The sequence below is a fragment of the Streptomyces colonosanans genome, from assembly GCF_001866645.1.
Taxonomy (GTDB): Bacteria; Actinomycetota; Actinomycetes; order Streptomycetales; family Streptomycetaceae; genus Streptomyces; species Streptomyces colonosanans.
This window is the reverse complement of the sequence record NZ_MLYP01000017.1, coordinates 57,672-114,923: the sequence shown is the minus strand read 5'-3', so window position 1 is coordinate 114,923 and position 57,252 is coordinate 57,672. Positions and strand designations below refer to the sequence as shown.

The 57,252-nt window shown below is 71.0% G+C and carries 53 protein-coding genes, 2 pseudogenes and 1 riboswitch (2 of these 56 running past the window's edge); of the genes and pseudogenes, 22 read left to right on the top strand and 33 right to left on the bottom strand.

All coding sequences use genetic code 11. The features are described from left to right. Both BIV24_RS35075 and ileS read left to right on the top strand, forming a co-directional pair. A protein-coding gene (locus BIV24_RS35075) for a hypothetical protein (RefSeq protein WP_342745242.1) crosses the window boundary here: on the top strand, positions 1-26 show its 3' portion. It extends 919 nt beyond the left edge of the window; the window shows 26 of its 945 coding nt (coding positions 920-945); its start codon lies off the left edge, out of view; the stop codon is at positions 24-26. A gap of 539 nt (positions 27-565) precedes the next feature. Then, positions 566-3,697, top strand: coding sequence for an isoleucine--tRNA ligase (gene ileS / locus BIV24_RS07545; protein WP_177198637.1), 3,132 nt, complete (start codon positions 566-568; stop codon positions 3,695-3,697). 180 nt (positions 3,698-3,877) lie between these two features. Here the strand turns inward: ileS and BIV24_RS07540 are convergent, their stop codons facing one another. The 16 genes from BIV24_RS07540 to rsmH form a co-directional block, all read right to left on the bottom strand. Further along, positions 3,878-5,137, bottom strand: coding sequence for a DivIVA domain-containing protein (locus BIV24_RS07540; protein WP_071365388.1), 1,260 nt, complete (start codon positions 5,135-5,137; stop codon positions 3,878-3,880). Between the two features lie 52 nt (positions 5,138-5,189). Beyond that, positions 5,190-5,480, bottom strand: a complete 291-nt coding sequence (locus tag BIV24_RS07535) for a YggT family protein (RefSeq protein WP_071365387.1) — start codon at positions 5,478-5,480, stop codon at positions 5,190-5,192. Between the two features lie 51 nt (positions 5,481-5,531). Beyond that, complete coding sequence (locus BIV24_RS07530) at positions 5,532-6,164, bottom strand: cell division protein SepF (protein WP_071365386.1); 633 nt, start codon at positions 6,162-6,164, stop codon at positions 5,532-5,534. 129 nt (positions 6,165-6,293) lie between these two features. Beyond that, a complete protein-coding gene (locus tag BIV24_RS07525) occupies positions 6,294-7,013 on the bottom strand; it encodes a YggS family pyridoxal phosphate-dependent enzyme (RefSeq protein WP_071365385.1) in 720 nt (239 codons plus the stop codon). A 6-nt stretch (positions 7,014-7,019) separates the two neighbouring features. Further along, positions 7,020-7,748, bottom strand: coding sequence for a peptidoglycan editing factor PgeF (pgeF, locus tag BIV24_RS07520; protein WP_071365384.1), 729 nt, complete (start codon positions 7,746-7,748; stop codon positions 7,020-7,022). Continuing rightward, positions 7,745-8,932 (bottom strand): cell division protein FtsZ, encoded by a 1,188-nt coding sequence (ftsZ, locus tag BIV24_RS07515; protein WP_071365383.1) that lies wholly within the window; start codon positions 8,930-8,932, stop codon positions 7,745-7,747. The genes pgeF and ftsZ overlap by 4 nt, the downstream gene beginning before the upstream one ends. Positions 8,933-9,211: 279 nt before the next feature. Further along, positions 9,212-9,997, bottom strand: coding sequence for a cell division protein FtsQ/DivIB (locus BIV24_RS07510; protein ID WP_071365382.1), 786 nt, complete (start codon positions 9,995-9,997; stop codon positions 9,212-9,214). Positions 9,998-10,022: 25 nt separating this feature from the next. Further along, positions 10,023-11,114, bottom strand: coding sequence for an undecaprenyldiphospho-muramoylpentapeptide beta-N-acetylglucosaminyltransferase (gene murG / locus BIV24_RS07505; protein WP_071365381.1), 1,092 nt, complete (start codon positions 11,112-11,114; stop codon positions 10,023-10,025). A gap of 6 nt (positions 11,115-11,120) precedes the next feature. Beyond that, a complete protein-coding gene (gene ftsW / locus BIV24_RS07500) occupies positions 11,121-12,464 on the bottom strand; it encodes a putative lipid II flippase FtsW (protein WP_071365380.1) in 1,344 nt (447 codons plus the stop codon). A gap of 163 nt (positions 12,465-12,627) precedes the next feature. Next, positions 12,628-14,055, bottom strand: coding sequence for a UDP-N-acetylmuramoyl-L-alanine--D-glutamate ligase (murD, locus tag BIV24_RS07495; protein WP_071365379.1), 1,428 nt, complete (start codon positions 14,053-14,055; stop codon positions 12,628-12,630). Next, the gene (gene mraY, locus BIV24_RS07490; protein ID WP_071365378.1) at positions 14,037-15,110 is read right to left on the bottom strand and encodes a phospho-N-acetylmuramoyl-pentapeptide-transferase; all 1,074 of its coding nucleotides are present in this window, start codon (positions 15,108-15,110) and stop codon (positions 14,037-14,039) included. Before mraY ends, murD begins: the two co-directional genes overlap by 19 nt. After that, entirely contained in the window at positions 15,107-16,537 is a 1,431-nt protein-coding gene (locus BIV24_RS07485) for a UDP-N-acetylmuramoyl-tripeptide--D-alanyl-D-alanine ligase (protein WP_071365377.1), read from the bottom strand. The genes mraY and BIV24_RS07485 overlap by 4 nt, the downstream gene beginning before the upstream one ends. Positions 16,538-16,541: 4 nt before the next feature. Next, positions 16,542-18,242, bottom strand: a complete 1,701-nt coding sequence (locus BIV24_RS07480) for a UDP-N-acetylmuramoyl-L-alanyl-D-glutamate--2,6-diaminopimelate ligase (protein ID WP_079168066.1) — start codon at positions 18,240-18,242, stop codon at positions 16,542-16,544. Between the two features lie 36 nt (positions 18,243-18,278). Continuing rightward, positions 18,279-20,225: a peptidoglycan D,D-transpeptidase FtsI family protein gene (locus BIV24_RS07475; RefSeq protein WP_281247710.1), complete on the bottom strand. Its 1,947-nt coding sequence runs from the start codon at positions 20,223-20,225 to the stop codon at positions 18,279-18,281. A 5-nt stretch (positions 20,226-20,230) separates the two neighbouring features. Further along, complete coding sequence (gene ftsL / locus BIV24_RS07470; RefSeq protein ID WP_071365375.1) at positions 20,231-20,764, bottom strand: cell division protein FtsL; 534 nt, start codon at positions 20,762-20,764, stop codon at positions 20,231-20,233. A 183-nt stretch (positions 20,765-20,947) separates the two neighbouring features. Then, positions 20,948-21,904 (bottom strand): 16S rRNA (cytosine(1402)-N(4))-methyltransferase RsmH, encoded by a 957-nt coding sequence (rsmH, locus tag BIV24_RS07465; protein ID WP_071365374.1) that lies wholly within the window; start codon positions 21,902-21,904, stop codon positions 20,948-20,950. 419 nt (positions 21,905-22,323) lie between these two features. Here rsmH and BIV24_RS07460 point away from each other — a divergent pair, with 419 nt between their 5' ends. The 4 genes from BIV24_RS07460 (at position 22,324) to BIV24_RS07445 (ending at position 27,997) form a co-directional block, all read left to right on the top strand. Continuing rightward, positions 22,324-22,866, top strand: coding sequence for a beta-class carbonic anhydrase (locus BIV24_RS07460; protein ID WP_071365373.1), 543 nt, complete (start codon positions 22,324-22,326; stop codon positions 22,864-22,866). Between the two features lie 273 nt (positions 22,867-23,139). Continuing rightward, complete coding sequence (locus BIV24_RS07455; RefSeq protein ID WP_071365372.1) at positions 23,140-24,159, top strand: AAA family ATPase; 1,020 nt, start codon at positions 23,140-23,142, stop codon at positions 24,157-24,159. Further along, entirely contained in the window at positions 24,159-25,517 is a 1,359-nt protein-coding gene (locus BIV24_RS07450) for a DUF58 domain-containing protein (protein WP_107459260.1), read from the top strand. Before BIV24_RS07455 ends, BIV24_RS07450 begins: the two co-directional genes overlap by 1 nt. Further along, positions 25,514-27,997, top strand: coding sequence for a transglutaminase TgpA family protein (locus BIV24_RS07445; protein WP_071365370.1), 2,484 nt, complete (start codon positions 25,514-25,516; stop codon positions 27,995-27,997). Before BIV24_RS07450 ends, BIV24_RS07445 begins: the two co-directional genes overlap by 4 nt. Positions 27,998-28,203: 206 nt before the next feature. Here BIV24_RS07445 and BIV24_RS07440 read toward each other — a convergent pair whose 3' ends face one another. From BIV24_RS07440 to BIV24_RS07430, 3 genes are all read right to left on the bottom strand, one after another. Continuing rightward, a complete protein-coding gene (locus BIV24_RS07440; protein WP_071365369.1) occupies positions 28,204-28,587 on the bottom strand; it encodes a DUF3040 domain-containing protein in 384 nt (127 codons plus the stop codon). 277 nt (positions 28,588-28,864) lie between these two features. Continuing rightward, positions 28,865-29,635 (bottom strand): methyltransferase, encoded by a 771-nt coding sequence (locus tag BIV24_RS07435; protein WP_071365368.1) that lies wholly within the window; start codon positions 29,633-29,635, stop codon positions 28,865-28,867. A 195-nt stretch (positions 29,636-29,830) separates the two neighbouring features. Beyond that, positions 29,831-30,370 carry an SAV_6107 family HEPN domain-containing protein gene (locus BIV24_RS07430; protein WP_071365367.1) on the bottom strand — a complete coding sequence of 180 codons (540 nt, stop codon included), beginning with the start codon at positions 30,368-30,370 and terminating at the stop codon, positions 29,831-29,833. A 102-nt stretch (positions 30,371-30,472) separates the two neighbouring features. On the opposite strand from BIV24_RS07430, the pseudogene BIV24_RS33035 reads away from it, so the two are divergent. From BIV24_RS33035 to BIV24_RS07405, 5 genes and pseudogenes are all read left to right on the top strand, one after another. After that, positions 30,473-30,970 (top strand): annotated as a pseudogene (locus tag BIV24_RS33035) (P-loop NTPase family protein); the annotation flags it as partial. Next, positions 30,942-31,262 (top strand): YhgE/Pip family protein, encoded by a 321-nt coding sequence (locus BIV24_RS07420; RefSeq protein ID WP_071365366.1) that lies wholly within the window; start codon positions 30,942-30,944, stop codon positions 31,260-31,262. The pseudogene BIV24_RS33035 and the gene BIV24_RS07420, both read left to right, overlap by 29 nt. Beyond that, positions 31,250-31,606 (top strand): annotated as a pseudogene (locus BIV24_RS07415) (YhgE/Pip family protein); the annotation flags it as partial. The gene BIV24_RS07420 and the pseudogene BIV24_RS07415, both read left to right, overlap by 13 nt. A gap of 106 nt (positions 31,607-31,712) precedes the next feature. Beyond that, complete coding sequence (locus BIV24_RS07410) at positions 31,713-32,348, top strand: TetR/AcrR family transcriptional regulator (protein ID WP_071365364.1); 636 nt, start codon at positions 31,713-31,715, stop codon at positions 32,346-32,348. Between the two features lie 456 nt (positions 32,349-32,804). Further along, a complete protein-coding gene (locus tag BIV24_RS07405) occupies positions 32,805-34,343 on the top strand; it encodes a phytoene desaturase family protein (protein ID WP_177198636.1) in 1,539 nt (512 codons plus the stop codon). 13 nt (positions 34,344-34,356) lie between these two features. Here BIV24_RS07405 and BIV24_RS07400 read toward each other — a convergent pair whose 3' ends face one another. From BIV24_RS07400 to BIV24_RS07380, 5 genes are all read right to left on the bottom strand, one after another. Then, complete coding sequence (locus BIV24_RS07400; RefSeq protein ID WP_071365362.1) at positions 34,357-35,247, bottom strand: SCO2102 family sporulation regulator; 891 nt, start codon at positions 35,245-35,247, stop codon at positions 34,357-34,359. Between the two features lie 54 nt (positions 35,248-35,301). After that, complete coding sequence (metF, locus tag BIV24_RS07395) at positions 35,302-36,225, bottom strand: methylenetetrahydrofolate reductase [NAD(P)H] (RefSeq protein WP_071365361.1); 924 nt, start codon at positions 36,223-36,225, stop codon at positions 35,302-35,304. Positions 36,226-36,386: 161 nt separating this feature from the next. Next, positions 36,387-37,028: a thiamine phosphate synthase gene (thiE, locus tag BIV24_RS07390; RefSeq protein WP_071365360.1), complete on the bottom strand. Its 642-nt coding sequence runs from the start codon at positions 37,026-37,028 to the stop codon at positions 36,387-36,389. Positions 37,029-37,135: 107 nt separating this feature from the next. Continuing rightward, positions 37,136-37,501, bottom strand: a complete 366-nt coding sequence (locus BIV24_RS07385) for an Rv2175c family DNA-binding protein (RefSeq protein WP_071365359.1) — start codon at positions 37,499-37,501, stop codon at positions 37,136-37,138. Between the two features lie 133 nt (positions 37,502-37,634). Beyond that, entirely contained in the window at positions 37,635-38,861 is a 1,227-nt protein-coding gene (locus tag BIV24_RS07380) for an NAD(P)/FAD-dependent oxidoreductase (protein ID WP_071365358.1), read from the bottom strand. 154 nt (positions 38,862-39,015) lie between these two features. Next, positions 39,016-39,129, top strand: a riboswitch (TPP riboswitch). Between BIV24_RS07380 and thiO the strand changes: the two genes are divergently transcribed. From thiO to BIV24_RS07350, 6 genes are all read left to right on the top strand, one after another. Then, positions 39,127-40,293 carry a glycine oxidase ThiO gene (thiO, locus tag BIV24_RS07375; protein ID WP_071365357.1) on the top strand — a complete coding sequence of 389 codons (1,167 nt, stop codon included), beginning with the start codon at positions 39,127-39,129 and terminating at the stop codon, positions 40,291-40,293. (Overlaps the previous riboswitch by 3 nt.) Continuing rightward, positions 40,290-40,490: a sulfur carrier protein ThiS gene (thiS, locus tag BIV24_RS07370; protein WP_071365356.1), complete on the top strand. Its 201-nt coding sequence runs from the start codon at positions 40,290-40,292 to the stop codon at positions 40,488-40,490. The genes thiO and thiS overlap by 4 nt, the downstream gene beginning before the upstream one ends. A 3-nt stretch (positions 40,491-40,493) precedes the next feature. After that, positions 40,494-41,288: a thiazole synthase gene (locus BIV24_RS07365; RefSeq protein ID WP_071365355.1), complete on the top strand. Its 795-nt coding sequence runs from the start codon at positions 40,494-40,496 to the stop codon at positions 41,286-41,288. Positions 41,289-41,402: 114 nt separating this feature from the next. Then, complete coding sequence (gene pknB, locus BIV24_RS07360; protein WP_071365354.1) at positions 41,403-43,331, top strand: Stk1 family PASTA domain-containing Ser/Thr kinase; 1,929 nt, start codon at positions 41,403-41,405, stop codon at positions 43,329-43,331. Positions 43,332-43,396: 65 nt separating this feature from the next. Next, complete coding sequence (locus BIV24_RS07355; protein ID WP_071365353.1) at positions 43,397-44,296, top strand: deoxyribonuclease IV; 900 nt, start codon at positions 43,397-43,399, stop codon at positions 44,294-44,296. 67 nt (positions 44,297-44,363) lie between these two features. Continuing rightward, complete coding sequence (locus tag BIV24_RS07350) at positions 44,364-44,909, top strand: DUF4396 domain-containing protein (protein ID WP_071365352.1); 546 nt, start codon at positions 44,364-44,366, stop codon at positions 44,907-44,909. A 19-nt stretch (positions 44,910-44,928) separates the two neighbouring features. Here the strand turns inward: BIV24_RS07350 and BIV24_RS07345 are convergent, their stop codons facing one another. Beyond that, positions 44,929-45,561 (bottom strand): sulfite oxidase-like oxidoreductase, encoded by a 633-nt coding sequence (locus BIV24_RS07345; protein ID WP_071365351.1) that lies wholly within the window; start codon positions 45,559-45,561, stop codon positions 44,929-44,931. Between the two features lie 154 nt (positions 45,562-45,715). Here BIV24_RS07345 and bfr point away from each other — a divergent pair, with 154 nt between their 5' ends. Next, positions 45,716-46,195, top strand: a complete 480-nt coding sequence (gene bfr, locus BIV24_RS07340) for a bacterioferritin (RefSeq protein WP_071365350.1) — start codon at positions 45,716-45,718, stop codon at positions 46,193-46,195. Here the strand turns inward: bfr and BIV24_RS07335 are convergent. After that, positions 46,192-46,440, bottom strand: coding sequence for a (2Fe-2S)-binding protein (locus tag BIV24_RS07335; RefSeq protein ID WP_071365349.1), 249 nt, complete (start codon positions 46,438-46,440; stop codon positions 46,192-46,194). The two genes, bfr and BIV24_RS07335, sit on opposite strands and share 4 nt — an antisense overlap. 157 nt (positions 46,441-46,597) lie before the next feature. Continuing rightward, the gene (locus BIV24_RS07330) at positions 46,598-47,950 is read right to left on the bottom strand and encodes a class II 3-deoxy-7-phosphoheptulonate synthase (RefSeq protein WP_071365348.1); all 1,353 of its coding nucleotides are present in this window, start codon (positions 47,948-47,950) and stop codon (positions 46,598-46,600) included. Between the two features lie 182 nt (positions 47,951-48,132). Between BIV24_RS07330 and BIV24_RS36350 the strand changes: the two genes are divergently transcribed. Together BIV24_RS36350 and BIV24_RS07325 are read left to right on the top strand one after the other, a co-directional pair. After that, positions 48,133-48,195, top strand: a complete 63-nt coding sequence (locus BIV24_RS36350) for a trp operon leader peptide (protein WP_425442540.1) — start codon at positions 48,133-48,135, stop codon at positions 48,193-48,195. Between the two features lie 120 nt (positions 48,196-48,315). Next, positions 48,316-50,202, top strand: a complete 1,887-nt coding sequence (locus tag BIV24_RS07325) for an anthranilate synthase family protein (RefSeq protein WP_071365347.1) — start codon at positions 48,316-48,318, stop codon at positions 50,200-50,202. A gap of 80 nt (positions 50,203-50,282) precedes the next feature. On the opposite strand, the gene BIV24_RS07320 is transcribed toward BIV24_RS07325, so the two are convergent. From BIV24_RS07320 to BIV24_RS07305, 4 genes are all read right to left on the bottom strand, one after another. Beyond that, the gene (locus tag BIV24_RS07320) at positions 50,283-51,311 is read right to left on the bottom strand and encodes a 6-phosphofructokinase (RefSeq protein WP_071365346.1); all 1,029 of its coding nucleotides are present in this window, start codon (positions 51,309-51,311) and stop codon (positions 50,283-50,285) included. 220 nt (positions 51,312-51,531) lie between these two features. Next, complete coding sequence (locus tag BIV24_RS07315; RefSeq protein WP_071365409.1) at positions 51,532-52,179, bottom strand: response regulator; 648 nt, start codon at positions 52,177-52,179, stop codon at positions 51,532-51,534. 101 nt (positions 52,180-52,280) lie between these two features. After that, positions 52,281-53,516, bottom strand: a complete 1,236-nt coding sequence (gene macS / locus BIV24_RS07310; protein WP_071365345.1) for a MacS family sensor histidine kinase — start codon at positions 53,514-53,516, stop codon at positions 52,281-52,283. Between the two features lie 33 nt (positions 53,517-53,549). Continuing rightward, on the bottom strand, positions 53,550-54,332 hold the full coding sequence (locus BIV24_RS07305; RefSeq protein ID WP_079168069.1) for a lysophospholipid acyltransferase family protein: 783 nt from the start codon (positions 54,330-54,332) through the stop codon (positions 53,550-53,552). Between the two features lie 151 nt (positions 54,333-54,483). Between BIV24_RS07305 and BIV24_RS07300 the strand changes: the two genes are divergently transcribed. After that, on the top strand, positions 54,484-55,263 hold the full coding sequence (locus BIV24_RS07300) for an alpha/beta hydrolase (protein WP_071365343.1): 780 nt from the start codon (positions 54,484-54,486) through the stop codon (positions 55,261-55,263). Next, on the top strand, positions 55,256-55,816 hold the full coding sequence (locus BIV24_RS07295; RefSeq protein ID WP_071365342.1) for a hypothetical protein: 561 nt from the start codon (positions 55,256-55,258) through the stop codon (positions 55,814-55,816). The genes BIV24_RS07300 and BIV24_RS07295 overlap by 8 nt, the downstream gene beginning before the upstream one ends. Before the next feature lie 44 nt (positions 55,817-55,860). Here BIV24_RS07295 and BIV24_RS07290 read toward each other — a convergent pair whose 3' ends face one another. Both BIV24_RS07290 and BIV24_RS07285 read right to left on the bottom strand, forming a co-directional pair. Continuing rightward, positions 55,861-56,616 carry an endonuclease/exonuclease/phosphatase family protein gene (locus tag BIV24_RS07290; protein WP_071365408.1) on the bottom strand — a complete coding sequence of 252 codons (756 nt, stop codon included), beginning with the start codon at positions 56,614-56,616 and terminating at the stop codon, positions 55,861-55,863. 86 nt (positions 56,617-56,702) lie between these two features. Then, positions 56,703-57,252, bottom strand: the 3' portion of a protein-coding gene (locus BIV24_RS07285) for an ROK family glucokinase (protein WP_071365341.1). 404 nt of this gene lie beyond the right edge of the window; 550 of the gene's 954 nt are visible here — the last part of the coding sequence; its start codon lies off the right edge, out of view; the stop codon is at positions 56,703-56,705.

Below are 57,252 nucleotides of genomic sequence, written 5' to 3'. Positions count from 1 at the left end.
CCCGCGGCAACGGGGCACGCTCATGATGCGCCCGCCGCACGCAGGCCGCGCGGCGAGCCTGCATCCGTTGTGCCCAGCTCTCCGGCCGGTAATCCGCCGGGGTCGGCGTCCCGGGGGTCCGGACAGCGGCGCCTCGCCATTCGGGTCACTGCGCGCCGGCGCCCCGCGGCGCCCCCGGCGTCGGGACGGGGAAATCCGGTCGGCCGCTGTCCGTGCGGCGCCGTACACTGGGCGGAGCGAAAAGCGTGGATGGGGACGAGTAGCGGCGTACGCAGCCATGAGCGATCCGGGGACGGTGGAAGCCCGGAGGCTAGCGCGACGTGAAGATCACCCCGGAGCCGCCGGAAGAAAGCCTTGGACAGTGGGCTCCACCCAGGGGCCGCCCAGGGCCGGTAGAACCGGCATCGCGACCCCAATGAGGGGGCTCACCGGTGCATACGGCGCACCGGAGGGCCAAGGAGGGTGGTACCGCGGGAGCGCGCCGCACACGGCGTACGGAGGATTCACGGAATTCCCGGCTCTCGTCCCTCCGACGGAAGGCAGCACGTCCGCCGGAGGAAGATCCATGACGCAGTACCGCCAGGTGCCCGCCCAGGTCGACCTGCCCGCGCTCGAGCACGCCGTGCTCGACTTCTGGCGCGAGCAGAAGATCTTTGCCAAGAGCCTGGAGCAGTCCGAGGGCCGCCCCGAATGGGTGTTCTACGAGGGCCCGCCCACCGCCAACGGCATGCCGGGCGCCCACCACATCGAAGCCCGTGTCTTCAAGGACGTCTTCCCGCGCTTCCGCACCATGCGCGGCTACCACGTGGCCCGCAAGGCCGGCTGGGACTGCCACGGACTCCCGGTGGAGCTGGCGGTCGAGAAGGAGCTGGGCTTCAGCGGCAAGAAGGACATCGAGGCGTACGGCATCGCCGAGTTCAACGCCAAGTGCCGCGAGTCCGTGACCCGCCACACCGACGCCTTCTCCGACCTGACGACCCGCATGGGCTACTGGGTCGACCTGGACGACGCGTACTGGACCATGGACCCCGCGTACGTCGAGTCGGTCTGGTGGTCACTCAAGGAGATCTTCTCCAAGGGTCTGCTGGTCCAGGACCACCGCGTCGCCCCCTGGTGCCCCCGCTGCGGGACGGGCCTGTCGGACCACGAGCTGGCGCAGGGCTACGAGACGGTCGTCGACCCGTCGGTCTACGTCCGTTTCCCGCTCACCTCCGGTCCGCTCGCCGGCGAGGCGGCGCTCCTGGTGTGGACCACGACCCCGTGGACCCTGGTCTCCAACACCGCGGTCGCCGCGCACCCCGACGTCACCTATGCCGTCGCGACGAACCGCGAGGAGAAGCTCGTCGTCGCCGAGCCGCTGCTCGCCAAGGCGCTCGGCGAGGGCTGGGAGCCCACCGGGCAGACGTTCACCGGCGCCGAGATGGAGCGCTGGACGTATCAACGCCCGTTCGAGCTGGTGGAGTTCTCGGAGCCGGCCCACTACGTGGTGAACGCCGAGTACGTGACCACCGAGGACGGTACGGGTCTGGTCCACCAGTCCCCCGCCTTCGGTGAGGACGACCTCAAGGTCTGCCGCTCCTACGGCCTGCCCGTGGTCAACCCCGTGCGCCCCGACGGCACCTTCGAGGAAGACCTCCCGCTGGTCGGCGGCGTCTTCTTCAAGAAGGCGGACGAACAGCTCACCGAGGATCTGCAGCAGCGCGGTCTGCTCTTCAAGCACCTCCCGTACGAGCACAGCTACCCGCACTGCTGGCGCTGCCACACCGCGCTCCTCTACTACGCGCAGCCGTCCTGGTACATCCGCACCACGGCCGTCAAGGACCGCCTCCTCGAGGAGAACGAGAAGACCAACTGGTACCCGGACACGGTCAAGCACGGCCGGTTCGGCGACTGGCTGACCAACAACATCGACTGGGCCCTGTCCCGCAACCGCTACTGGGGCACCCCGCTGCCGATCTGGCACTGCGAGGACGGCCACCTCACCTGCATCGGCTCCCGCGCCGAACTCACCGAGCTGACCGGCAGCGACCAGTCGGCCCTCGACCCGCACCGCCCGTTCATCGACGAGGTCACCTTCGCCTGCCCCCAGTGCGGCAAGACGGCCACGCGCGTGCCGGAAGTCATCGACGCCTGGTACGACTCCGGCTCGATGCCCTTCGCACAGTGGGGCTACCCGTACAAGAACAAGGAACTGTTCGAATCCCGCTACCCGGCGCAGTTCATCAGCGAGGCCATCGACCAGACCCGCGGCTGGTTCTACACGCTGATGGCGGTCGGCACCCTGGTCTTCGACAAGTCGTCGTACGAAAACGTGGTGTGCCTGGGCCACATCCTCGCCGAGGACGGCCGCAAGATGTCCAAGCACCTGGGCAACACCCTGCAGCCGATCCCGCTGATGGACCAGCACGGCGCGGACGCGGTCCGCTGGTTCATGGCCGCGGGCGGCTCCCCGTGGGCGGCCCGCCGCGTGGGCCACGGCGCCATCCAGGAGGTCGTCCGCAAGACGCTCCTCACGTTCTGGAACACGGTCGCCTTCCAGGCGCTGTACGCCCGCACGTCGAACTGGGCACCGAGCGAGGCCGACCCGGCCCCGGCCGACCGCCCGGTCCTCGACCGCTGGCTGCTGTCGGAGCTCCACGCGCTCACCGACCAGGTGACCCAGGCCCTGGAGGGGTACGACACCCAGCGCGCCGGCAAGCTCCTGTCGGCATTCGTCGACGACCTGTCGAACTGGTATGTCCGCCGCTCTCGGCGCCGCTTCTGGCAGGGTGACAAGGCCGCGCTGCGCACGCTCCACGAGGTCCTGGAAACGGTCACGAAGCTGATGGCGCCGATCGCCCCGTTCATGACCGAGCGGGTGTGGCAGGACCTGGTCGTGCCGGTGACCCCGGGCGCCCCGGAGTCGGTGCACCTGGCGTCCTGGCCCGAGGCGGACCTGTCCGCGATCGACCCGGAGCTGTCGAAGCAGATGGTGCTGGTGCGCCGTCTCGTCGAACTGGGCCGCGCCACCCGCGCGGAGTCCGGTGTCAAGACGCGGCAGCCGCTGTCTCGGGCGCTGGTCGCAGCGGCCGGCTTCGAGACACTGGACGCGGAGCTGCACACGCAGATCACGGAGGAGCTGAACGTCGAAGCACTCGCGTCGCTGAGCGAGGTCGGCGGCTCGCTGGTCGACACGACCGCGAAGGCGAACTTCCGTGCGCTCGGCAAGCGCTTCGGCAAGCGCGTCCAGGACGTCGCCAAGGCCATCGCGAACACGGACGCGGCCGCCCTGTCCCTGGCCCTGCGCGAGGGCACGGCGTCGGTGGAGGTCGAGGGCGAGCAGGTCGCACTCGCCCCCGACGAGGTGATCATCACGGAGACCCCGCGCGAGGGTTGGTCGGTGGCGTCCGACTCCGGCGCGACGGTCGCCCTCGACCTGGAGATCACCGAGGAGCTGCGGCAGGCCGGCCTCGCCCGCGACGCGATCCGGCTGATCCAGGAGGCGCGCAAGAACAGCGGCCTGGACGTCGCCGACCGCATCGCGCTCCGCTGGACCGCGACGGACCCGGCGGTCATCGCGGCCCTGACCGAGCACTCCGACCTGATCGCCGACGAGGTCCTGGCCACGGACTTCACCCAGGGCGAGGCGGACGGGACGTACGGTGACCCGTTCACCGACGAATTCCTGACGCTGACGTTCCGCCTGCGCAAGGCGTAACGGCACAATCGAAGGCCCGGGCCCGCCACATCTTCCGTGGCGGGCCCGGGCCTTCGGCGTTGCGTACGCCGCACATCCGCTCCCCCGCCCGGACGCGTGTAGCACAAGGGCGGGGCCCCGGATCGAGAATCCGGGGCCCCGCCCTGAACGCTGCCGACGACTACGGCGTATGTACGACCGTCAGTTGTCATCCTCGTCGATGAGGAACCCACGCATCGGCGACGGGGCCTGGCCCATCGGCGACGGACCCTGCGGGCGCACCGGCGCCATCGGCTGGGTCATCGCCGGGGACATCTGCTGCTGACCGCCGAAGGACGGGGCAGAGGGAGCCGGAGAACCGCCCATCGTCTGGTTGCCTCCGTACGACGGGCCACTCGCGCCCGCCGGGGCCATCGACGGCGCCGACGGCGACGGCAGGGAGGCCGCGGCCGGGGTGCGCGGCGGGGCCAGCGAGTCGTCGGCCTGGGTCTCCAGCTGGCGCAGCTGCGACTCCAGGTACGACTTCAGGCGCGTGCGGTACTCGCGCTCGAAGCCACGCAGGTCCTCGACCTTGCGCTCCAGCGTGGCGCGGGCGGACTCCAGGGAACCCATCGCGACACGGTGCTTCTCCTGCGCGTCCCGCTCCAGGGCGTCCGCCTTGGCCCGGGCGTCGCGCTCCAGACCCTCGGCGCGGCTGCGGGCCTCGCCGACGATCTTGTTGGCCTCGGAACGGGCCTCGGCGATCGCCTGGTCGGCAGTCTGCTGGGCCAGCGAGAGGACACGCGCGGCGCTGTCGCCACCGGGACCCTGGCCGGGCATCCCCGGACCGCCCGGACCGCCCATGGGGCCGCCGCCCATCGGACCGCCCATGGGGCCGCCCATCGGCTGCTGCATCGGGGACTGACCACCCATCGGAGGCTGACCACCCATCGGGGGCTGACCACCCATCGGGGGCTGACCACCCATCGGGGGCTGACCACCCATCGGGGGCTGACCGCCCATCGGGGGCTGACCGCCCATCGGGGGCTGACCGCCCATCGGCCCCTGGCCCATCGGACCTTGGCCCATCGGACCGGGTCCCTGGGGACCACCCTGACCGCCTCCGGGGCCGGCAGGCAGCTGCGGGGCACCGCTCGGCAGCTGGGGCGGACCACCCATGGGGCCACCCATCTGCTGCTGCGGCGGGCCCGATATCCCGGCGGGCACCGGAGCCCCCGGACCTCGCATGCCCTGCGGCTGGTCCTGGCCCTCCGGAGGCTTGCGCATGTTCTGCTGGTTCTGAGCGGCGGCACGCGTGGCGGCGGCCAGCTTGGCGCGCAGATCCTCGTTCTCCCGGAGCAGACGGGTCAGTTCGGCTTCGACCTCGTCGAGGAAGGCATCGACCTCGTCCTCGTCATAGCCTTCTCGGAGGCGGACGGTCGTGAACTGCTTGTTCCGCACGTCCTCGGGGGTCAACGGCATCTCTTCACCTCAACGTAGTCATCGGCAGTCGGCAAGACCGTATCGTCCACAGTCACCTCGCGAGATTGCCCACGATGGAGATCAGGATGTAGACGATGATCATCAGTACGAAGAAGGACAGGTCTAGCGCCACGCCTCCGAGACGCAGCGGCGGGATGAACCGCCGCAGAAGCTTCAGCGGTGGATCCGTGACAGTGTAGGTGGCCTCCAGAATGACCACCATCGCCTTGCCGGGTTGCCATGAGCGGGCGAACTGGAAGACGTAGTCCATGACCAACCGGAAAATCAGCACGACGAGGAAGCACATCAGCGCGATGTAGACGACCTCCAGGAACACGCCCATGATCCGTGCTTCCCTCTCCCCTGTTCCCGTACGGCTTTCCGATTGTCCGTCTCAGCTCTGGTTGAAGAACCCGCCCTCTGCGATGCGGGCCTTGTCCTCCGCCGTGACATCGACGTTAGCAGGCGACAAGAGGAACACCTTCTGTGTCACCCGCTCGATACTTCCATGGAGACCGAAGACCAAACCTGCCGCAAAGTCGACAAGTCGCTTCGCGTCCGTGTCGTCCATCTCCGTCAGATTCATGATCACCGGAGTGCCCTCACGGAAGTGTTCCCCGATGGTACGGGCCTCGTTGTAGGTCCTGGGGTGGAGCGTGGTGATCCGGTAGGGCTCTCGCTCGGACACGACCTTGGGCATGATCACCGGGGCGCTCTTCTCCAGACTCTGGCGTTCTTGTGTGATGGATGCCACGGGGGCGATGCGGGCCGGACGCCCGGATTCCGCGGACAGCGAAGCGGAATGAGGCACCGCCTCGCGCTGCGCGGGAGGCTGAACCACTCGTACAGGTTCGTCCCGTTGGGGCTGAAGTGCCTGATGCGACGGCTCATGTCGCCTGCGGTCCCGCTCCGGCTCCGGGTCGAGTTCGGGCTCGAAGTCGTCGTCGGGGTCGAATCCCCTGCCGTCGTACCCATCGTCCTCCACGAGGCCGAGGTAGACCGCCATCTTGCGCATCGCGCCGGCCATTCTCTGAGTCCTCCGCTCTGTGGTGGATCGGCTGACGACTGCCAAGTGCCCGCGATCCACGTGGTCGTTACGCCCGCCGATCGGCGGTAATGACCATATTTTCTGCTGTGGTCCGACTTCGTGGCGACGTTACCCGAGCCTGGGGCGGACTCCGAGTACCGCGCTACCGACGCGCACATGTGTCGCCCCGGCAGCCACGGCCTGCTCGAGGTCCGCACTCATCCCTGCCGAGACCATGGTTGCAGCCGGATGGGCTCGGCGCAGGTCAGTCGACAAAACCATCAACCGCTCGAATGCCGCGTGTTGACGCCCCGCATACTCTCCTATGAGCGGCGCGACGGTCATCAGACCGTCCAGTCTCAACCCCGGAGCGTTCGCGATGAGGTCGCCCAACTCTTCGATTCCCGCGGGTGCCACGCCTCCGCGCTCTCCTCGTCCGCCGGCTTCGGCGTCGAGTGCCACCTGGACGAGGCAGCCCACCTCGCGCCCGGCTTGCACGGCCCCCTTCGAGAGCGCCGTGACGAGTCGGGAACGATCGACGGACTGCACGAGATCGGCATAACCCACCACGGATCGCACCTTGTTGGTCTGTAGTTGACCGACAAAATGCCATGTGAGCGGCAGATCCGAGCACGCGGCCGCCTTGGGCGCCGCGTCCTGGTCGCGGTTCTCGGCGACGTGCCGCACACCGAGTTCCGCGAGAAGTCGTACATCACTGGCGGGATAGGTCTTGGTGACGACGATCAGCGTCACCTCTTCCCGCTTCCGCCCGGCGGCCAGGCAGGCGGCCGCGATGCGGTTCTCCACCTGCGCCAGATTCGCGGCGAGTTGAGTCTTACGGTCCGTCATGCCCCATCAGTCCAGCCAAACATAGCCAGCGAGCCGCCCCGTGGTCCGGTCGCGGCGGTACGAGAAGTGGTCGCCCGACTCGAGCGTGCACACCGGTGACTGCGCCCGGTCGCGCACCCCGAGTCTTTCGAGCTGGGCGTGCACACCGGCGGTCACATCGACCGCGGGAGTGCCCCAGCTCGTCTCGGCGTGCGCCGCCGGTTCGAGGGCGGACACCTCGGCGCGCATCGCCTCCGGCACCTCGTAGCACCGGCCGCAGACGGCGGGTCCTGTGCGGACGACGATCCGGGACGGATCGGCACCCAGTTCCATCATCGCGCGCACGGCGGCGGGGACCACTCCGGCGACCATTCCGGGCCGGCCCGCGTGGGCGGCGGCCACGACTCCGGCGACGGGGTCCGCGAGCAGGACGGGCGTGCAGTCGGCGGTGAGTACGGCGAGCGCGAGTCCGCGCCGTACGGTGACGATCGCGTCCACCTCGGGCACCGGCTTTTCACCCCAGGGGGCGTCCACCACCGCCGCATCCGGCCCGTGTACCTGGTTCATCCAGACCACCAGGGCCGGGTCGAGTCCCAACGACTTGGCGGCCAGCTCGCGGTTGGTGCGTACGGCCTCGGGGTCGTCGCCCACCGCTCCGCCGAGGTTGAGCTCCTCATACGGAGCGGCGCTCACCCCGCTCCACCGGTCGGTGAAGGCGAAGTGCGCGCCGCTCACGGTGTCGCGCTGTCCTATCACTTGAGGAAGTCCGGGACGTCCAGTTCCTCGGCCGCGCTGTCCGAGTAGGTCCGCGACGGCGGGATCGGCGGCGGGGTGACCGGGATCTCGCTCACCGGCTCCGGGGCGGGCTCCGGCGCCTCCTTCGGCGTGACGCTGCCGAGTGAGCCGAAGGTCGGACGGCTCTCCGTGGGACGGACCGACTCCTCGCGCTTGACCGAGGACGACCCGAGGATGTTGTCCCGCTTGGCCGGGGGCTGGCCGCCGTCGAAGCCCGCGGCGATCACGGTGACCCGCACCTCGTCGCCGAGGGCGTCGTCGATGACCGCGCCGAAGATGATGTTGGCCTCGGGGTGCGCGGCCTCGCTGACCAGCTGGGCGGCCTCGTTGATCTCGAACAGGCCGAGGTCGGAGCCGCCGGAGATGGACAGGAGCACGCCACGGGCGCCGTCGATGGACGCCTCCAGCAGCGGCGAGGAGATCGCCATCTCGGCGGCGGCCACCGCGCGATCGTCGCCACGGGCCGAGCCGATGCCCATGAGGGCCGAACCGGCCTCCGACATCACGGACTTCACATCGGCGAAGTCGAGGTTGATCAGACCGGGGGTGGTGATGAGGTCGGTGATGCCCTGAACACCGGAGAGCAGCACCTGGTCCGCCGACTTGAAGGCGTCCAGGACGGAGACCTGACGGTCCGAGATCGACAGCAGCCGGTCGTTCGGGATGACGATGAGGGTGTCGACCTCTTCCCGGAGTTCGGCGATGCCGTCCTCCGCCTGGTTCGCGCGACGCCGTCCCTCGAACGTGAACGGGCGGGTGACCACACCGATCGTGAGGGCACCCAGCGAGCGGGCGATGTTGGCCACGACGGGCGCTCCGCCGGTGCCGGTGCCGCCGCCTTCACCGGCCGTGACGAAGACCATGTCGGCCCCCTTGAGGACCTCCTCGATCTCCTCGCGGTGGTCCTCGGCAGCCTTGCGGCCGACGGCCGGGTTGGCGCCGGCGCCGAGACCACGGGTGAGTTCGCGACCGACGTCGAGCTTGACGTCGGCGTCGCTCATCAACAGAGCTTGCGCGTCGGTGTTGATGGCAATGAACTCGACGCCCTTGAGACCGACCTCGATCATCCGGTTGATGGCATTGACACCACCGCCGCCGACACCGATGACCTTGATGACTGCGAGGTAGTTCTGCGGTGCTGCCACGTCGAAGGCCTCTCGCCTCGAATTACGTTGCCGTCGTCCCCCGGGTGCCCCGTGGTCCGACGGCGGATGCCGAATGGGACGGTCCGAACGCCGACCCGAACCCTAACGCTGAAGTTTAGGGTTACCAGTGTGCCTGTTCCCTTGACTCTTCCGGACAGGACACTAAGTCGACAAGCGGCGCACGTTCAACGAACACGCCGAACCTCCCGTTTTTCTTTTCACCCTATGTGATCAGCCGTAGCAGTGCCCAACCAGGGTGCTGGCCTGCATGTATGCGCGTCAACTCCCTGATGACGCAGGGGATGTGGGGACACTGACGTCGAAGTGCCGGGCGTCGGGGGCCGCTTTCATCAGTGCTGTCAGCGTGACCGCCTTCGCCCCGTTCTTCTCACCACTTCCCCACATCACGGTCCGACCTCCACTCAACTCCAGCGAGATGGAGTCGTAGGAACGGACCTTGACGGTCCGGGTGTCCCGCGCCACCGCGGCCGGAACGGCCTCGGCCACGAGCACCGCCTCCCGGACCAGCCGGTCGGTGCCGAAGCGATGCAGGCCGCCCGAGCGGGGAAGCTCCAGCTCCAGTGCGGGAACACCCTTCGGAGGGTGCGACACCGTGGCGAACCGCACGCCCTCGCGGTCCACTTCGATGAACTTGCCGCCGCTTGCGACCGTCAGGACCGGGGTGCGCTCGGTGACTTTCAGCCTGACGCCATGAGGCCAGGAACGAACCACGTCGACCGAGTCGATCCGGGGCAACTTCCGGCGCACACGCGCCTCGATCGCATCGGTGTCGAGGGACATCAGCGGCGATCCGATCGACACACCGGCCGCCTCACGGACCTGCGCGGTGGTCAGAACACGCGCCCCCGAGACGGACACGCGCTCCACGCGCAGCCACGCGGAGCCGTACAGCAGCCAGATGGAGCCGCCGCCCGCCAACACCGCCGCCAGCAAAAGGATGATGAGCATACGACGACGGCGCCATCGCCCGGGGCGGGGTGGCCGGGACGGGCCGGACTTCTGCTTCTGCCGTTCGCCGCGCTCGGCGGTCGTCGGTCCGGCCACGCTCCCTGCCTTCCCTCATACGTCCCTAGCGGTGGCGCGAGGCGATCGCCTCGTACACCATGCCGACGAGCAGATCATCGGCGTCCCGGCGGCCGAACTCGCTGGCGGCGCGGGACATCTGGTACAGCCGGTGCGGGTCGGCGAGCACGGGCAGGACGTTCTGCTGAACCCACTCGGGCGTCAGTTCCGCGTCGTCGACCAGCAGTCCGCCGCCGGCCTTCACGACCGGCTGGGCGTTCAGCCGCTGTTCGCCGTTGCCGATGGGCAGCGGGACGTAGGCGGCCGGGAGTCCGACGGCGGAGAGTTCGGCGACGGTCATCGCGCCCGCACGGCAGAGCATCATGTCGGCCGCCGCGTACGCGAGATCCATCCGGTCCACGTACGGTACCGGGATGTAGGGCGGCATCCCCGGCATCTGGTGCACCTGCGGCAGTTCGTTCTTCGGGCCGACCGCGTGCAGGATCTGGATCCCGGACTGCTGGAGGTACGGGGCGACCTGCTGGACCACCTCGTTGAGCCGCCGGGCGCCCTGCGAACCACCGGAGACGAGCAGCGTCGGCAGGTTGGGGTCGAGCCCGAACGCCGCGCGCGCCTCCGGGCGTACGGCGGCGCGGTCCAGGGTGGCGATGGCGCGGCGCAGCGGGATGCCGATGTAGCGGGCGCCGCGCAGCTTGCTGTCCGGGGTGGAGACGGCGACCTGGGCCGCATAACGCGAGCCGATCTTGTTGGCCAGGCCGGGGCGGGCGTTGGCCTCGTGGATGACGATCGGCACGCCGAGGCGCTTGGCCGCGAGGTAGCCGGGCAGGGCGACATAGCCGCCGAAGCCGACGACGACGTCCGCCTTGGTGCGCTCCAGGATCTGCTCGGCCGCCTTGATCGTGCCGCGCAGTCGCCCGGGGACCGTGATCAGTTCGGGGGTCGGCTTGCGCGGCAGGGGCACGGCCGGAATCAGCCCGAGTTCATAGCCCCGCTCGGGCACGAGCCGGGTCTCCAGGCCACGCTCCGTGCCCAGGGCCGTGATCCCCACGGTCGGATCCTGCCTGCGCAGGGCGTCCGCGAGGGCGAGCGCGGGCTCGATGTGGCCGGCGGTCCCCCCACCAGCGAGTACGACATGCACCGAAATTCACCGCTCTCCGGACGAGCGCGCCGAGGCACGCCGTCGCATCGTGTTCCATCTACGAGGCCCCCGATTGCGCACAGGGCCTCCCGCGCGCTTTCTACCAAAGCGGGATTGCCGCCTCGCAAGCGCCGCCCGCGCACCGGGCTCGTCGCGTGCGAAGGCGATCAGCAGCCCGATGGCGAACATGGTCGGCAGCAGGGCGGATCCCCCGTAGGAGAACAGCGGGAGGGGAACGCCGGCGATCGGCAGCAGGCCGAGCACCGCACCGATGTTGATCACCATCTGAATGGTGATCCAGGTCGTCACGCCTCCCGCGGCATACCTCACGAAGGGGTCCTTCGTGCGTCCGGCCACGCGGATACCCGCATAGCCTAGAGCCGCGAAGAGGGCGAGTACGGACAGCGTCCCCACGAGGCCCAGCTCCTCACCGGTGACGGCGAAGATGAAGTCGGTGTGGGCCTCGGGGAGTTGGCCCCATTTTTCCATACTGGCACCCAGTCCGGAACCGAAGATTCCGCCGGACGCCAGGGCGTAGATTCCGTGCACGGCCTGCCAGCAGTTCCCGTCGGGCCCGAGATCCGTGGCACCGATACAGGCGAGCCGGCCCATCCGGTTCGGACTGGTCTTGATGAGGATCGCGCCGATCGTGGCGGCGACCACCAGCACACCCACGAAGAGCCGCGTGGGCGCACCTGCCAGCCACAGCAGCCCGAACAGGATCGCGGTCAGGATGATCGCGGTGCCCATGTCGCCGCCCAGCATGATCAGCCCGAGCAGCAGGCACGTCACGGGTACGAGCGGCACCAGCATGTGCTTCCACTGCGTGAGCAGCCGTTTCTCCTGCTTGCGGGCGATCAGGTCGGCGCCCCACAGCACGAGCGCGAGCTTGCCGAACTCACTGGGCTGGATCTGGAACGAGCCACCGAGGGATATCCAGTTCTGGTTGCCGTTGACCGCCATGCCGATCCCGGGCACCTGCACCAGTGCCATCAGGAAGACGGAACCCGCCAGCATCGGATACGCCAGCGCCCGGTGCAGCTTCACGGGCATCCGCGCGGCCACGAGCAGCAGTAGGGCCCCGATGGAGGCCGCGAGGAACTGCTTGCGGAAGAAGTACGACCCGGGCAGCGACATCTGCAGCGCGGTGATCTGCGAGGCCGAGTAGACCATCACCAGACCCAGCACGGTGATCAGCAGACTTCCGCCGAGGATCAGGTAGTAGGCGGTCAGGGGCCGGTCCCAGGCACGCCGGGCACGGCTGACCAGGCGGGTGACGGGGTTGTCACGCGGGGTACGGGCCGAGGAGGGGCGCCCGGGCGCGCGTTGCGCGGTACGGCTGGCGGGCACCGGCACTCACCCCGCCACGCTGCGGGAGAACGTCCCGCGGGGCGAGGTGGGCCGGCACGGCGCCGTACCGCCGGCGGAACACCGCCTGCGAAGCCCCAGCCACATCCGAGTCACGCGTCCCTCCCAAACTTGCCCGTCCGCCACCGGGCAGGGCGGGTCCAGGTCAGCCGTCGGCGGAGCCGAGCTCACGAACGGCCTCCGCGAACGCGTCCCCGCGCTTGTTGTAGTTCGCGAACATGTCCATGGACGCACAGGCCGGCGCCAGCAGCACCGTGTCGCCCGGACGAGCGAGCCCCCGCGCCTCCCGTACAGCCACGCGCATCGCCCCAGTGTCGGTCTGCTCGAGGTCGACGACGGGTACTTCTGGCGCGTGTCGCGCGAGGGCTTCACGGATCAGCGCGCGATCCGCACCGATGAGCACCGCGCCCCGAAGCCGCTGTGCCGACTTGGCGACCAGCTCGTCGAAGGTCGCGCCCTTCGCGAGTCCGCCCGCGATCCACACGATCGACTCGTACGCCGCCAACGAGGCTTCCGCGGCATGTGTGTTGGTGGCCTTGGAGTCGTCGATGTACGCGACGCCGTCCAGGTCCGCCACGTGCGCGATGCGGTGGGCGTCCGGGCGGAACGCCCGCAGCCCCTCGCGCACGGCCTTGGCGGGCACCCCGAAGGCGCGCGCGAGGGCCGCCGCGGCAAGGGCGTTGGCGATGTTGTGCGGGGCGGGCGGGTTGACGTCGGTGACCTCCGCGAGCTCCTGCGCGTTCTTCTGCCGGTTCTCGACGAAGGCGCGGTCGACCAGGATGCCGTCCACGACGCCGAGTTGGGAGGGAGCGGGCGAGCCCAGGGTGAAGCCGATCGCCCGGCAGCCCTCCTCGACGTCCGCCTCGCGCACCAGGTCCTCGGTCGCCTTGTCGGCGACGTTGTACACACAGGCGACCCGATTGCCCTCGTAGACACGGCCCTTGTCGGCGGCGTACGCCTCCATGGAGCCGTGCCAGTCGAGGTGGTCGGGCGCCAGGTTGAGCACGACGGCGGAGTGGGCGCGCAGCGACGGCGCCCAGTGGAGCTGGTAGCTCGACAACTCCACCGCCAGGACGTCGTACTGCTCCTCACCGAGGACGACGTCGAGGAGCGAGACCCCGATGTTGCCGACGGCGGCCGTGCGCAGGCCCGCCGCCTTCAGGATGGAGGCGAGCATCTGCACGGTGGTGGTCTTGCCGTTGGTGCCCGTGACCGCGAGCCAGGGGGCCGCGTCCGGGCCGCGCAGCTGCCAGGCCAGCTCGACGTCGCCCCAGACGGGGACGCCCGCCTCGGCCGCGGCGGCGAACAGCGGCTTGTCGGGGCGCCAGCCGGGCGCGGTGACGATCAGCTCGGTGCCTTCGGGCAGGGTGGCTCCGTCGCCGAGGCGGACCGTGACGCCGAGCGCCTCCAGTTCGGCGGCCTGGGTCCGGGCCCGATCGTCGTCGCCGTCGTTGACGACGGTCACGACCGCGCCGAGCCCGTGCAGCACCTTGGCCGCCGGGACACCCGAGACGCCGAGTCCCGCGACGGTGACGTGCTTACCCTGCCAGTCGGTCACTTTTCCGCTGCCCATCCTGCGTAGAAGATGCCCAGTCCGACGACCACGCAAATGCCCTGGATGATCCAGAACCGGACGACGATGAGTACCTCGGACCAGCCCTTGAGTTCGAAGTGGTGCTGGAGCGGTGCCATCCGGAAGACGCGCTTTCCGGTGAGGCGGAACGAGCCGACCTGGATGACGACGGACATGGTGATCAGGACGAACAGTCCGCCCAGCAGCGCGAGCAGCAGCTCGGTGCGGGAGCAGATCGCCAGGCCCGCGAGGGCACCGCCCAGCGCGAGGGATCCGGTGTCACCCATGAAGACCTTGGCGGGCGAGGTGTTCCACCACAGGAAGCCCAGGCAGGCGCCCATCAGCGCCGAGGAGACGATGGCGAGGTCGAGCGGGTCGCGTACCTGGTAACAGGCCGACGGGTTGGTCAGGGTCATCGCGTTGGCGCAGGACTCCTGGAACTGCCAGACGCCGATGAACGTGTAGGCACCGAAGACCAGCACGGAGGCGCCCGTGGCCAGGCCGTCGAGACCGTCGGTGAGGTTCACGCCGTTCGACATCGCGAGGATCATGAACAGCGCCCAGATCACGAAGAGCACCGGGCCGATGGTCCAGCCGAAGTCCTGCACGAAGGAGAGCTTGGTGGAGGCCGGGGTGTTGCCGTGGCTGTCGCCGAACTGCAGCGCCAGGACCGCGAAGGCGATACCGACGATCAGCTGTCCGGCCATCTTCGCCTTGGCCCGCAGGCCCAGCGAGCGACGCTTGACGATCTTGATGTAGTCGTCGAGGAAGCCGACCAGTCCCATGCCCGCCATCAGCGCGAGCACCAGCAACCCGGAGAAGGTCGGGGGGTAGCCGGTGATCACCTTGGACAGGAAGTACGCGGCGATCGTGGCCAGGATGAAGGCGATACCGCCCATGGTCGGCGTACCGCGCTTGCTGTGGTGCTCGCGCGGGCCGTCGTCGCGGATGTACTGACCGTAGCCCTTGCGGGCCAGCAGCTTGATCAGCAGCGGGGTGCCGATCAGGGTCAGGAAGAGGCCAATGACACCCGCGAACAGGATCTGCTTCATCATCGGGCGGAAACCTCACCCTCGGCACCGGTCTCGAGCAGCGCCTGCGCCACGCTCTCCAGACCGACCGACCGGGACGCCTTCACGAGTACGACGTCTCCCGGGCGCAACTGACTGCGCAACAGGTCGACCGCCGCCTGTGCGTCGGACACGTGCACCGACTCCTCACCCCACGAACCCTCGTTATATGCGCCCAGTTGCAGCCAGGACGCTTCCCTGCCCCCGACCGCGACGAGCTTGCTGACGTTGAGCCGGACGGCGAGCCGTCCGACCGCGTCGTGCTCGGCAAGCGCCTCGTCTCCGAGCTCGGCCATCCTGCCGAGCACCGCCCACGTGCGCCCCCCCTGTGCCCGTGAGGCCTCACCCATGGCGGCGAGCGCGCGCAAGGCGGCCCTCATGGACTCGGGGTTCGCGTTGTAGGCGTCGTTGACGACCGTCACGCCGTCCGGGCGCTCGGTGACCTCCATCCGCCAGCGGGAGAGGGAGCCCGCCTCGGAGAGCGCGACGGCGATCTCGTCTGCGGACATGCCCAGCTCATGGGCGACGGCGGCCGCGGCGAGCGCGTTCGACACGTGGTGCTCACCGTACAGGCGCATGGTCACATTGCTTGCACCGGAGGGTGTGTGAAGCCTGAAGGCGGGCTGTCCGCTGTCCGTGAGTCTCACGTTCTCGGCGCGTACGTCCGCTTCGTCGGACTCCCCGAAAAGGATCACCTTCGCCTTCGTACGGGACGCCATGGCCCGTACCAGCGGATCGTCGGCGTTGAGGATCGCGGCGCCGCCGGCGTCCGCGCAGGGCAGGCTCTCGACGAGTTCGCCCTTCGCCTGGGCGATCTGCTCGCGGCCACCGAACTCGCCGATGTGCGCGGTGCCGACGTTGAGCACGACACCGATGCTCGGCGGGGTCAGGTCGGCGAGGTAGCGGATGTGGCCGATGCCGCGGGCGCCCATCTCCAGGACGAGGAACCTCGTCTCCTCGGTGGCGCTGAGGGCGGTGAGCGGCAGCCCGATCTCGTTGTTGAGCGAACCGGGCGTGAACACGGTCGGCGCCTTGCGCTGGAGCACCTGGGCGATGAGGTCCTTGGTGCTGGTCTTGCCCGCGGAGCCGGTGAGGGCGACGAGGGTCGTTCCCAGCCGCCCGACGACGTGGCGCGCCAGGGCGCCGAGGGCGGCCTGGACGTCGTCCACGACGATCGCGGGCAGGCCGACGGGGCGGGACGCCAGAACGGCGACGGCACCCGCCTGAACGACCGCCGGCGCGAAGTCGTGTCCGTCCACGCGCTCGCCGACGAAGGCGACGAAGAGGCTGCCGGGCCCCGCCTCACGGGAGTCCCGGACGACCGGTCCGGTGACCTGGACGGACGGGTCCGGTATGTCGTGCGTCTGCCCGCCGACGACTGCTGCGATCTCGGCGAGAGAGAGGGCGATCACAAGTTCATCCCTGGTTCTTCTGGATAGCTTCGCGAAGCACTTGTCGGTCGTCGAAGGGACGGACCACTCCGGCGATGTCCTGGCCCTGCTCATGGCCCTTGCCCGCGACCAGCACGGTGTCGCCGGGCCGTGCACGGGCGACGGCGGCGGCGATGGCGGCGGCCCGGTCCTCGAAGACCTGCACCTCGCCGCGTTCGTGAACGGGTACGGACGCCGCGCCCTCGAGCATGGTGGCGAGGATCGCGAGGGGGTCCTCGGAGCGGGGGTTGTCGGAGGTCAGTACGGCCGTGTCGGCGAACCGGGCCGCGGCTGCGCCCATCGGCGCGCGTTTGGTCGTGTCCCGGTCGCCGCCGCAGCCGAGCACGACGTGCAGTTTGCCCTCGGTGACCTTGCGCAGGGCACGCAGCACCGATTCGACGGCGGCGGTCTTGTGGGCGTAGTCGACGACCGCGAGGTACGGCTGTCCGGCGTCGATACGCTCCAGTCGGCCCGGAACGCCCGGCACCGCGGCGATGCCGTCGGCGGCGGCCTGCGGGTCGAGACCGGCCTGGGCCAGGGCGACGACGGCGGCGAGGGTGTTCGCCACGTTGAACGGGCCGGGGAGGGGGGACTTCGCAGCGATGCGCAGGCCCTCGGGGCCGACCGCGGTGAACGTGGAGTCCAGCGGGCCGATCCGGACGTCCTCCGCGCGCCAGTCGGCGTCGGGGTGGCCCTCGGCGGAGAAGGTGACGACCGGGACCTCGGCCTCGTCCACGAGCCTGCGGCCCCACTCGTCGTCGAAGTTCACGACGCCGGCCCGGCTGCGCCGCCGCGTGAACAGCTGCGCCTTGGCCCGGTAGTAGTCCTCCATGTCGGAGTGGAACTCCATGTGCTCCGGGCTGAGGTTGGTGAAGACGGCGATGTCGAAGACGCAGCCGTCGACGCGGCCGAGGACCAGCGCGTGGCTGGAGACCTCCATGGCGACCGCCTCGACCCCGCGCTCGCGCATGACCGCGAAGAGGGACTGCAGGTCGGTGGCTTCGGGGGTGGTGCGCTCGGACTTGATGCGCTCGTCACCGATGCGTGTCTCGACCGTGCCGATCAGCCCCACCCGTGGCCCGTTGCCGCCCTCGACGGACTCGCCCCTGCCGTGGGTCGCCCTCAGGCCGCCCTCGACGAGGTAGGCGGTCGTGGTCTTGCCGGAGGTGCCCGTGATGCCGATCTGGAGCAGGTCGTTCCCGGGCCGGCCGTAGATCGTGGCTGCCAGCTCGCCCATCCGGCCGCGCGGGTCGTCGACGACCAGCACCGGCAGCCCGGTCGCGGCGGCACGCTCGGCGCCGGTCGGGTCGGTCAGCACGGCGACGGCTTCGAGGCCGGCGGCCTGGGTGGCGAAGTCGGCCCCGTGGAGCCGGGCGCCGGGCAGGGCGGCGTAGAGGTCGCCGGGGCGGACGGCGCGCGAGTCGTGGGTGATGCCCGTGACCTCGGCTGCGCCGTCCAGGCTCTCCGGCCTCGCGATACCCAGCTGATCGGCGAGCTCCGCGAGGGGGGTGGCGCAGACGTGAGCCGGCCGCGGCGGCCCCGGATATGTCACGGAAGCGCCCTTCTGGGTGGTTTGGGACTGATCAGCGTATGGCACGGCGGTGAGCGTACCGGGCGCACCCCCGCCGGAGCGAAGTGAGGGCGTGGAGGGGGCCTGGTTCCCGGGATCGGGGGTGATCGTTGTCACGAGGTGATTCCTGGTCGGTCGTTCCCGTTGTACTGATCATGGCGTGAACGTGACGGGCAGGTTCGCTGCCCGAGCCCCGGTGGGCGGGACCTGGAGGGACTTCAGGGCGAACTCCATCACCTGCTTGAAGATGGGGCCGCAGATCTGGCCGCCGAAGTAGTTGCCCTTGGTGGCGTTCTGGATCGCGCAGTAGACGGTGACGCGGGGGTTGTCCGCGGGCGCGAAGCCAGCGAAGGAGGAGGTGTAACCGCGGTACTTGCCGATGGCCGGATCCACTCGGTTCGCCGTACCCGTCTTGCCCGCGACCCGGTAGCCGGGGATGCGTGCCTTGACGCCGGTGCCCTGTTCGTCGTCGACCACGGACTCCAGCATCTGGGACAGCGTCCTCGCCGTCTTCTCGCTGACGACCCTGTTCTCCTGGGGCTTCGGGGCCGGTACGAAGCGTCCGTCCGGGCCCTTCGTGCCGCGGACCAGCGTGGGCTCGACGCGGACGCCGCCGTTGGCGATGGTCGAGTAGACGGACGCGGCCTGCACCGCGCTGAGGGACACGCCCTGGCCGAAAGGAATCGTGTACTGCTGCGACGTGGACCATGTGCCGGGCGGCGCGAGGATGCCCTTCGTCTCGCCGGGGAACCCGAGTCCGGTGGGGCTGCCGATGCCGAATTTGCGCAGGTACGAGTAGAGGACCCGGTTGGCCTCCTCCTGTGTCTTGCCGAGCTGGCCGGTCGCCAGGATGGTGCCGATGTTGCTGGACCTGGCGAGGACGCCGTTGAGCGTCAGGTACCAGGTCTTGTGGTCGATGTCGTCCTGGAAGAGCCGGTCGCCGCGGTGCAGCCGGTTGGGCACGGTGACATGGGTCATCGGGGTGGCGACGTTCTCCTGCAGCACAGCGGCCATCGACATGACCTTGGCGGTGGAGCCCGGCTCGTAGGCGTCCTGGAGGGCCGCGTTGCCCAGGGCCGCCGGACTGGCCTTGGAAAGGTCATTGGGGTCGAAGCCGGGCGCGTTCGCCAGGGCGAGGATCTGGCCGGTGCGTGCGTCCTGCACCACCACATACCCGCGGTCCGCCTTGGACTTCTGCACCTGCTCGGCGATGGCGTTCTGGGCGGCCCACTGGATGTCGCGGTCGATGGTCAGCTCGATGTCGGAACCGGCCACGGCGGGCGTCTCGGCGGAGCCCGCGGTCGGCACGAGACGGCCGCCGGACTGGGCGTAGCGGATCTTGCCGTCCTTGCCGGCCAGCTGCTTGTTCAGCTGCTGCTCGATGCCGCCGCCGCCCTGGCCGTCGGCGTTGACCCAGCCCAGCGTCCCGGCGGCGAGGTCGCCGTTCGGGTAGACGCGCTTGCTGGTGGGGACCGCGAGGACGCCGGCGAGGACGCTGAACGTGCCGGGCTCGGCCTTGGCTGCGAGCGTGCTCTTCAGGTCCTTGATCTGGTTCCAGACCTGGGGGGTGCGGCGCTGGGCCAGCAGGACGTAGCGGGTGTGCGGGGTCTTGAGTTTCCGGGTGAGCGCGGCGGCGTCCTGGCCGAGGATCGGTGCGAGAAGCGCGGCGGCCTGCTCCGGGGCGTCGGGCGTCTTGGTGGACTGCGGCGTGAACATCGTGGGGTCGGCCGTGATGTCGTACGCGTCCACGCTGGTCGCCAGTTCGACGCCGCTGCGGTCCGTGATCTTGCCGCGTACGGCGGCCAGGGTGTGGCCGACGTACCGGTTCTGGTCCGCCTTGGCGGCGTACGCGCTCGCGTCCACGGCCTGCACCTGGAGCAGACGTCCGACGAACGTGAGCAGCACCAGGGTCAGGGCGAGGCCGACCAGGCGCAGCCGGGGACGGGCACTACCGAGCCGGATGGTGCGCCGGGCGGCGCCGCGGGCCGGGACCGGGCGGCGCGCGGGGCGGGCGCCGGGGCCCGGACGGCGCCGGGCGTCGGGGCGCACGGGCCGGGCCGGGCCGGGCACGCGGCGGCGCGGCGGTTCCCTGTCGGACACTTCCGTCACCTGCCGGGACTCGGGGTGGGGGATGCGGGCGGAGTGGACGGCGGGGCCGTGGAGCCGGTCGCCGAGGGCGTACCCGGCGTGTGCGTCGGTGACGGTGACGCCGTCGGGCTCGGGTACGGGCTGGGCATCTCGGGCGGACGTAGCGCCGCGGGGCTCGCCGGGGGCTGCGTGGCGGCCCCGGGGACGCCCTTGACGGTGCCGTCGGAGTCGAGGAAGGCCGGGTCACCGCCGGGGACCATGCCCAGTTCGCGGGCGCGGCGCTGGAGGGCGTCCGGGGCCGAGTAGGCGTCGACGTCCCGCTGGAGGGCCTGCTCCTCGTCGGTGAGGCCCTTGGTCCCCTTCTGCAGATCAGCGAGCCTGAACGCCCCTTCACTGAGCGCGGAGTTCAGCATCAGGAGCCCGATGAGGCCGCCACCGAGCAGGAGGACGACCAGCAGGACGAAGGGGGTGCGGGCGGCGCCGCCGCCTCCCGCCGGAATGAGCTGCGCAAGCCGGGCGGCACGCCCCCTGAGTTCGGGTTTCCTACTCACACACCCTCCCCCTCAGGCTGCCTGTTCCGGTAACGGGACACGGAAGCCGGGCCGGCGAGGGCGGACAGCTGCTTCGGGCGGGTCGGGGTGGGTGTCCCGGGCCGGGGCGGACACCCCTCGACGGCCGGTGCGCCCCCGTGCGCCTGCAGTCCGCTGCTCACTCTCCCACCCCTTTCGCCCGGCTCACTCGACGTCCTCGCGGATGCGCTCGGCGCCCCGCAAGCGGGCCGGAGCCGCTCGGCGGTTCTCGGCGACCTCCTCCTCGGTGGGAAGTTCGGCACCGCGGGTGAGGAGCTTGAGCCGGGGCTGGTAGCGCTCGGGTACGACGGGCAGTTCGGGCGGCGCGGTGGAGGCGGCGCCGGCCGCGAACACGTGCTTGACCAGACGATCTTCGAGCGAGTGATAGGACAGGACGGCGATCCGGCCGCCGACCGCGAGCGCCTTCACGGCCGCGGGGATCGCCCTCTCCAGGACGGCGAGTTCGCCGTTGACCTCGATCCGCAGCGCCTGGAACGTACGCTTGGCCGGGTTGCCGCCGGTCCGCTTGGCCGCCTGCGGCAGCGCGTTCCGGATCAGCTCCACGAGCCGCGCACTGTTCGTGAACGGCTCCTTCTCGCGCTCGCGCACGATCGCGGACACGATCCGCTTGGCCTGCTTCTCCTCGCCGTACGCCCGCAGGATCCGCACGAGTTCGCCCGCCGGGTAGGTGTTGAGGACCTCGGCGGCGCTGACGCCGGCCGTCTGGTCCATGCGCATGTCGAGCGGGGCGTCCTGCGCGTAGGCGAAACCACGCCCCGCCTCGTCGAGTTGCATCGAGGAGACACCGAGGTCGAACAGCACACCCTGGACGTGCGGAAGACCCAGCCGGTCGAGCACGTCGGGGAGTTCGTCGTAGACGGCGTGCACCAGAGTGGCACGCTCGCCGAACGGGGCGAGCCGCTCCCCGGACAGGCGCAGCGCCTCCTTGTCGCGGTCGAGCCCCACGAGGCGGACCTCGGGGAACCGCGTCAGCAGGGCCTCGCTGTGGCCGCCGAGCCCCAGGGTGCAGTCGACCACGACAGCCTCCGGCCCGGCGAGGGCCGGGGCCAGCATGTCCAGGCACTGCTGGAGCATGACCGGCACGTGTCGACTCTGACTCAAGGGGGCCTCTCAGATCCTGCGCGACGGCACGCACTGCCGGGTCCCCACCCGCTCGTGAAGGGGAGGCCTGCCGGCGCCGGAAGCGTCAGCCGACCAGGAGCGGGAGGAGGCCGAGCCGTACGTACGCGCCGCGCACGCGGGGAGAAACCGGCACACTGCCGGGATCTTCGGGGTGAACTGTCCGCAGGGAGAGCGTCTCGCCTCCCGCTTCGCGTCACTTTAGTCCACCCTGTCTTCCGGTCAATCAACCGGCCTGCGCGTCGCGCACCCCGCCCGCAGCGGCAGCGTGATCCGGAAGGATTCACCCACCTGGCGGGACTTCACCGTCCGTGTGGGCTACGTCACAACAAGCCGAGGTGGTGTTCTTTGTCCGATGTCACAGCAGGCCCGAATCGCCCGCGACCACTACCGTCATGGGTATGACGACTTCCGCATCCGTCCCCGCCGGCCATGAGGGCGCCATAGTCGGCACCGTCACCGACCGCCTTGTGGAGGCCAACCAGCACTACGCCGCCGCGTTCACCGACCCGGGGATGGACGCCCGCCCCGTCCTCCGCGTCGCCGTCGTGGCCTGTATGGATGCCCGGCTGGACCTGCACGCCGCACTCGGCCTGGAGCTGGGCGACTGCCACACCATCCGCAACGCGGGCGGAGTCGTCACCGACGACGTGATCCGCTCCCTGACCGTCAGCCAGCGGGCGCTCGGCACCCGCAGCGTCGTCCTCATCCATCACACCGGATGCGGCCTGGAGTCCCTGACCGAGGAATTCCGGCACGAACTGGAGATGGAGGTCGGCCAGCGGCCCCCGTGGGCGGTCGAGGCGTTCCGCGACGTGGACCAGGACGTGCGGCAGTCGATGCAGCGCGTACGCACCTCCCCGTTCCTGCTGCACACCGACGACGTACGCGGCTTCGTCTTCGATGTGAAGACGGGCCTGCTGCGGGAGATCGATCCCGCGTAACGACGCGTTCCGGCATCGCACCCCGTCGCCTCGCCCCATCGGACGCCGAACGCTCCTTCGGGCGAACCCCCTGACACCGGCATGCTGAAAAGATCGTAAGGCCGACATATCGCGGCCAGTTGTCCACAGGCGAGTGACACGAACCAGTAACGCAACAAGAATGCGGGTGTAGCGTCACGCGGAACTCTCTCCGCGTGGTGTCCGCGTTTCGGGGTGGGCCGGTCCGCATCGCAGAGCGTCGGCCCGGAGAAAGAACGGGCCGAGGAGGGCCGGGTGACGACCTATGACGATCGTGCGAGCCTTACTGATCTGACCGCCACTGTGGAGCGCGTCCGCAGCTCCGTGGAAGGAGTGATCGAGGGCAAGCCCGAGGTCGTACGGCTTTCGCTGACCGTGCTGCTCGCCGAGGGCCATCTTCTGATCGAGGATGTACCCGGCGTCGGCAAGACCATGCTCGCCAAGGCGCTGGCACGCTCCATCGACTGCTCGGTGCGGCGCATCCAGTTCACGCCCGACCTGCTGCCCTCGGACATCACGGGCGTCTCCATCTGGGACCAGCAGCGCCGGGACTTCGAGTTCAAGCCGGGCGCGATCTTCGCCCAGATCGTGATCGGCGACGAGATCAACCGCGCCTCCCCCAAGACTCAGTCCGCGCTCCTGGAGTCGATGGAGGAGCGGCAGGTGACCATCGACGGCCATGCGTACGAACTGCCCAGCCCCTTCATGGTGGTGGCCACCCAGAATCCCGTGGAGATGGAGGGCACCTACCCGCTGCCCGAGGCTCAGCGCGACCGCTTCATGGCCCGCGTCTCCATCGGCTACCCCAGCCCGGACGCGGAGCTGCAGATGCTCGACGTCCACGGCGGGGTCAATCCCCTGGACGACCTCCAGCCGGTGGCACACGCGCACGAGATCGTGAAGCTGGTCGAGGCCGTTCGGGGCGTCCATGTCGCGGAGACGGTCCGGCGCTACGCGGTGGACCTGGTCGCCGCCACGCGCACGCACCCCGACCTCAGACTCGGCGCCTCGCCGCGCGCCACCCTGCACCTGTTGCGCGCGGCGAAGGCCTCCGCCGCCCTCAGCGGCCGCGAATACGCGCTACCGGACGATGTGCAGGCCCTCGCCGTGGCGGTCCTGGCCCACCGCCTGCTGCCCACCGCGCAGGCCCAGCTCAACCGTCGTACGGCGGAGCAGGTCGTCCAGGAGATCCTCCAGCAGACCCCGGTGCCCCAGCAGCAGGCCGGCCTCACAACGGGCCGGGGCTACGGCCAGCAGCCTCCCCGGAGGCTGTGATGACGCACGGGGGCACGGCCCACACCGGCCGGGAGGACCGGGGCGGTCTGCGGACCACGCTCGCCGGGCTGACCACGCGTGGGCGTTCCTTCCTGGCCGCCGGTATCGCGGCCGCGATCTGCGCCTACGTCCTCGGCCAGGGCGATCTGCTCCGGGTCGGGCTCCTGCTGGCGGCGCTGCCCCTGGTCTGCGCCGCCGTGCTGCACCGCACGCGCTACCGGGTCGCGGGCAGCCGCCGGCTGTCCCCCTCCCGTGTGCCCGCCGGCTCCGAGGCCCGCGTCCATCTGCGGATGGAGAACGTCTCGCGGCTGTCCACCGGGCTGCTGATGCTCCAGGACCGGGTGCCCTACGTCCTCGGGCCGCGCCCCCGGTTCGTCCTGGACCGGGTGGAGGCAGGCGGCCGGCGCGAGGTGTCGTACCGCGTGCGCTCGGACCTGCGCGGCCGCTATCCGCTGGGCCCGCTGCAGCTGCGTCTGACCGACCCCTTCGGGATGTGCGAGCTGACCCGCTCCTTCTCCGCGTACGACACCCTGACGGTCATCCCCCGTGTGGAGCCGCTTCCGCCGGTGCGGCTCACGGGTGAGGCGAAGGGATACGGCGACGGGCGGCAGCGTTCGCTGGCGCTGGCGGGCGAGGACGACGTCATCCCGCGCGGGTACCGCCATGGCGACGACCTGCGCCGGGTGCACTGGCGCTCCACCGCGCGCTATGGCGAGCTGATGGTGCGCCGCGAGGAGCAGCCGCAGCGCGCCCGGTGCACGGTGCTGCTCGACACCCGGGGCATCGCCTTCCAGGGCGCGGGCCCGGACTCCGCCTTCGAGTGGGCGGTGGCGGGCGTGGCATCCACGCTGGTGCACATGCTCGAACGGGGCTTCTCCGTAAGGCTGCTGACCGACACGGGCAGCTCGGTGCCCGGCGAGGGCGCGGAGGGGTTCGCGGGCGCAAGCCAGGAGTCCGCGGACGCAGCCGGGCTGATGATGGACACGCTCGCCGTGATCGACCACTCGGAGGGTATGGGCCTGTCACGGGCGTACGAGGTGCTGCGCGGCGGCAACGAGGGACTGCTGGTGGCCTTCTTCGGCGATCTCGACGAGGAGCAGGCCGCGCTGGCCGCGAAGATGAGCAGACGCAGCGGCGGTGCGCTCGCCTTCCTGCTGGACAGCGACACCTGGGGACGTGAACCTGCTGATGTCCCGGGCTCTCCCGATCAGAGCGAGGAGCGGCTGCGGACGCTGCGCGAGGCGGGCTGGACCGCACTCCTGGTGCCCCGGGGGGTCTCGCTGACGGAGCTGTGGCGCGAGGCGGACCGACAGCGCACGGGTGTGGGCGCCGTGAGCGGTGCGGAGGGACCGTCATGAGCGGGCGGGCCCGGCTGTCGCTGCGTGCCGCGGCGGCGACACTGATGACGTCGTGCGCCCTGCTGCCGCTGGTGTCCCCGGCGACCTGGATCTTCCAGGCGGCCTTCCTGGTGGCGGTGCAGACCGGTGTGGGCGCGCTGACCCGGCGGGTCCCGCTGGCCCGTTCCCTGACGATCGCCTGCCAGGCGGTGGTCAGCCTGCTGCTGCTCACGCTGATCTTCGCCCGTGAGCAGGCATTCGCCGGGTTCATCCCCGGACCCGACGCCGTCAAGCACTTGGGGCTGCTGCTGCAGTCGGGCACGGACGACGTCGGACGGTATGCGACCCCGGCACCGCTGTCCCCGGGGATCCGGCTGATGATGGTCGGCGGGGTCGTGGTGATCGGCCTCGTGGTGGACGCGCTGGCGGTGACGTTCCGCGCGGCGGCCCCGGCCGGACTCCCGCTGCTGGCACTGTACTCGGTGGCCGCGGGCCTCTCCGGCGGCGGCGCCGGCTGGCTGTGGTTCCTCGTCGCCGCGGGTGGCTATCTGCTGCTGCTCCTGGCCGAGGGACGCGATCGGCTCTCCCAATGGGGGCGCGTCTTCAGCGGTGCTCCCCGCGCCCAGAGCGCCGCCTCCGACGGCGCCGTCGCCCCCGTCCGCACCGGTCGGCGCATCAGCGCGGTCGCACTGGGCATCGCCCTGATGGTGCCGCTCGCCCTGCCCTCACTCCAGGGTGGCCTGCTGAAGGGCTCCGGGACCGGCGTCGGCTCGGGCCCGGGCGACGGCGGCACGATCTCCGCGGTCAATCCCCTGGTGTCCCTGCGCGACAGCCTCAATGTGGACGAGGACCGCCAGGTCATGGCCTACCGCACCACCACCGACAACACCCAGGGCATGTACCTGCGGATCGTCGCCCTGGACGACTTCGACGGCATTACCTGGAAGCCTGCCCAGCGGCATATCACCGGCGTGCCGGACACACTCCCCGCCCCCAGCGGCCTCGCGAGCAGCGTACGGCGGACCGAGATCGCGACGAGGATCTCCGCGGCGGACTGGTTTGCGCAGGACTGGCTGCCGATGCCGTACCCCGCGACGCAGGTGAAGGTCGAGGGCCGCTGGCGGTACGAGCCGGTGGGCCGCACGCTGGTGGGTGACCACGGGCAGAACACGCGAGGCGCGCAGTACGAGGTCAAGAGCCTGGTCGTGCAGCCCACCGCGGAGCAGCTGGCCACGGCACCGGAGCCGCCGGCCTCGCTGAAGCGCGAGTTCACGACGGTGCCGGCATCCCTGCCGGCGGTGGTCGCCGAGACGGCCCGCAAGATCACCGCGGGGGCGTCGAACCACTACGAGGCGGCGGTCAAGCTCCAGGACTACTTCGCCATGGACGGCGGGTTCACCTACAGCACCCAGGTGAAGGTCGGCACCGGGCGCAGGGCGATCGCGCAGTTCCTGAAGGACAAGCAGGGATTCTGCGAGCACTTCTCCTTCGCGATGGCCGCGATGGCACGGACGCTGGGGATTCCGGCACGGGTGGCGGTGGGCTTCACCCCGGGTTCTCCACAGGCGGACGGTTCCATGTCGGTGGGGCTGCGAGACGCGCACGCTTGGCCGGAGCTGTACTTCGAGGGCGTGGGCTGGACCCGCTTCGAGCCGACCCCGAACCGGGGCTCGAGGCCGGACTACACGCAGTCGTACACGCCGGGGGGGCGGGAGCCGGACGTGCCGAGGCCGACAGGGTCGTCGTCCGCGGTGCCCTCCGCCGCTCCGTCGGCGAGCGAGAGCTGCTCGGTCCAGATGAAGCGGGAGCAGGCGTGCGGTCCCGCCGTGCCGTCGGCCTCGAACGGCTCGTCCGGCAGCGGTCTGCGCTGGTACGAGGTCCTGGCGTGGACCCTGCTGGGGCTGGTCCTGCTGGCGATGCCGCTGACGCCCATGCTGTGGCGGCTCAGGCGCCGGTCGGTGCGGCTGGCCTCCGCCCGGCACGCACCGTCCGTCCTTCCGCCGGGCCGCGCCCGCCGCGCCGATGGCGCCGTCGGCGGGCCGGACCCGGGTGCCACCGGGACGTCGTCCGCCCAGCTGGGAGAGGCGGCCGTCGGGCACACCCTCGCGGTGTGGCGCGAGCTGACGGACACAGCATGGGATTACGGCATCGTGCCGGACGACGCGCTGACCCCTCGGAAGGCCGCCGAGCGGATCGTGCGGCTCGGACGGCTGGACGCGTCGGCGGCCGAGGCCGTGCACCGGGTGGCCGGCGCCGTCGAGCAGGTGCTCTTCGCCCCGCAGCCGCGCGTCCGGCCCGGACTGGCCGAGGACGTACGCAGGGTGCGGGCCGGGCTGCGGGCCGTGGGTGACCGGCGGACCCGGGTGCGGGCGGTCCTGGCGCCGCGCTCGGCCGTGCGGGCCCTGTGGGCCGTCGCCGACCGCTGGGCGGATCGCAGGGCCCGTTGGGCGGTGCGCTGGGCGGCCCTGGTACGGCGTCCCTCCGGACAGCAGAGCGGCTGAGCACGGCATCGCCCGCCCTGGTCGTCCAGGGCGGGCGGTGCGCTTCCGGCCGACGGGGAGTGCGGCGCCGGCTCGCCACCGACGGCCGCTGCGGGGCTCTGCGGACGGATGGCCGCGGGCGCCGGCCCGCCCAGACATGAACGACGTCAGGGAGCGACCGCCTCACTGGTGGTCGCCCCCTGAGGGTCTTCGGCTTGTGCCCGGGGCTAGTGGCCCTGTTCGTCCCGGCGTCGCTGCCAGCGCTGTTCGATGCGGTCCATCATGGAGCGTCGCTGCCGGACCTGCCTGCGGGCGCCTGGCGCCCCCTGCTCACCTGGCTTGGGCGCCTTGCGCCAACCGGTCACGGCGAGTACGGCACAGCCCAGCATGACCAGGAACCCGACCACGCTGATCCAGATCTGCTGCGCGACCATTCCGGCCATGAGGAGCGCGATACCCACCAGGAAGCCCACGACCGCCTGGTAGACCCGTCGCCGGGTGTACGTGCGCAGCCCGCTTCCCTCAAGCGCTGTCGCGAACTTGGGATCTTCGGCGTACAGCGCTCGCTCCATCTGCTCGAGCATTCGCTGCTCGTGCTCCGAGAGCGGCACGGAGTCCTCCTCATCGTGCAGTCGCCGGGGCGACCGGGGGGTCCCCTTCAGGATAGGCAGGGATTCGCCCCCTTGAAACCCGCCCCTCTACGCCAATTGGCCAACCCGAACCCGCCATGCACGTCCCGGCTCGCTGAGGCTTCCATTCCCCGGCGTCCGGCCCGTCATGCCGGGCGGTGTCTCTCGATCATACGGCCCACAGCGCCCGATCGGGGGGCCTGTGGTGTACACCATCTGCCGTCAAGCCGCTGATCAGCGGCGCGTCTCGGGCGACGGCTCAAGCCCCGGCCGTCCCCTGCGTCTCACCGAGGACATGGAGCTGCGTGGCCACGGAATGGAACGCGGGGTTCTCGGCCGCCGCGGCCTCCAACTTGAGCAGCGCCTCCAGGGCACCGGGCTCGGTGTCCACCAGTACGCCGGGCACGAGGTCGGCGAAGACCCGGACCCCGTGTACCGCGCCGACACCCAGACCGGCGTCCTCGACGAGCGCGGTGAGCTGCTCGGCGGTGAAGCGGTGCGGCACGGGGTCGCCCTCGCCCCAGCGGCCGTCCGGGTCCTCCAGCGCCTGCTTGGCCTCCTTGAAGTGCCCGGCCAGGGCCCGCGCGAGCACGGCGCCGCCGAGACCGGCGGCGAGCAGGCTGAGGACGCCGCCGGGGCGCAGCGCGGCCACCACGTTGCGGACGCCCTCGGCCGGATCGTCCACGTACTCCAGGACGCCATGGCACAGCACCACGTCGTAGCTGCCGCGCTCGACCACGTCGAAGAGGCCGTGGGCGTCGCCCTGGACGCCCCGCACCCGGTCGGCGACGCCGGCCTCGGCGGCCCGGCGCTCCAGTGCGAACAGTGCGTTCGGGCTGGGGTCGACGACGGTGACCTGGTGACCGAGGCGAGCGGCCGGTACCGCGAAGTTGCCGCTTCCGCCACCGGTGTCGAGGACGTCCAGCGCGGCCCGCCCCGTGGCCTTGACGCGGCGGTCGAGGGCGTCCTTGAGGACCTCCCAGACCACGGCGGTACGGAGAGAGGCGCGGGGGCGCATCGGGTCCGACACGGCAGTTGACTCCTCGGCGCGGCACCGCCTGGTGTACGGCGGAGCGATCGGACGGCCTTCCGATCCCCGGTACCAGGGCGAAAGGCTTCAGGCGACTCCACCCTATTGCCTCCGGTGCCCTGCTCAGAGCCCCGACCCTCACCACTTGGCGGCCCGGCCCCACCCCGCCTCGGACGGCGTCCGGCAGGCCCCCGCTCACCCCGCGTCCGGCATCTCCCTCCCCCCTTCCCGCCTCGACTGCGGCAGGACCGGCTGGAGTACCAGCATCCGCTCGACCAGGCGCAGGAACATCGCCACGTCCCGGATCAGGTCGTCCGCGTCGCGGGTGCTCGCCGCACCCTGGATGCCGGCCTCGGCGCGGGCGCGGCGAGGGGCGCCGGAGGCGAACAGCGCGCTCCACTCGGTGAGCTCGGGTGCGATCTCGGGGAGCACCTCCCAGGCGCTCCTGATCCTGGCGCGGCGCCGCGCTGTGGGCTCCGGGCGCCCACGCGCGGCGAGCACAGCGGCTGCCGTGCGCAGGGCCGCCAGATGGGCCGTCGCATACCGCTCGTTGGGCGTTTCGAGGACGGCGGCCTCATCGAGCCCGGCGCGGGCCTGGGCGAGCAGGTCGAGCGCGGCGGGCGGGGCCGTGGCCCGGCGCAGCACGGGGTGCAGATCGCTCGCGGAGCCGGTCAGTGAGGGGGCAGGGCCGGGGCCGCGGCGCCGGCTTGCGGCGGCTGCGTGGTGGCTGGCCATGACGAACCTCCTGTCGTCTGTGTGACGGCGCTGTGGCCGTATGCGCCCATCGTGGGGTATGGCACTGACAATCCGTTCCGACCTGGGCTTTTGCTTCGCTCAAGGATTCGGGTGCAGCGGGCGGCCGCGGCGCGGCTGCGGATCGACGCCGCCCTGACGGCCGCGGGACTCGACCTGGACGCGCTGCCCAAGGGGCCCCGCACCGCCGTACGGGACCTGGAGCGCCTGGAGGCGCTACGGCTGTCCGTGGCCCTGGCCCTGATCGGCCGTCCGCGCCTGCTGGCCGTCGACGACACCGATCTCAAGCTCTCCGCCGCCGAACGGACGCAGGCCTGGGCTCTGTTGAGGTCGCTCACCGAGGCCGGGACCACGGTTCTCGCGGTGTGCGGCGAGGCCCCCGAGGGCGCGGTCGTGGTGTCCACGACGCCGGGCAGCGGCACCGAGGGCGGGAGCGGGAGCCCGCCGGACGCCCGGCGCGACAAGCGGGACACGCGCGAGGAGCCCACCCCCGGCAAGCCGTCCGAGGACGGCGCGGACGACAACGGCACGGACGAGGACAAGGAGACGGCGGATGCGCACGCCGAGGCTGGCCGCGCTTGAATTCAGGCGGTTCAGCAGGGGGAGGCTGCCACGTGCGGCGCTGGTCGCGCTCCTGCTGCTGCCGTTGCTGTACGGCGCCCTGTACCTGTGGTCGTTCTGGGACCCCTACAGCCGGCTCGACCGCATCCCCGTGGCGCTCGTCAACGACGACAAGGGAGCGGCGGTCGGCGACCGGCGGATCGCCGTGGGAGACGACATCGTCAAGGGGCTGCGCGACAGCGACACCTTCGAGTGGCACGAGGTGAGCGCCGCAGAGGCCGGGAAGGGCGTCGAGGACGGCACGTACTGGTGACGGCGTGCTTCGCGGCGCTGGTCCAGTGGCTGAACGCGCGCTTCGGAGCAGCGGGCCGGATTCTGGTGCTCGCCCTGCTGATGCTCCAGCTGACGTCCGCGGGCGGCACGTACCCCGTGCAGACCAGTCCGGGCTTCTTCAACGCGATCCACCCCTACCTGCCGATGAGTTACGTCGTCGAGGCCCTCAGGAGGCTGATCACCGGCGGCGGTCTGGGACCGGTGTGGCAGGCGTGCGCCGTGCTGGCGGCGTTCACCGTGGGCGCCCTCGCGCTCACCGCCTTCCCGGCCCGCCGCAAGCAGGTGTGGACCCTCGACCGGCTGCACCCGGAGCTGAGCCTGTGACGACCGGTACCGGACCCATGCCCTCCGATGCGGCCTTTCCTGTGACAATCAAGGCCGCGACTCCGCTCCACCGGCTGCAGCCGGTGGTCCCCTCGCTAGGAGACTGATGGAACGCAGCAGCGCCGCCGCGTCAGGCGGCTCGACGAACCGTCGCGAGGCGACCCGGCAGAAGCTCTACGAAGCGGCCGTCACCCTCATCGCGGAGCAGGGGTTCTCCGCGACCACCGTCGACGAGATCGCCGAGCGGGCCGGCGTCGCGAAGGGCACCGTCTACTACAACTTCGCGAGCAAGTCCGTCCTCTTCGAGGAGCTCCTGCGGCACGGCGTGGGACTTCTCACCGCCTCGCTCCGGGAGGCGGCCGAGAACACCGACCTGGCCGGCGGCACCAAGGTGGACGCCTTGGACGCGATGATCCGTGCGGGGCTCGGCTTCATCGCCCGCTACCCGGCCTTCACCCAGCTGTATGTGGCCGAGCTGTGGCGCACCAACCGGGCCTGGCAGTCCACACTCATGGTGGTCCGGCAGCAGGTCGTCGCGGTCATCGAGGGCGTGCTGCGCGAGGGCGTGGCGAACGGCGAACTCAGTGACGAGATCGACGTCCCACTGACGGCGGCCGCATTGGTCGGCATGGTCCTGGTGGCGGCCCTGGACTGGCAGTCGTTCCAGCCGGAGCGCTCCCTGGACGACGTCCACGCGTCACTGTCACGGCTGCTCCAGGGGCGCGTGAGCGGCAGCCGGTAGCGATTCGGCGTACAAAGCGCCGGTCCGGGGCTCCGCGACTGTGCGGGCCGCCTCGAACCGGCGCTCCGTCGTGCCCCCCGCCGGACCCCTGTTGGGTCGTTCCCCGGGTCCGTCCCCGCGCTTCCCCGAGCGCGGACCGGGGGGAGGTGCGGCCAGGGGCGGGCACCGTTCCGCCGCCCCGTGTCGGCGGTGCCGGAGCCGCGCCCCTCTTCCGTGGCTCCACTCTCTCGTTCGCGCAGGTCGGGTCCCATCCGCACAGGTACTCATCTCACCGACTAGGTACGGATACTCAGTCCTGCGCACTCGCCACCAGAACATCCGGGTGCCGACGGGTCACGACCATGATCGTTCCGGCACTCCACCGCTCGCGCGGCGGGGAGGGTCCGGCGACTGCGGGAAGGCCTCGGTCACAGGCCTGCGGCCGGTTTGTCAGCGGTGGCCGATAAAGTCCCTGGCATGGCACGGATTGCGGTGATCGGCGCCGGGATGGGCGCGATGGCGGCTGCCGCCCGGCTGGCCGTCGCGGGCCACCGGGTGGTGGTGTACGAGCGTACGCAGACGTACGGCGGTGCGCTGCGCCGCTTTACGCGCGATGGCTTCTCCTTCGACACGGGGCCGGGTCTGCTGCCGCTGCCCGCGGTCTACCGCGATCTGTTCGTCAAGACGGGCCGGGAACCGCTGGAGGACTGCGTCGAGCTGGTCCAGACGGACCCCTCCGCGCGGCATGTCTTCGCGGACGGCACGGAGGTCTCGCTGCCGAACGCGTCGCGCGGGGGCGTCGTGGCGGCGCTGGACGCGGCGCTCGGCGGCGGCTCGGGCAAGCGCTGGGGCGACTTCCTGGTGCGGGCGCGCGAGGCCTGGGACCGCACACGCCGGCCGCTCCTGGAGGAGCCGCTGTGGCCCAACTGGCAGGTGCTGGCCGAGCGTGAGCCGTACCCGGCGGTGCCGCACCGCACGCTGCTGCGCACCCGGCGGGCCGGCACGCTCGCCGAGGTCGGCGCCTGGGAGCTGCGCGACCCCCGGCTCGTGGCCCTCCTGGAGAGCCACGCCCTGGCGTATGGCCTGGATCCCCGCTCCACTCCGGCGAGCGCGGCCGTCCTTCCGTACATGGAGCACGCCTTCGGTACCTGGTACGTGCGCGGCGGGATGCGGGAACTGGCGCGCGTCGTGTACGAGCGGTGCCTGGCCCGCAAGGTGGAGTTCGTGTTCGGCGCGGAGGTCACCGGGATCGTCGAGAAGGACGGCCGGGCGGCGGGAGTGGAGCTGGCCGGCGGCACCGCCCGGGCTTCCTGCTCCGGGGGAAGCCCGGTGGTGGAGGCGGACCATGTGCTGGCGGGCGTGGATCCCGTACGGCTGAACCGCCTGACGAAGCATCTGCTCCAGGACGCCGGCGACCTACGGCCGGATCTGCTGTCGCCGCGGCCGGGGCGCTTCACCGTGCTGCTGGCGCTGCGCGGCCGGCGTGAGGCGGGTGCCGCGCATCGCACGGTCGTGCACGCTCCCGACCGCACGGCGGAACTGGATTTCGTGGCCTTCCTCGCGAAGGAACCGGCGAAGCCCACGGTGACCGTGCTGCGGCCGGACGACCCCGACCTGCGTCCGGACGACGAGCACGAGGCTGTGGTCCTGTCCGCCGCGGCACCGACGGGCGTCGACTGGACCCTTGCCGACACGGCCGAGCGCTTCGCCGACCTCATGGTCAGCGCTGCCGAAAGCGCGGTCCCCGGACTGCCGGACCGGCTCATATGGCGTCAGGTGCGCACCCCGCACCACACCGCGGAGGAAACGGGCGCCGACGGCGGAGCGGTGCCGCATCCCGCACTCGCCGGCGGTGGCGGCCGCGGTCTGCTTCCGGCCAACTCCAGCCGTCTGCCCGGCCTGTATCTGGTCGGCGGCTGGTCCCACCCCGGTGGCGGCCTCCCTCACGCCGGCATGTCCGGCGCGCTGGTGGCCGGACTCATCGTGGAGGGGCCGGACTTCCGGGGCTCGCAGTGAGGGACCCGGCCGCTCAGTAGCGGTACTGCTCGTCGTAGCCGTTTCCGTGCGCCGTGCCGTTGCCCTGGTACGGGTACGGCTGCTCCGCCGGGGGTTCGCCGCCGAGCGCGCCGTCGGTGGTGCGCTGTTGGGGAACCCAGACGCCGCCGGGCGGGGTCTCCGCGTAGCCTCCGGCGGCGTACTGGTCCTGGCCGTAGGCCTGTTGCCCGTACTGCTGCCCGCCGCCGTGCGCGGTGTCGTAGGAGCCGCCACCGTAGGTCTGCGTGCCGGCGTACGGGTCGGAATAGCCGTCGTAGCCGTACTGCTGCTGCCCGTGCCCGGAGTAGCCGTCGTACGTGTAGCCCTGTTGCTGGTCCCGCGCCTGGCCGGCGGCGGCGTAGGACGGGTCGTTCCCTTCGGGGTTCGCCGCGTTGGTGTAGACGCCGTAGGAACCGGTGTCCTCGGGAAGAGGCTGCGGGTCGTAGACGGCGGTCGACTCGGCCGAGGCCTTGGTGGGACGCGGGCCCGAGAAGACGTCGTCGTGGTCGTCGTAGCCGTCCTGCCCGCGGTACGTTCCGGCAGCGGCCGACTCCTCGGCGAAGGCCTCCGGTGCGGGATCCTGCGGTGTCGCCTCGCCCCGGCGGCGCCTACTGCCGCCACCGCCCTCGTGGTGTCGGTTGACCGTCCAGCCGGACGCGAAACCGCGCCGGAAGGACAGGGTCACATAGGTCTGCCCGACCGCGAACGCGGCCGCGCCCAGCCCGATGACCACCACGGAGGGGATCAGAACGCCGAGCACGACGCCCAGGAAGCCGGTGAACGCGAGCAGCCGCCAGCGCAGGCGTGCCTTGTGCTGCAGCAGCACCTCGCCGAGCAGCCACAGCGCGACGATGCCAAATGCAATGTAGAGGGCCGTCCAGCCCATGTACGCCCCTCTCCCGGTGGCCGCCACGCAGCGCGTCGTACGCCGGTGCGGCGTCTAGGCCTGCTGTGAGTGATGCAGACCCAGACTGTCGTAGATTTCCAGCGTCGCCGTGGAGTTGTTGAGCGTGATGAAGTGCAGTCCGGGGACTCCCTCGGCCAGCAGCCTCGCGCAGAACTCGGTGGCGAACTCGATGCCAATGGAGCGTACCGCCGCCGCGTCGTCCTTCGCTGCGAGGATCCGTTCTTTCAGAGCGGCCGGGATGGCCGCGTTGCTGAGCTGCGGCAGCCGCTCCAGCATCCGCACGCTGGTGACGGGCATGACCTCGGGGATGATCGGGGTCACACAGCCCGCCGCGGCGACCCGGTCGCGCAGGCGCAGATAGGACTCCGGCTCGAAGAACATCTGCGTGATCGCGTAGTCGGCGCCGGCCCGGCACTTGTCGACGAAGTGCGCGACGTCGGTGTCCCAGTCACCGGAGCGCGGGTGCATCTCGGGGAAGGCGGCGACGCCGACGCAGAAGTCGCCCGACTCCTTGATGAGCCGGACGAGTTCGGCCGCGTAGGTCAGGCCCTTGGGATGCGGCACCCACTCACCCATGGGGTCGCCGGGCGGGTCGCCGCGGACGGCCAGCATGTTGCGGATCCCGGCGTCGGCGTACTGGCCGATGATGTTGCGCAGCTCCGCGAGGGAGTGGTCGACCGCGGTGAGGTGGGCGACCGGCGTGAGCGTCGTGTCGGCGACGATCTGCTCGGTCTCCTTGACCGTGCCCGCACGCGTGGAGCCGCCCGCGCCGTACGTCACGGAGACGAAGTCGGGGGCGACCGCCTCGACCCTCCTGAGCGCGCTCCACAGGTTCCGCTCCCCCTTGGGGGTCTTCGGCGCCGAGAACTCGAAGGAGTACGTCGTCTTGCCCGAGGCGAGCATGTCGCGCACCGTGCGCGCTCGATCAGTCCTGGTGGATGCGGTTCCGAGGGCCATAGTCGCAGGTTAACCAGGGGGAGGCGGTCCCCCAACCGGACGAAGATATTTCGTCCGAATTATCACCTCGTTGTCCATCTATCGGACACCACGGCAGCACCGGCTCACCGACGGAGTCCGGCCGGGGCGCGTCAGGGACACGCCTCATCGTGCGAGCCGTGTCACACCGCGCGCAGTCGCTTGGCGAACTCCGCCGCGGCCGCGCCCGGGTCGTCCGCCTCGGTGATCGCGCGTACGACGACCACACGGCGGGCACCGGCCTCCAGGACCTCGTCCAGGTTGCCGAGGTCGATACCGCCGATGGCGAACCAGGGGCGGTCGGTGCCGAGGGCGGCGGTGTGGCGGACCAGGCCGAGTCCCGGGGCCGGGCGGCCGGGCTTGGTGGGAGTGGGCCAGCAGGGGCCCGTGCAGAAGTAGTCCACGCCCTTCTGGACGGCGGCGGCGTCGGCCTCCGCCTCGGAGTGCGTGGAGCGGCCTATCAGGACGTCGTCGCCGAGGATGGTGCGGGCCGCGGGGACCGGGAGGTCGCCCTGGCCGAGATGCAGGACATCGGAGGCGGCGGCGTGGGCGACGTCCGCGCGGTCGTTCACCGCCAGCAGCTTGCCGTGGCGGGCACAGGCGTCGGCGAAGACCTGGAGGTGCTCCAGCTCCTCGGCGGCCTCCATGCCCTTGTCGCGCAGCTGGACGATGTCGACGCCGTCGGCGAGGACCGCGTCGAGGAACTCGGCGAGGTCGCCCTGGCGCCTGCGAGCGTCCGTGCACAGGTAGACGCGGGCGTCGGCAAGACGGGCGGTGTCGGGCACTGTGGTCCCCCGTTGTCGGTGGCGTACGGGCCGCGGCGGGCGCGGTCGGCCGGGGCCGTGGCCCATGGGCCACGGCCCGCACGCCGGACGGTCGTTCTCGGATCGGATCAGACAGCGAGCGCCTGCGCGCGGCGCTTGACCTCCGTACCGCGATTCTCGCTGAGGGCCTGGGCGGGGGTGCCGGGCAGGGTCGGGTCGGGGGTGAAGAGCCACTCCAGCATCTCTTCGACCGTGAAGCCGTCGTCCCTCAGGAGCGTCAGGGTGCCGGACAGGCCCTTGACGACCTTGTCCCCGTCGATGAAGGCGGCGGGGACGTGCAGCGCGCGGTTCTCACCACGGCGTACGGCGATGAGCTGACCCTCCTTGACCAGCTGCCGCACGCGGGTCACCTCGACATCGAGCGCTTCGGCGATGTCGGGGAGCGTGAGCCAGGCGGGGACGAGAGCGTCGATCTTTGTGTCAATCTCGGTCACGGGACAAGGGTGCCATCCCGGACTGACAGTCGGAAGCCGAGTGCCTCCGGTGGAGTGCCGGTTGCCTCCGGTCGTGGGCGTGTTCCGGCGGTACCGCGCACCCGCGGCAGAGTCTGCCAGCGATGGGCGGCGGCTACGCCGTCGCCTCCTTCAGGGGCCGGGAGGGGTCCGGCAGCAGTTCCGGGTCCATGATGGCACCCGCTTCGATCAGGCGGCGGCCCTGGGCCAGGTCCCTGGGGCGGCCCACCGCCAGGAGGGCCGTCAGACGGCCGGAGCGCAGCCAGCACACCGTCCAGGCCGCTCCCTCCGGATCACCGCGCCACACCATGGTGTCCGCGGAGGTGTGGTGACCCACGTACTGGACGAAGCGGCCGAACTGCTCCGACCAGAAGTACGGCACCGGGTCGTACACGGCCGCCGTCTCCCCGACGATGTTCGCGGCCACCGTGCGCGGGCCCTGGAGGGCGTTGTCCCAGTGATGGACCAGCAGGCGTTCCCCGTACCGCCCCGAGGGGAAGGACGCGCAGTCCCCGACCGCGTACACGTCCGGCACCGACGTGCGCAGACGCTCGTCCGCCAGCACCTCGCCGTGGACGCCGAGCGCGATGCCCGAACCGGCGAGCCACTCCGTGGCCGGACGCGCTCCGATGCCCACGACCACCGCGCCCGCGGGCACCCGCGAGCCGTCGTCGAGCACCACGGCCCCCGCCTCGATACGCTCCACACGCGCGTGGGTGCGCAGATCGGCCCCGCTGTTCGCGTACCAGGCCACCATCGGCGCGGCCACCTCCGGGGGCAGCGCCCCCGCGAGCGGCCGGTCCGCGGCCTCCACCACGGTCACCGCGCAGCCCGCCTCACGCGCGGCGGTGGCGAACTCGGCACCGATCCAGCCCGCGCCCACCACCACGATGTCGTGCTGCTGGGCGAGGACGGGCCGCAGCCGCTCCGCGTCGTCCAGCGTGCGCAGCAGGTGCACACCGGGGACGCCTTCCGCGCCCGGCAGCCGGATCGGCTCCGCTCCCGTCGCGAGGACCAGGACGTCGTACGGGACAGGGCCCTCGGCGGTGTCCAGCTCGTGGTCGCCGGGGCGCACCCCGAGCGCCTCGCAGCCCAGCTGGAGTTCGATGTCCAGGGATTCGAAGTCGACGTCGAAGGCGGACCCCTCGGCCTTGCCGAGCAGCACCGCCTTGGACAGCGGAGGCCTGTCGTACGGCTGGTGGGGCTCCGCGCCGATCAGCGTCACGCTGCCGGTGAACCCCTGTTCCCGCAGGGCGACCGCGGTCTGCACCCCGGCCATGCCCGCGCCCACGACGACGACGCGCCGTGCCGATCCGCCCTGTGCCTGCGTCTGCTCGCTCACCTGTATCACCTTAGACAACTGACAGTCCGTCAGTCAGCGGGCGTGCTGAGTGACCTGTTCCACCTTGGCCCGGGGGTCCACTACGGGGTCAAGGACCGGACCGTCGAGGGCTCCCTTACCCAGGCGGACCGCGCGGGCTAGGGTTGGCCACGGTACAAGCACTCGCGGGAGCCCGGACGCACCGGGCTGAGAGGGAGGCTGGGACGGCCTCCGACCGTACGAACCTGATCCGGGTCATGCCGGCGAAGGGAGGGGCTGGACGCCCATGTCGTCTTCACGTACATCAGACGTCCTCGTCGTGGGGGGCGGGATCATTGGCCTGGTCACGGCCTGGCGTGCCGCGCAACGCGGGTTCGCCACGGCTGTCGTGGAACCCATGCCGGGCGGCGGGGCGGCCGAGGTGGCCGCCGGGATGCTCGCCGCCGTCACCGAGCTGCACTACGGCGAGCAGACCCTGCTCGGCCTCAATCTGGCGTCCGCGCGCCGCTATCCGGACTTCGCCGCCGAGCTGACCGAGGCCACCGGCCAGGCCCTCGGCTACCGCAGGTGCGGCACGCTCGCCGTCGCGTTCGACGCCGACGACCGCGCCCAGCTGCGCGAACTGCACACCCTGCAGCAGCGGTCGGGCCTGGAGTCCCAGTGGCTGAACGGGCGCGAGTGCCGCCGTCTGGAGCCGATGCTCGCGCCGGGGGTGCGCGGGGGGCTCAGGGTCGACGGCGACCACCAGATCGATCCGCGCCGCCTCGCCGGGGCCCTGGTGACGGCCTGCGAGCGTGCCGGAGTGGTCTTCCACCGGGTGTGGGCCAAACGGCTGTCGGTGGTGCGGGAGCGGGCCGCCGGGGTGCGGACCGCAGACGGCACCGACCTTGCCGCAGGGCGGGTCGTCCTCGCCGCGGGCAGCCTCAGCGGACGGCTCGCGGGTGTACCGGACGACGTCCTGCCGCCCGTGCGCCCCGTGAAGGGGCAGGTCCTGCGGCTGACCGTGCCGACGCGGTACGCGCCGTTCCTGACACGCACGGTGCGTGCCGTGGTCCGCGGCAGCCAGGTCTACCTGGTGCCGCGGGACAACGGCGAGCTGGTCGTCGGCGCGACCAGCGAGGAGCTGGGCTGGGACACGACGGTCACCGCGGGCGGGGTGTACGCGTTGCTGCGGGACGCGCACGAGCTGGTCCCCGGGATCACCGAGCTGCCGCTCACCGAGACCCGTGCGGGACTGCGGCCCGGCTCCCCGGACAACGCGCCGCTGCTCGGCCCGACGGAGCTGGAGGGCCTGCTGCTGGCCACCGGGCACCACCGCAACGGCGTCCTGCTCACCCCGGTCACCGGCGACATCCTGGCGCACACCCTGACCACCGGCGAGCTCCCCGCCGAGGCCCGCCCCTTCTCCCCCAGGCGCTTCACCACCGCCGCCCTCACGAAGCAGCCCGCATGAACATCTCGGTCAACGGGGAGCCCCGGCAGGTCGCTCCCGGCACCGCGCTCGACGCCCTCGTGCGGACCGTCACGGAGGTCCCCTCGGGTGTGGCCGCCGCCGTCAACGAAACGGTCGTCCCGCGCACGCGATGGCCGTCGACGCCACTGGCCGAAGGGGATCGCGTCGAGGTCCTCACCGCCGTGCAAGGAGGCTGACCCATGACCGACGATCCCTTCGTCCTCGCCGGTACCACCTTCACGTCCCGGCTGATCATGGGGACCGGCGGCGCGCCCAGCCTCGATGTGCTGGAGCGGGCGCTGGCGGCCTCCGGTACGGAGCTGACGACGGTCGCGATGCGGCGCGTCGACGCCTCGGTACACGGCTCGGTCCTCTCCGTGCTCGCCAGGCTGGGCATCCGGGTGCTGCCCAACACGGCGGGCTGCTTCACCGCGGGAGAGGCGGTGCTCACCGCCCGCCTCGCGCGCGAGGCGCTCGGCACGGATCTCGTCAAGCTGGAGGTCATCGCCGACGAGCGGACCCTGCTGCCCGACCCGGTCGAGCTGCTGGACGCGGCCGAGACGCTGGTGGACGAGGGGTTCACCGTGCTGCCGTACACAAACGACGACCCCGTCCTCGCCCGCAGGCTGGAGGACGTCGGCTGCGCCGCGATCATGCCGCTCGGCTCGCCGATCGGCTCCGGGCTCGGCATCCGCAATCCGCACAACTTCGAGTTGATCATGGAGCACGCGCGCGTGCCGGTCATTCTGGACGCGGGCGCGGGTACGGCGTCGGACGTGGCGTTCGCCATGGAGCTGGGGTGCGCGGGTGTGATGCTCGCCTCGGCGGTGACCCGGGCGCAGGAACCGGTGCTGATGGCACAGGCCATGCGGCACGCGGTGGAGGCGGGCCGGCTGGCACGACGGGCGGGCCGCATTCCGCGCCGGTACTTCGCCGAGGCGTCGTCCCCGACAGAGGGCATGGCGCGGCTGGACCCGGAGCGGCCGGCGTTCTGAGCGCCGCCGGCGACGGGAGCGCGGGTGCGGCGTGCGTCACAGGACGGCTGCAGACCTGCCTCGTTGCCGCCGGAACGGACGAAACCGACAGTGCGCCCTCGTAAACTCACTTGCGTGGATACGACCCTTCAGGACCCCCTCGTCGGGCAGGTGCTCGACGGCCGCTACCGCGTCGACGCGCGGATCGCGGTCGGCGGTATGGCCACGGTCTACAGGGCCGTGGACACCCGCCTCGACCGTGTCCTGGCGCTCAAGGTGATGCACCCGACGCTGGCCGCCGACGGCTCGTTCGTCGAGCGCTTCATCCGCGAGGCCAAGTCGGTCGCACGGCTCGCCCACCCGAACGTGGTGCAGGTCTTCGACCAGGGCACCGACGGGTCGTACGTCTACCTCGCCATGGAGTACATCGCCGGGTGCACCCTGCGTGACGTGCTGCGGGAGCGCAGGGCCCTGCAGCCGCGCGCGGCCCTGGACATCCTGGAGCCGGTGCTCGCCGCGCTGGGGGCCGCACACCGCGCCGGGTTCGTGCACCGCGACATGAAGCCGGAGAACGTCCTGATAGGGGACGACGGCCGGGTCAAGGTGGCGGACTTCGGCCTGGTCCGGGCCGTGGACAGCGTCACCGACACCACGGGCGCCGTTCTCGGCACGGTGTCGTACCTCGCTCCGGAGCAGATCGAGCACGGCACGGCCGATCCCCGGGTCGACGTGTACGCGTGCGGGGTCGTCCTCTACGAGATGCTCACCGGTGCCAAGCCGCACCACGGCGACTCCCCCGCCCAGGTGCTCTACCGGCACCTGCACGAGGATGTGCAGAGGCCGTCGGCCACCGTGCCGGGGCTGGCCCCCGAACTCGACGAGCTGGTCGTCTCGGCGACCGCGCGCAAGCCGGAGCTGCGGCCGGACGACGCGGTCGCGCTGCTCGGCCGGGTGCTCCAGTCGCGCAGCCGGCTCACCGACGAGCAGCTGGATGCCGTACCGCCGCAGGCCACCGCCTCGGTGCACGACAACGCCGAGGACCGCACGAGCGTGATCCCACGGCCGCTGCCCGTCAGCCCGTTCACACCCGCCAACCCCGACGAGGACGAGGAGTCCATACTCAACCGGACGAGCCGGCTGGAGACCCCGCCGTCCGAGCCGCCGCTGCGCTCCGGGCGCCCCCGGCGGGGTCTGCTCACGCTCGTCCTGGCCGTGCTGATGGTGTTCGGCGTGGGCGCGGGCGTCTGGTACATCAACTCCGGCCAGTTCACCAAGGTCCCGCCGCTGCTCGCCAAGACCGAGACACAGGCGCGGGAGCGACTGAAGGAAGCCGGGCTCGACGTCAAGCAGGTCAAGCACGCCTACAGCGACACGGTCACGCGCGGCACGGTGATCAGCACCGACCCGGCGACGGGCGAGCGGATCCGCGCCAACGACTCGGTGACGCTGACCATCTCGGACGGCCCCGAGACCGTGAAGGTGCCCGATCTGAAGGGCTACACGCTGGACAAGGCGCGGGACCGGCTCAAGCGGGGCGGCCTGGTCGCAGGCATGGTCACGCACGCGTTCAGCGAGGATGTGCCCAAGGGCTCGGTGATCGCCACTGAACCCGGGGCGGGCACCATGCGGCACAGCGGTTCGGCGATCGCGCTCACCGTCAGCCGGGGCGCCCCGGTGGAGCTGGACGATGTGACGGGCGCGTCCGTCGCCGACGCCACGGCAACGCTGCAGGACGCGGGCCTGAAGGTGAAGGTCGCCGATACACGGGTCACGTCGGAGTTCGATGCCGGGAAGGTCGCCCGGCAGTCGCCGAACGCGGGCGCACAGGTCGGCGTGGGTGACACGGTGACGCTGACGATCTCCAAGGGCCCCGAGATGGTCGAGGTCCCGGACGTGGTCGGCGACAGCGTCGACGACGCGAAGCAGGCCCTGGAAAACGCCGGCTTCAAGATCGAGGAGGACCGCGGCCTGCTGGGCCTGTTCGGCGACACGGTGAAGGGCCAGTCGGTGAAGGGCGGCGACAGGGCCCCGAAGGGGTCGACGATCACGATCCGGATCCGCTGACGGGCACACCCGTGGCGGCGCACCGGCCGACGGGGCGCCCTGGGACCGCGTGACACCCTTGGAGGGTGAGTACTCAGCAGTCCCGTGGCGCCCGCGCCGGCTCCCGCGCCCTTCGCAATCCCATCGGCGGTCACGTCCCCGTGGCCGGCGGTCTGCACTCCGTCGGGCTGTCCTACGCCCGCGACCTCGGGGCCGAGGTCGTGCAGGTCTTCGTCGCCAATCCGCGCGGCTGGGCGACGCCCGCGGGCAATCCGCGGCAGGACGAGGAGTTCCGGGCCGCGTGTGCCGCCGGATCGATCCCGGCGTACGTGCACGCGCCCTATCTGATCAACTTCGGCTCGCACACCGAGGCGACCGTCGAGAAGTCCGTGGAGTCCTTGCGGCACTCGCTGCGCCGGGGCCGTGAGATCGGGGCGCTCGGTGTCGTCGTGCACACGGGGAGCGCCACGGGCGGCCGGGACCGGGCCGTGGCGCTGAAGCAGGTGCGCAAGCACATGCTGCCCCTGCTGGACGAACTGACGCACGACGACGACCCCTACCTCCTGCTCGAGTCGACGGCCGGCCAGGGTGCCTCACTGTGCTCCCGCACCTGGGACTTCGGACCGTACTTCGAAGCCCTTGACGCACACCCCAGGCTGGGCGTCTGCCTGGACACCTGCCACATCTTCGCCGCCGGGCACGACCTGACCGGGCCGGACGGGATGCACCGGACTCTGGACCTGCTGGTGAACACCGTCGGAGAGGGCCGGCTCAGGCTGATCCACGCCAACGACTCCAAGGACGTGGTCGGCGCCCACAAGGACCGCCACGCGAACATCGGGTCTGGCCACATAGGCGAGGACCCGTTCCGCGCGCTGATGACCCACCCGGCCACCGAGGGCGTGCCCCTGATCATCGAGACGCCCGGCGGCAAGGAGGGGCACGCGGCGGACGTGGAGCGACTGAAAGGGCTGCGCGACGGCTGACGGAATACCCCCTGGGGGTATATGGTTCCTTCCGGAGACAGGAACCGCCCGACACTGGGGGACGGCCATGCAGCACGAGGCGCACACGCACAACGCGGAGCACACCGAGCACACGCCGCACACCGAGCACTCCCACGAGCACGAGCACACCCATGGGCACGGGCACGGCATCGGCAGGGTCACCTGGTCCACCGCCGCTCAGGCCACCCTCCACTGCCTCACCGGTTGCGCCATCGGCGAGGTGCTCGGCATGGCGATCGGCACCGCGCTCGGGTGGGGCAATCTGCCGACCATGGTCCTGGCGATCGCGCTCGCCTTCCTCTTCGGCTACTCGCTCACCCTGCGCGGCGTCCTGGCGGCAGGCGTCGACTTCAAGACCGCCTTCCGCGTCGCCCTCGCCGCGGACACCCTCTCCATCGCCGTGATGGAGGTCATCGACAACGGCGTGATCGCACTATGGCCGTCCGCCATGGACGCGCACCTCGACGACCTGCTGTTCTGGGGCTCGCTCGCGGTCTCACTCGCGCTCGCGTTCGTGATCACCACACCGGTGAACAAGTGGATGATCGGCCGCGGCAAGGGCCACGCGGTGGTGCACGAGTACCACCACTGACCGGCACGTCCACCAGGAGTCAGAGCTCGGGGCCGTCCCCGGGCTCCTCCTGGTACGAGTAGCGCTGCTCCTTCCACGGGTCGCCGATGTTGTGGTACCCGCGCTCCTCCCAGAAGCCGCGCCGGTCGGCAGTCATGTACTCGATGCCGCGGACCCACTTGGGTCCCTTCCATGCGTACAGATGGGGAACGATCAGGCGAAGCGGGAAGCCGTGTTCCGCGGTGAGCAGTTCGCCGTCCTTGTGGGTGGCGAAGATCGTGCGGTCCGAGGCGAAGTCGGCGAGGCGCAGGTTCGAGCTGTATCCGTACTCCGCCCAGACCATGACATGGGTGACGGCGGGCGCGGGCGGAGCCAGCTCCAGGATCATCCGGGCCGGGATGCCGCCCCATTCGGCCCCGAGCATGCTGTACTTCGTGACGCAGTGCAGATCGGCCATGACGGTCGCATAGGGCAGGGCTGTGAACTCCTCGTGGTTCCAGCAGTGCTTCTCGCCGTCCGCGGTGGCGCCGAAGACCCTGAACTCCCAGCGTTCGGGGCGGAACTTGGGCACGGGCCCGTAGTGCGTGAGCGGCCAGCCCCGCTGCAGTCGCTGCCCCGGCGGAAGCTCGTCCCGTACCGCTTCTCCAGATGCGCGCTCCACCGGGTGACCCATGACTCCATCCTGACAGACCTCGGAGTGTGCACATGACCAGCCCGCACATAATTGCGGACAACTCGCACTAAGCGTGAACTTACTGGACGCCTCTGCATACCGATGCGATCATGCGGCGCAACCCGCCAGTCCCCGCCTGGAAGGAGCCCGCGCGATGCAGGGCGACCCCGAGGTCATCGAATTCCTCAACGAACAGCTCACTGGCGAGCTGACCGCCATCAACCAGTACTTCCTGCACGCGAAGATGCAGGAGAGCTTCGGCTGGTACAAACTCGCCAAGCACACACGGCATGAGTCGTTCGACGAGATGAAGCATGCGGAGGTGCTCACCGACCGCATCCTCTTCCTTGACGGACTGCCGAACTACCAGCGGCTCTTCCATGTGCGGGTGGGGCAGTCCGTCAAGGAGATGTTCGAGGCCGACCGGCAGATCGAGGTCGAGGCGATCGACCGGCTCAAGCGCGGCATCAAGCTCATGCGGGAGAAGGGCGACATCACGTCCGCGAACATCTTCGAGTCGATCCTCGAGGACGAGGAGGAGCACATCGACTACCTGGACACCCAGCTGGAACTGGTCGACAAGCTCGGCGAGGCCCTCTACCTCGCGCAGATCATCGAACAGCCGGACAGCTAGGCGGCCTCCTCCAGGCCGTCCAGACCGTCCAGGCGGGAGAGGAGGGCCGGGCCGCCCTGCTGGTCGGCAGCGGCACGGCGCGGGCATGCGCCCCTGCCCAGCAGAGCCTGGATCCGTCGCACGCACGACCCGCAGTCGGTACCCGCCTTGCACGCCGAGGCGATCTGCCGGGGCGTGCACGCGCCGCCCTCCGCATGCTGCTTGACCTGCGCCTCGGTCACACCGAAGCAGCTGCAGACGTACACGTGGACTCACCTCCCGACGGGATTTCCGGATCACACCCTCCCGAAAATCGGTGAGGCAAACCTAACCTTACCTATCGCGCCGAGGTCACAAAAGGGAATGGGGCGCGGATCGCATGTGATCCGCGCCCCACGTCATGGGCCCTCGCCACCGAAGCGGCTACTGGTCCCTGTACATCTCGGCGACGAGGAACGCCAGGTCGAGAGACTGGCTGCGGTTCAGACGCGGGTCGCAGGCCGTCTCGTAGCGCTGGTGCAGATCGTCGACGAAGATCTCGTCGCCGCCGCCCACGCACTCGGTGACGTCGTCGCCGGTCAGCTCCACGTGGATGCCGCCCGGGTGCGTGCCCAGCGACTTGTGGACCTCGAAGAAACCCTTGACCTCGTCCAGCACGTCGTCGAAGCGGCGGGTCTTGTGCCCGGACGCCGCCTCGAAGGTGTTGCCGTGCATCGGGTCGGTGACCCATGCGACGACCGCGCCCGACGCCGTGACCTTCTCCACCAGCTCGGGGAGCCGGTCGCGGATCTTGTCCGCGCCCATGCGGACGATGAAGGTCAGCCGCCCCGGCTCGCGCTCCGGGTCGAGCCGGTCGATGTACTGCAGCGCCTCCTCGGCCGTCGTCGTCGGTCCGAGCTTGATGCCGATCGGGTTGCGGATCCTCGAGGCGAACTCGATGTGCGCGCCGTCCAGCTGACGGGTGCGCTCGCCGATCCACACCATGTGCCCGGAGACGTCGTACAGCTGTCCGGTGCGCGAGTCGACCCTGGTCAGGGCGGACTCGTAGTCGAGCAGCAGGGCCTCGTGGGAGGAGTAGAACTCGACGGTCTTGAACTCCTCCGGGTCCGTGCCACAGGCCCGCATGAAGTGCAGCGCGTTGTCGATCTCGCGGGCGAGCTGCTCGTAGCGCTGACCGGACGGGGAGGACTTCACGAAGTCCTGGTTCCAGGCGTGCACCTGGCGCAGGTCGGCGTAGCCGCCGGTGGTGAAGGCGCGCACCAGGTTGAGCGTCGAGGCGGAAGCGTTGTACATCCGCTTCAGGCGCTCGGGGTCCGGGACGCGGGCCTCCTCGGTGAAGTCGAAGCCGTTGACGGAGTCGCCCCGGTACGTCGGCAGGGTCACGCCGTCGCGGGTCTCGGTCGGCTTGGAGCGCGGCTTGGAGTACTGGCCGGCGATGCGGCCGACCTTCACGACCGGCACCGAGGCCGCGTACGTGAGCACGGCACCCATCTGGAGCAGGGTTTTGAGCTTGTTGCGGATGTGGTCGGCGGAGACCCCGTCGAAGGCCTCCGCGCAGTCGCCGCCCTGCAGCAGGAACGCCTCGCCCTTGGCGACGGCTCCCATCCGGGCGCGCAGCTGGTCACACTCGCCCGCGAAGACGAGCGGCGGATACGACTCGAGGTCCGCGATCACTGCGCGCAAAGCCTCGGGGTCGGGGTACTCGGGCTGCTGCGCCGCGGGCAGGTCTCGCCAGGTGTTGCCAGCACTCGCGCTGGTCTTAGCGTTCACGGTCACCTCTTCAACATTACGGGGTTGTGCCGGAGTGTCCCCTCACATGCCCATCAAGTGAGACACGCCCCGCTTGCCGGGTCCTGGCCGCGGTACGGCCGGTCCGCCCCCGACGGTACCCCCGTTGTCACGACCCGGGTGTCCCGGGATGCCGGGCACGACCCGAGGCGTGGTGTAGGGTCCGGGGCATGTTCGCGCACTCGACCCTGAACCAGAACTGGTGGTGGACCGCTCGTCCGGCGGCCCACTGACTGCGCGTACCCACGATTTCGCGAAGGCCGCCCGAGGGGCGGCCTTCGGTGTTTCCGCGACCGGGCCGTTCCTCTCCCGCAGACGATCCGCAGACGATCCGCTGAGAAGGAACACGTCCCATGAACCTGCTCGACCTGCTCGACGATCCCCGCCCGTTCGCCCTGCTGCGCCGCCGTACACCCGGGCGCGATCACGACACGGTCGAGGTGCTGGTCGGCCCGGTCGATGCGTACGAACGCCTCGCCGACCTCCCTGAGGAGGGTCTCGCCCTCGTCCCGTACCGGCAGATCCGCGAGCGCGGCTTCGATGTCCGCGACGACGGCACGCCGCTGGTGGCACTGAGGCCTCAGGAGTCGTGGGAAATCCCTCTGGACGAGGCCCTGTCACAGCTCCCGCGGCACGGCGTCCGGGTCGATGCGGGTGGCTTCGACGTCACCGACGAGAAGTACGCGCGGATCGTCGGGCGGGTGCTGGAGGAGGAGATCGGGCGGGGCGAGGGAGCGAACTTCGTGATCCGGAGGACGTACGAGGGGCGGATCCCGGGGTTCGGCCGGGCCGACGCCCTCGCACTCTTCCGGCGGCTGCTGGTCGGTGAGCGGGGTGCGTACTGGACCTTCGTCGTCCACACGGGAGACCGCACGCTGGTCGGGGCCAGTCCCGAGGTGCATGTGCGGATGTCAGGACGAACCGTCGTGATGAACCCGATCAGCGGCACGTACCGCTACCCCGAGGGCGGTCCGACGCCCGGGGATCTGCTCGCCTTCCTCGCCGACGGCAAGGAGATCGAGGAGCTGTCGATGGTGGTCGACGAGGAGCTCAAGATGATGTGCAGGGTCGGCGACGGGGGCGGGGTCGTCGTCGGACCGCGACTGAAGGAGATGGCCCATCTCGCACACACGGAGTACGAGCTGCGCGGGAAGTCCACCCTCGATGTGCGCGAGGTGCTCAAGGAGACGATGTTCGCGGCGACGGTGACCGGCTCGCCGGTGCAGAACGCCTGCCGGGTGATCGAACGCCACGAGGTCGGGGGCCGCGGTTACTACGCGGGCGCGCTGGCCCTGCTCGGGCGGGATGCCGGGGGCGCGCAGACCCTGGACTCCCCCATCCTCATCCGGACCGCCGACATCGACGCGCGGGGACGGCTGCGGGTGCCGGTCGGTGCCACCCTCGTGCGGGGGTCGGACCCGGCGGGCGAGGTCGCGGAGACCCACGCCAAGGCCGCCGGGGTGCTGGCCGCGCTCGGCGTGCGTCCGGGACGACCGCGCGGGGAGCGGGTGGGGCCGCGGCTCGCGGACGACCCGCGGGTGCGGACGGCGCTCGACGGGCGGCGGGCCCGGCTCGCACCGTTCTGGCTGCGGATGCAGGTGCCGGCCTCGGACCTCACCGGGCACGCCTTCGTCGTCGACGGCGAGGACACGTTCACCGCGATGCTCGCGCACGTCCTGACGTCGTCGGGTCTCGAGGTGACCGTGCGGCGGTACGACGAGCCGGGGCTGCGGGAGGCGGTGCTCGTGCACGAGGGTCCGGTGGTCCTCGGTCCGGGACCGGGCAACCCGTCGGATCTGGGCGACCCCAAGATGCGGTTCCTGCGGCAGCTGACGGCGGAGGTCATCCGGGGGCACCGGCACGGGGTGCTGGGCGTCTGCCTGGGGCACGAGCTGATCGCGGCCGAGCTGGGTCTGGAGATCGTCCGCAAGGAAGTGCCGTACCAGGGTGCGCAGACGGAGATCGACCTGTTCGGGCAGCGGGAGACCGTCGGCTTCTACAACAGCTTCGTGGCGCGCTGCGACGACGAGGCGGCTGCCGAACTGGCCGCGCACGACGTCGAGGTCAGCCGTGACGGCAACGGGGAGGTGCATGCGCTGCGCGGGCCCGGGTTCGCCGGCGTCCAGTTCCACCCGGAGTCGGTGCTGTCGGTGGGCGGCGCCGCGGTCGTACGGGAGTTGCTGGGCCGGTCGGCGGCCAGGGACACGGGGACGTTCCCGGGGCGGCGCCGGGCCGTGTAGGGCCTTCTCCGGCAGGGTGCGGGGAGGAAGGCGGTGCCGGGCAGGCCGTTCGGCCGGCCCGGCGCCCACGGCTGGGGGCGTCAGCCGAAGAAGACGCCGACCTCCTCGTACAGCTTCGGGTCGACCGTCTTCAGCCTGGCCGTGGCCGCCGAGAGCGGGACACGCACGATGTCCGTGCCGCGCAGGGCGACCATCGTGCCGAAGTCGCCGTCACGGACCGCCTCGATGGCGTGCAGGCCGAAGCGGGTGGCGAGCCAGCGGTCGAAGGCGCTGGGTGTCCCGCCGCGCTGGACGTGCCCCAGCACGGTCGTACGGGCCTCCTTGCCCGTGCGCCTCTCGATCTCCTTCGCCAGCCATTCGCCGACACCCGAGAGGCGGACGTGCCCGAAGGAGTCCAGCGATCCGTCCTTCAGGACCATGTCGCCGTCCTTCGGCATCGCTCCTTCGGCCACGACCACGATCGGCGCGTAGGACGCCTTGAACCGGGACGTCACCCAGGCGCACACCTGGTCGACGTCGAAGCGCTGCTCGGGGATGAGGATGACGTTCGCCCCGCCGGCCAGCCCCGAGTGGATCGCGATCCAGCCCGCGTGGCGGCCCATCACCTCCACCACGAGCACCCGCATGTGGGACTCCGCCGTGGTGTGCAGACGGTCGATCGCCTCGGTCGCGATGTTGACGGCGGTGTCGAAACCGAAGGTGTAGTCCGTGGCGGACAGGTCGTTGTCGATGGTCTTCGGCACGCCGACGACATGGACCCCGTACACGTCGGCCAGGCGCGCCGCGACCCCGAGCGTGTCCTCGCCGCCGATCGCGATGAGCGCGTCGACCTCCAGTTTGGAGAGGTTCTCCCTGATGCGGCGGATGCCGTTCTCCTGCTTCAGCGGGTTGGTGCGCGAGGAGCCGAGGATGGTGCCGCCGCGCGGCAGGATGCCGCGCACGGCGGGGATGTCGAGCCGGACGGTGTCGCCTTCGAGGGGTCCCCGCCAGCCGTCCCGGAAGCCGACGAAGTCGTAGCCGTACTCCTGCATGCCCTTGCGGACGATGCCCCGGATGACGGCGTTGAGCCCGGGGCAGTCGCCGCCTCCGGTCAGTACTCCGACCCGCATGGAAATGTCCCTTCGCCGCACGGTTGCCTGATGCGAGTCACGCTAATGGTGACCCACGTCACTCCGGCATGGTGCGGGAGGTCAATTCCAGCGAACAGTCGGGTAGTTGATCAGTCCGCGCGAGTCGGACTTCACTCGAAGGTGGGCACGGGGTGCATGGGTGCGCGCTTCACTCCCGGCGTACGCCCGGTGGTCGCTCCCGGCGCCTGCCCACCCCGGCTCACTCCTCGTCCAGCCCTTGCTCGATCGCGTACCGCACCAGTTCCACCCGGTTGTGCAGATGGAGCTTGCCCAGGGTGTTCTGGACGTGGTTCTGCACGGTGCGGTGCGAGATGACCAGGCGCTCCGCGATCTGCTTGTAGCTCAGGCCCTTGGCGACCAGCCGCAGTACTTCGGTCTCGCGGTCGGTCAGCCGCGGTGCCTTGCGCTCGTCGGCGCCCGCGGCGGGGGCCGGTTCGGAGGCGAGGCGGCGGTACTCGCCGAGGACCAGTCCCGCGAGGCCGGGGGTGAACACCGGGTCGCCGGCCGCCGTGCGGCGCACCGCGTCGATCAGTTCGTCCGTGGAGGCCGACTTCAGCAGGTAGCCCGTCGCACCGGACTTCACCGCCTCCAGCACATCCGCGTGCTCGCCGCTCGCCGACAGCACCAGGACCCGCAGCGTCGCGTCGCCGCCGACGAGTTCCTTGCAGACCTGGACTCCCGGCTTCGCCGGCAGGTTCAGGTCCAGGACGAGCACGTCGGGCCCGGCGGCCCGGGCGCGGCGCACCGCCTGCTCGCCGTCGCCCGCGGTGGCGACCACGTCGAAGCCGGACTCGGTCAGGTCGCGGGCGACGGCGTCGCGCCACATGGGGTGGTCGTCGACCACCATGACTCTGATCGGGGCCTGCCGGGGGCCGGCGCCCTCCCCCGTCACCGCACCTCCGTCTTCCTCTCGGCCGCCGCCGGGTCCGGTGGCCGGCTTCGCTCCGGTCATCGCTTCTCCGCCCTCCCCTGTGAAGCCCTCGGGCTCTTCACGTCCCTCGGTACCTTCAGTTCCACTTCCGTGCCCTGGCCCGGGGCCGAGAAGTACTCGGCCGAGCCGCCGATGTCGCGCAGCCTGCCGCGGATCGACTGGGCCACTCCCAGCCGTCCCTCGCTCTCGGCCTCTGCGAGCCGCCCTTCCGGGATACCGGGCCCGTCGTCCCGTACGGTCACGACGATCCCGTCCGGTTCGTCCTCGACCAGGATCCAGGCGTGGGCCCCCTCCCCCGCGTGGCTGCGCACATTGTCGAGGGCGGCACCGACGGCGGCGGCCAGTTCCCGCGCGGCAGCCGGGGCGAGCGGCACCGGAGAGCCGGGCCCGGAGAGCGTCACCCGGGCACCGGCGTACGGGGCGAGCAGGGGGCGCAGGTCCACCGGGCCCTCCTCGGGGTCCGGCTCCTCGACAGCGCGGACGACTGCGCCGAGCGCCGCGTCCTCCGACACCCGTGAGGGGGGCACCAGACCGCCGGAGACCAGCGTGCGCAGCGCCACCTCCTGTTCACCGGCCAGCCGGCCCAGTTCCGCGGCCTCGCCGCCGAGCGCGGAGGCGCGCCGCTGCACCATGGCGAGCACCTGGAGCACGCTGTCATGAATGTCCCGGGCCAGCCGCTCCCGCTCGCGGGTCACGGCCTCGATCTCCAGGGCGCGGGCGAGGGTGCGCTCGGAAGCGCGGGCAACCTCGACGACATAGCCGATCGCGATGGAGGCGACCCAGACGAGGACCACGTTGTGGACGGTGTCGCGGGCCGGGGTGCCCCGCTCGACCAGGTTCGCCACGGCGACCGCCGTGGAGGCGAAGGCCGCCCAGCGCCAGCCGCCCCTGACCGCGTACGCGAGGACGGAACCGGCGGTCCACACCGACGGCAGGGTGGGGCCGCCCGACAGCACCCGCTCGTGCGTGTCGGCGAGCGGCGTGATGAGGATGCCGACGAGCGCGACGGTGAGGTCGACGGCCAGGAACGGCTTGGTGCAGCTCGCCGCGTTGGCCACCTTGGGGAGGGTGGCCAGGGTCCACAGGCACAGCACCACGTAGTACGCGACGGCCAGCCAGGGCCGGGCGAACTTCCCGTAGGCGGTCGAGAAGAGCCCGATCGCGTACAGCATCGTCAGGACGCGGTACGCGGTGAGCGCACGCCACAGCGGCTGCTCGACCGACATCCTGATGACCCGCTCCCGCTTGGCCATGCCCCCCACCCCCGAGCCGTACGGACCGCGTCGCTACGAGTTCGCGGATCCCTTCCCGGCGTCCTCCGCCGCCGCCTTCTCCGCGTCCTTCTGCGCCTGCTCGGCTTGCTTCTGCGCCTGCTTCTCCGCCTTCGCCGCCTCCGCGATCTGCCGCTTGGCGGCGGTCGCGTAGATGTCGACGTACTCCTGGCCGGAGAGCGTCATGATTTCGTACATGACCTGGTCGGTCAGCGCGCGCAGCACGAACCGGTCGTTGTCCATGCCCTGGTAGCGGCTGAAGTCCAGCGGCTTGCCGATGCGGATACCCGGGCGCATCAGCTTGGGTATGACCTTCCCCGGCGGCTGGATCTTCTCGGTGTCGATCATGGCGACCGGGATCACGGGCGCGCCGGTGGCGAGCGCCACGCGCGCCAGGCCGCCGGGCTTGCCCCGGTAGAGGCGACCGTCGGGCGAACGGGTGCCCTCCGGGTAGATACCGAACAGCTCACCGCGCTCCACCACCTCGATGCCGCTCTTGACGGCGGCCTCGCCGGCGCCGCGGGACCCGGAACGGTCCACGGGGAGCTGGCCGGCGCCCTTGAAGAAGGCGGCCTTCAGCCGGCCCTTCACCCCGGGCGTCGTGAAGTACTCGGCCTTCGCAATGAACGTCACCTTGCGGGGCAGGACCGAGGGCAGGAAGAGCGAGTCCGAGAAGGACAGGTGATTGCTCGCCAATATCGCGGGGCCCTCGGCGGGAATGTTCTCCAGGCCCTCCACCCACGGCCTGAAGGCAAGCTTCAGCGGCCCCCCGATGGACACCTTCATTGCGCCGTACAACAACCGAGTGCCTCCTGTTTCTGTCGATCAGACCTTATCGCTGCTCGCCGGGAATGAGACCGACGACCCTGGTCGGTGTCAGTGCGGTCGCGTACGGTGAAGTACCTGCAATCGACGTGCCCAGCCCCTTTCCATGAACAGGAGACCGAACGTGCCGGTCCTCCCTGGAGCCGAGCCGTACCGCCACGAGGGCGGGGAGATCGGCGTCCTCCTCTGCCACGGCTTCACCGGTTCCCCCCAGTCGCTGCGCCCCTGGGCGGAGTATCTCGCCAAACACGGCCTGACCGTCTCGCTGCCTCTGCTGCCCGGGCACGGCACGCGCTGGGAGGACATGCAGATCACCGGCTGGCAGGACTGGTATGCGGAGGTGGACCGCGAGCTGCGTGCCCTGCGCGACCGCTGCGCGCAGGTGTTCGTCTTCGGCCTGTCCATGGGCGGTGCGCTGGCCCTGCGGCTCGCCGCCAAGCACGGGGAAGCGGTGAACGGCCTCGTCGTCGTCAACCCGGGCAACAAGGTGCACGGCGTCGCGGCCCGCGCCCTCCCGGTGGCACGCCACTTCGTCCGTTCGGTGAAGGGGATCGTCAGCGACATCGCGAAGGAGGACAGCGAGGAGGTCGGGTACGACCGGATCCCGTTGCACGCGGCGCACTCCCTGCGGAACTTCTTCCAGCTGGTCGACGGCGACCTGCCGCAGGTCACGCAGCCCCTGCTGCTCCTGCACAGCCCCCAGGACCACGTGGTGCCGCCGGCCGACTCGGCCCGTGTCCTGAGCCGCGTGTCGTCGACGGACGTCACGGAGATCCTGCTGGAACAGAGCTACCACGTGGCGACGTTGGACCACGACGCGGACCGGATCTTCGACGAGAGCTACGCGTTCATCGGCCGGCTCGCGCCCAGAGCCGGCGAGGAAGGGACGGCCACACGTGGCTGAGCACGACTCCGACCGCGAGGATCGCGAGCCGGACGAGAAGGGCGTTCCCGTCGACGAGGAGGCCGTCTGGGCGGCGATCGTCGCGGGCTACGGCGAGGAGCCGGCGGACCCGCCCGGCGCGAAGCCGTTCAAGTCGGTCGAGGACCTGGCGCTCCTGGAAACGGAGCCGAACGACACTAAGGACGATGAGGCGAAGGGCGAGCCGGCGAAGCCGCTGGGCAGCTCGGTCTCCTTCGCGCCCGGTGTCGGCCCGCGGGACTACACGCCCGCGGAGCCCTCCGACGGCGACTTCGACGAGGACGACGAGGGCCATTTCGTGCCGCCGGAGCCGCCACCGCTGCCCGCGGCCGACACGACGGCGAAGTTCGCCTGGCTCGGGGTGATCGGCGGTCCCATCCTGCTCATGGTGGCGGTACTGCTCGGCTGGGAGATGACCTGGTGGCTCACCACGCTCGGCATCGGCGGCTTCCTGGGCGGCTTCGCGGCGCTGGTGATGCGGATGAAGCCGAGTGACGAGGACGACGACGATCCGGGGCGGGGCGCCGTGGTCTGAGTCCCGGCGCCCCGGCGGCTTCGCCCGTCAAGGCGTTGCCTGCCCTAGGCGGCCGGGACTTTGAGGGCGGCCAGGACCGGAAGGTGGTCCGAGGCCGCCCTCAGATCGTGCTCCGTCACTCCCGGATGGCCGAGCGGGACCCCGCAGCCGAGGATCTCGATGCCCTTCGTGGCGAAGATCGCGTCGATCCGCTGGCAGGGGTCCGGCGGCGTCCAGGTGTACTCGGCGCCCCAGGGGGCACTGGCCCAGGTGTCGTTCAGCTGCGCGGCCAGCCGTTCGAAGGTTGGTCCGTCCGGACGTTCGTTGAGGTCGCCGCCCACGACGGCGTGTTCCACTCCCATGCCGGCGAGCCGGTCGAGGAGCATGCCGCCCTGCTCGAACCGCTCGTCGCTCTGGAGCGAGAGGTGGCAGCTGAGGACGCCGAACCGGGCACCCCCGAACCGCACGACCGCGGTCGCGAAGCCGCGCCGGTGCAGCCCGGGGGTGAGCGGCAGCAGCACGTCCTCGGTGCGCTCGACCGTGGCGCGCAGCGAGCACAGCAGGGCCGGTCCCGAGGCCGTGGCACCCCCCGAGAGGATCACCAGGCCGGAGGCCGCCGCGAGCCGGGCGAGCTTCTTGCGCCAGCGGAAGAATCGGGGGGCCTCCTGGACGAGCACCAGGTCCGGCGCGCAGGCGCCGATCACCCGGGCGAGCGCGTCGGTGTCGTCGCGCATCGAGCGGATGTTGTAGCCAAGGACCCGAATGACGGCCGAACCGTCGGCCTCGGTGCGGGAGTTGGGCAGCACGGGGGTCGTCACCATGCCGATCAAGATACGCCGCGACACCGGCGACGTCCCCGTCCCGGACACCGGGGCGAGGGCGTCGCCATGTCGTGCGCGGCCAGGTGCTACATGATCGGGTCGGGCTCCCTGGCCAGGTCGGCCGCGCCCACCAGGCCGGCCTTGTTGCCCAGTTGGGCGGCGATGACCTCCGCGACCGGGCGCCAGTCGCCGCCGACGAGCCAGCGCTTGTACGAGTTGCGGATCGGGTCGAGAACCAGCTCGCCCTCGTCCGAGAGGCCGCCGCCGACGATGAAGGCGGAGGGGTCGAAGAGCGAGGCCAGGTCGGCGAGGCCGGCGCCGGCCCAACGGGCCAGTTCGCGATAGGAGTCGACGGCGACCGGGTCGCCCTGGCGGGCGGCCATGGAGATGTGCTTGCCCTCGATGCCCTCGGGCGTGCCGTCGCCGAGCGAGAGCAGGAGCTCCGCGTTCTCCGGGGTGGCGTGGGCACGCTGCCTGGCGTAGCGGACCAGAGCGCGCCCTGACGCGTACTGCTCCCAGCAGCCCTGCGAACCGCAGCCGCACAGCAGACCGTCCGGGACCATCCGGATGTGGCCGAACTCGGCGGCCACACCGAAGTGGCCGCGGCGGAGCTTGTTCCCGATGATGATCCCGCCG

What these genes read in the sequence shown, in the direction of transcription:
- ileS (WP_177198637.1), top strand. Translation starts at nt 566, where the DNA reads ATGACGCAGTACCGCCAGGTGCCCGCCCAGGTCGACCTGCCCGCGCTC.
- BIV24_RS07540 (WP_071365388.1), bottom strand. Translation starts at nt 5,137, where the DNA reads ATGCCGTTGACCCCCGAGGACGTGCGGAACAAGCAGTTCACGACCGTC.
- BIV24_RS07535 (WP_071365387.1), bottom strand. Translation starts at nt 5,480, where the DNA reads ATGGGCGTGTTCCTGGAGGTCGTCTACATCGCGCTGATGTGCTTCCTC.
- BIV24_RS07530 (WP_071365386.1), bottom strand. Translation starts at nt 6,164, where the DNA reads ATGGCCGGCGCGATGCGCAAGATGGCGGTCTACCTCGGCCTCGTGGAG.
- BIV24_RS07525 (WP_071365385.1), bottom strand. Translation starts at nt 7,013, where the DNA reads ATGACGGACCGTAAGACTCAACTCGCCGCGAATCTGGCGCAGGTGGAG.
- murD (WP_071365379.1), bottom strand. Translation starts at nt 14,055, where the DNA reads ATGGGCAGCGGAAAAGTGACCGACTGGCAGGGTAAGCACGTCACCGTC.
- mraY (WP_071365378.1), bottom strand. Translation starts at nt 15,110, where the DNA reads ATGATGAAGCAGATCCTGTTCGCGGGTGTCATTGGCCTCTTCCTGACC.
- BIV24_RS07460 (WP_071365373.1), top strand. Translation starts at nt 22,324, where the DNA reads ATGACGACTTCCGCATCCGTCCCCGCCGGCCATGAGGGCGCCATAGTC.
- BIV24_RS07450 (WP_107459260.1), top strand. Translation starts at nt 24,159, where the DNA reads ATGACGCACGGGGGCACGGCCCACACCGGCCGGGAGGACCGGGGCGGT.
- BIV24_RS07445 (WP_071365370.1), top strand. Translation starts at nt 25,514, where the DNA reads ATGAGCGGGCGGGCCCGGCTGTCGCTGCGTGCCGCGGCGGCGACACTG.
- BIV24_RS07430 (WP_071365367.1), bottom strand. Translation starts at nt 30,370, where the DNA reads ATGGCCAGCCACCACGCAGCCGCCGCAAGCCGGCGCCGCGGCCCCGGC.
- BIV24_RS07420 (WP_071365366.1), top strand. Translation starts at nt 30,942, where the DNA reads ATGCGCACGCCGAGGCTGGCCGCGCTTGAATTCAGGCGGTTCAGCAGG.
- BIV24_RS07410 (WP_071365364.1), top strand. Translation starts at nt 31,713, where the DNA reads ATGGAACGCAGCAGCGCCGCCGCGTCAGGCGGCTCGACGAACCGTCGC.
- BIV24_RS07405 (WP_177198636.1), top strand. Translation starts at nt 32,805, where the DNA reads ATGGCACGGATTGCGGTGATCGGCGCCGGGATGGGCGCGATGGCGGCT.
- BIV24_RS07400 (WP_071365362.1), bottom strand. Translation starts at nt 35,247, where the DNA reads ATGGGCTGGACGGCCCTCTACATTGCATTTGGCATCGTCGCGCTGTGG.
- metF (WP_071365361.1), bottom strand. Translation starts at nt 36,225, where the DNA reads ATGGCCCTCGGAACCGCATCCACCAGGACTGATCGAGCGCGCACGGTG.
- thiO (WP_071365357.1), top strand. Translation starts at nt 39,127, where the DNA reads ATGTCGTCTTCACGTACATCAGACGTCCTCGTCGTGGGGGGCGGGATC.
- thiS (WP_071365356.1), top strand. Translation starts at nt 40,290, where the DNA reads ATGAACATCTCGGTCAACGGGGAGCCCCGGCAGGTCGCTCCCGGCACC.
- BIV24_RS07365 (WP_071365355.1), top strand. Translation starts at nt 40,494, where the DNA reads ATGACCGACGATCCCTTCGTCCTCGCCGGTACCACCTTCACGTCCCGG.
- BIV24_RS07350 (WP_071365352.1), top strand. Translation starts at nt 44,364, where the DNA reads ATGCAGCACGAGGCGCACACGCACAACGCGGAGCACACCGAGCACACG.
- BIV24_RS07345 (WP_071365351.1), bottom strand. Translation starts at nt 45,561, where the DNA reads ATGGGTCACCCGGTGGAGCGCGCATCTGGAGAAGCGGTACGGGACGAG.
- bfr (WP_071365350.1), top strand. Translation starts at nt 45,716, where the DNA reads ATGCAGGGCGACCCCGAGGTCATCGAATTCCTCAACGAACAGCTCACT.
- BIV24_RS07325 (WP_071365347.1), top strand. Translation starts at nt 48,316, where the DNA reads ATGAACCTGCTCGACCTGCTCGACGATCCCCGCCCGTTCGCCCTGCTG.
- BIV24_RS07320 (WP_071365346.1), bottom strand. Translation starts at nt 51,311, where the DNA reads ATGCGGGTCGGAGTACTGACCGGAGGCGGCGACTGCCCCGGGCTCAAC.
- BIV24_RS07315 (WP_071365409.1), bottom strand. Translation starts at nt 52,179, where the DNA reads ATGGTGGTCGACGACCACCCCATGTGGCGCGACGCCGTCGCCCGCGAC.
- macS (WP_071365345.1), bottom strand. Translation starts at nt 53,516, where the DNA reads ATGGCCAAGCGGGAGCGGGTCATCAGGATGTCGGTCGAGCAGCCGCTG.
- BIV24_RS07290 (WP_071365408.1), bottom strand. Translation starts at nt 56,616, where the DNA reads ATGGTGACGACCCCCGTGCTGCCCAACTCCCGCACCGAGGCCGACGGT.